72 protein-coding genes and 1 other annotated feature (1 of these 73 cut by a window edge) are annotated in these 56,245 nt (G+C 45.1%); of the genes, 2 read left to right on the forward strand and 70 right to left on the reverse strand.

Annotated elements, in window-relative coordinates; translation table 11 throughout:
• Positions 1 to 175: 175 nt before the first annotated feature.
• Both MKY35_RS22845 and MKY35_RS22850 read right to left on the reverse strand, forming a co-directional pair.
• Positions 176 to 406, reverse strand: a complete 231-nt coding sequence (locus MKY35_RS22845; RefSeq protein ID WP_013312131.1) for a hypothetical protein — start codon at positions 404 to 406, stop codon at positions 176 to 178.
• A 192-nt stretch (positions 407 to 598) separates the two neighbouring features.
• Positions 599 to 1,213: a stage II sporulation protein M gene (locus tag MKY35_RS22850; RefSeq protein WP_342444895.1), complete on the reverse strand. Its 615-nt coding sequence runs from the start codon at positions 1,211 to 1,213 to the stop codon at positions 599 to 601.
• A gap of 98 nt (positions 1,214 to 1,311) precedes the next feature.
• Between MKY35_RS22850 and pdaB the strand changes: the two genes are divergently transcribed.
• Both pdaB and gerD read left to right on the forward strand, forming a co-directional pair.
• A complete protein-coding gene (pdaB, locus tag MKY35_RS22855; protein WP_023990485.1) occupies positions 1,312 to 2,091 on the forward strand; it encodes a polysaccharide deacetylase family sporulation protein PdaB in 780 nt (259 codons plus the stop codon).
• Between the two features lie 106 nt (positions 2,092 to 2,197).
• The gene (gene gerD / locus MKY35_RS22860; RefSeq protein ID WP_029517534.1) at positions 2,198 to 2,944 is read left to right on the forward strand and encodes a spore germination lipoprotein GerD; all 747 of its coding nucleotides are present in this window, start codon (positions 2,198 to 2,200) and stop codon (positions 2,942 to 2,944) included.
• Positions 2,945 to 2,978: 34 nt separating this feature from the next.
• Here gerD and MKY35_RS22865 read toward each other — a convergent pair whose 3' ends face one another.
• The 68 genes from MKY35_RS22865 to clpC all read right to left on the reverse strand — a co-directional run.
• Positions 2,979 to 4,085, reverse strand: coding sequence for an Mrp/NBP35 family ATP-binding protein (locus tag MKY35_RS22865; RefSeq protein ID WP_039274924.1), 1,107 nt, complete (start codon positions 4,083 to 4,085; stop codon positions 2,979 to 2,981).
• A 60-nt stretch (positions 4,086 to 4,145) separates the two neighbouring features.
• Entirely contained in the window at positions 4,146 to 4,922 is a 777-nt protein-coding gene (cwlD, locus tag MKY35_RS22870) for an N-acetylmuramoyl-L-alanine amidase CwlD (protein ID WP_342444896.1), read from the reverse strand.
• A 68-nt stretch (positions 4,923 to 4,990) separates the two neighbouring features.
• The gene (sat, locus tag MKY35_RS22875; RefSeq protein WP_342444897.1) at positions 4,991 to 6,160 is read right to left on the reverse strand and encodes a sulfate adenylyltransferase; all 1,170 of its coding nucleotides are present in this window, start codon (positions 6,158 to 6,160) and stop codon (positions 4,991 to 4,993) included.
• Between the two features lie 54 nt (positions 6,161 to 6,214).
• Entirely contained in the window at positions 6,215 to 6,907 is a 693-nt protein-coding gene (locus MKY35_RS22880; RefSeq protein WP_029514483.1) for a phosphoadenylyl-sulfate reductase, read from the reverse strand.
• A gap of 88 nt (positions 6,908 to 6,995) precedes the next feature.
• A complete protein-coding gene (locus MKY35_RS22885; RefSeq protein WP_342444898.1) occupies positions 6,996 to 7,232 on the reverse strand; it encodes a hypothetical protein in 237 nt (78 codons plus the stop codon).
• A 1,389-nt stretch (positions 7,233 to 8,621) separates the two neighbouring features.
• Entirely contained in the window at positions 8,622 to 9,014 is a 393-nt protein-coding gene (gene rpsI, locus MKY35_RS22890; protein ID WP_013312140.1) for a 30S ribosomal protein S9, read from the reverse strand.
• Between the two features lie 20 nt (positions 9,015 to 9,034).
• The gene (gene rplM, locus MKY35_RS22895) at positions 9,035 to 9,472 is read right to left on the reverse strand and encodes a 50S ribosomal protein L13 (protein ID WP_013312141.1); all 438 of its coding nucleotides are present in this window, start codon (positions 9,470 to 9,472) and stop codon (positions 9,035 to 9,037) included.
• Between the two features lie 183 nt (positions 9,473 to 9,655).
• Positions 9,656 to 10,441, reverse strand: a complete 786-nt coding sequence (truA, locus tag MKY35_RS22900; RefSeq protein ID WP_342444899.1) for a tRNA pseudouridine(38-40) synthase TruA — start codon at positions 10,439 to 10,441, stop codon at positions 9,656 to 9,658.
• 151 nt (positions 10,442 to 10,592) lie between these two features.
• Positions 10,593 to 10,958, reverse strand: a complete 366-nt coding sequence (gene rplQ / locus MKY35_RS22905; protein ID WP_013312143.1) for a 50S ribosomal protein L17 — start codon at positions 10,956 to 10,958, stop codon at positions 10,593 to 10,595.
• 34 nt (positions 10,959 to 10,992) lie between these two features.
• Positions 10,993 to 11,937 carry a DNA-directed RNA polymerase subunit alpha gene (locus MKY35_RS22910; RefSeq protein ID WP_007432558.1) on the reverse strand — a complete coding sequence of 315 codons (945 nt, stop codon included), beginning with the start codon at positions 11,935 to 11,937 and terminating at the stop codon, positions 10,993 to 10,995.
• A gap of 135 nt (positions 11,938 to 12,072) precedes the next feature.
• Positions 12,073 to 12,468: a 30S ribosomal protein S11 gene (gene rpsK / locus MKY35_RS22915; RefSeq protein ID WP_013312144.1), complete on the reverse strand. Its 396-nt coding sequence runs from the start codon at positions 12,466 to 12,468 to the stop codon at positions 12,073 to 12,075.
• Positions 12,469 to 12,487: 19 nt separating this feature from the next.
• On the reverse strand, positions 12,488 to 12,856 hold the full coding sequence (gene rpsM, locus MKY35_RS22920; protein WP_007432560.1) for a 30S ribosomal protein S13: 369 nt from the start codon (positions 12,854 to 12,856) through the stop codon (positions 12,488 to 12,490).
• A gap of 21 nt (positions 12,857 to 12,877) precedes the next feature.
• Positions 12,878 to 12,991, reverse strand: coding sequence for a 50S ribosomal protein L36 (gene rpmJ, locus MKY35_RS22925; protein WP_003333770.1), 114 nt, complete (start codon positions 12,989 to 12,991; stop codon positions 12,878 to 12,880).
• A 118-nt stretch (positions 12,992 to 13,109) separates the two neighbouring features.
• Positions 13,110 to 13,325 carry a translation initiation factor IF-1 gene (gene infA, locus MKY35_RS22930; RefSeq protein ID WP_006212898.1) on the reverse strand — a complete coding sequence of 72 codons (216 nt, stop codon included), beginning with the start codon at positions 13,323 to 13,325 and terminating at the stop codon, positions 13,110 to 13,112.
• A gap of 2 nt (positions 13,326 to 13,327) precedes the next feature.
• Positions 13,328 to 13,636: a KOW domain-containing RNA-binding protein gene (locus MKY35_RS22935; RefSeq protein ID WP_342444900.1), complete on the reverse strand. Its 309-nt coding sequence runs from the start codon at positions 13,634 to 13,636 to the stop codon at positions 13,328 to 13,330.
• 9 nt (positions 13,637 to 13,645) lie between these two features.
• Positions 13,646 to 14,185, reverse strand: a complete 540-nt coding sequence (locus MKY35_RS22940) for a M24 family metallopeptidase (protein WP_342444901.1) — start codon at positions 14,183 to 14,185, stop codon at positions 13,646 to 13,648.
• A 5-nt stretch (positions 14,186 to 14,190) separates the two neighbouring features.
• Positions 14,191 to 14,835, reverse strand: coding sequence for an adenylate kinase (locus tag MKY35_RS22945; RefSeq protein WP_342444902.1), 645 nt, complete (start codon positions 14,833 to 14,835; stop codon positions 14,191 to 14,193).
• 90 nt (positions 14,836 to 14,925) lie between these two features.
• Positions 14,926 to 16,224 carry a preprotein translocase subunit SecY gene (secY, locus tag MKY35_RS22950; protein ID WP_013312148.1) on the reverse strand — a complete coding sequence of 433 codons (1,299 nt, stop codon included), beginning with the start codon at positions 16,222 to 16,224 and terminating at the stop codon, positions 14,926 to 14,928.
• Entirely contained in the window at positions 16,224 to 16,664 is a 441-nt protein-coding gene (gene rplO, locus MKY35_RS22955) for a 50S ribosomal protein L15 (RefSeq protein ID WP_013312149.1), read from the reverse strand. Before rplO ends, secY begins: the two co-directional genes overlap by 1 nt.
• Before the next feature lie 43 nt (positions 16,665 to 16,707).
• Positions 16,708 to 16,893, reverse strand: coding sequence for a 50S ribosomal protein L30 (rpmD, locus tag MKY35_RS22960; protein WP_013312150.1), 186 nt, complete (start codon positions 16,891 to 16,893; stop codon positions 16,708 to 16,710).
• 12 nt (positions 16,894 to 16,905) lie between these two features.
• Entirely contained in the window at positions 16,906 to 17,403 is a 498-nt protein-coding gene (gene rpsE / locus MKY35_RS22965) for a 30S ribosomal protein S5 (RefSeq protein ID WP_013312151.1), read from the reverse strand.
• Between the two features lie 27 nt (positions 17,404 to 17,430).
• Positions 17,431 to 17,799 (reverse strand): 50S ribosomal protein L18, encoded by a 369-nt coding sequence (gene rplR, locus MKY35_RS22970; protein WP_007432568.1) that lies wholly within the window; start codon positions 17,797 to 17,799, stop codon positions 17,431 to 17,433.
• Positions 17,800 to 17,914: 115 nt separating this feature from the next.
• Complete coding sequence (rplF, locus tag MKY35_RS22975; RefSeq protein ID WP_029514488.1) at positions 17,915 to 18,457, reverse strand: 50S ribosomal protein L6; 543 nt, start codon at positions 18,455 to 18,457, stop codon at positions 17,915 to 17,917.
• Between the two features lie 33 nt (positions 18,458 to 18,490).
• Positions 18,491 to 18,889: a 30S ribosomal protein S8 gene (gene rpsH, locus MKY35_RS22980; protein WP_007432570.1), complete on the reverse strand. Its 399-nt coding sequence runs from the start codon at positions 18,887 to 18,889 to the stop codon at positions 18,491 to 18,493.
• 32 nt (positions 18,890 to 18,921) lie between these two features.
• Positions 18,922 to 19,107 (reverse strand): type Z 30S ribosomal protein S14, encoded by a 186-nt coding sequence (locus tag MKY35_RS22985; RefSeq protein ID WP_010348808.1) that lies wholly within the window; start codon positions 19,105 to 19,107, stop codon positions 18,922 to 18,924.
• Positions 19,108 to 19,183: 76 nt separating this feature from the next.
• Entirely contained in the window at positions 19,184 to 19,729 is a 546-nt protein-coding gene (rplE, locus tag MKY35_RS22990) for a 50S ribosomal protein L5 (protein WP_007432571.1), read from the reverse strand.
• 31 nt (positions 19,730 to 19,760) lie between these two features.
• On the reverse strand, positions 19,761 to 20,114 hold the full coding sequence (gene rplX / locus MKY35_RS22995) for a 50S ribosomal protein L24 (protein ID WP_013312155.1): 354 nt from the start codon (positions 20,112 to 20,114) through the stop codon (positions 19,761 to 19,763).
• Between the two features lie 36 nt (positions 20,115 to 20,150).
• Positions 20,151 to 20,519 (reverse strand): 50S ribosomal protein L14, encoded by a 369-nt coding sequence (gene rplN / locus MKY35_RS23000; RefSeq protein ID WP_007432573.1) that lies wholly within the window; start codon positions 20,517 to 20,519, stop codon positions 20,151 to 20,153.
• Positions 20,520 to 20,553: 34 nt separating this feature from the next.
• The gene (rpsQ, locus tag MKY35_RS23005; RefSeq protein WP_007432574.1) at positions 20,554 to 20,817 is read right to left on the reverse strand and encodes a 30S ribosomal protein S17; all 264 of its coding nucleotides are present in this window, start codon (positions 20,815 to 20,817) and stop codon (positions 20,554 to 20,556) included.
• Positions 20,818 to 20,867: 50 nt separating this feature from the next.
• A complete protein-coding gene (gene rpmC, locus MKY35_RS23010) occupies positions 20,868 to 21,065 on the reverse strand; it encodes a 50S ribosomal protein L29 (protein ID WP_007432575.1) in 198 nt (65 codons plus the stop codon).
• Positions 21,055 to 21,489: a 50S ribosomal protein L16 gene (rplP, locus tag MKY35_RS23015; RefSeq protein WP_007432576.1), complete on the reverse strand. Its 435-nt coding sequence runs from the start codon at positions 21,487 to 21,489 to the stop codon at positions 21,055 to 21,057. The genes rpmC and rplP overlap by 11 nt, the downstream gene beginning before the upstream one ends.
• A gap of 2 nt (positions 21,490 to 21,491) precedes the next feature.
• Positions 21,492 to 22,157, reverse strand: coding sequence for a 30S ribosomal protein S3 (gene rpsC, locus MKY35_RS23020; protein ID WP_013312156.1), 666 nt, complete (start codon positions 22,155 to 22,157; stop codon positions 21,492 to 21,494).
• A 13-nt stretch (positions 22,158 to 22,170) separates the two neighbouring features.
• Positions 22,171 to 22,503, reverse strand: a complete 333-nt coding sequence (gene rplV, locus MKY35_RS23025; RefSeq protein WP_013312157.1) for a 50S ribosomal protein L22 — start codon at positions 22,501 to 22,503, stop codon at positions 22,171 to 22,173.
• A gap of 36 nt (positions 22,504 to 22,539) precedes the next feature.
• Positions 22,540 to 22,818: a 30S ribosomal protein S19 gene (gene rpsS / locus MKY35_RS23030; protein WP_029514489.1), complete on the reverse strand. Its 279-nt coding sequence runs from the start codon at positions 22,816 to 22,818 to the stop codon at positions 22,540 to 22,542.
• A 72-nt stretch (positions 22,819 to 22,890) separates the two neighbouring features.
• Positions 22,891 to 23,721 (reverse strand): 50S ribosomal protein L2, encoded by an 831-nt coding sequence (gene rplB, locus MKY35_RS23035; protein ID WP_013312158.1) that lies wholly within the window; start codon positions 23,719 to 23,721, stop codon positions 22,891 to 22,893.
• Positions 23,722 to 23,751: 30 nt separating this feature from the next.
• Positions 23,752 to 24,042: a 50S ribosomal protein L23 gene (rplW, locus tag MKY35_RS23040; RefSeq protein ID WP_014278314.1), complete on the reverse strand. Its 291-nt coding sequence runs from the start codon at positions 24,040 to 24,042 to the stop codon at positions 23,752 to 23,754.
• The gene (gene rplD, locus MKY35_RS23045) at positions 24,042 to 24,665 is read right to left on the reverse strand and encodes a 50S ribosomal protein L4 (RefSeq protein ID WP_013312160.1); all 624 of its coding nucleotides are present in this window, start codon (positions 24,663 to 24,665) and stop codon (positions 24,042 to 24,044) included. Before rplD ends, rplW begins: the two co-directional genes overlap by 1 nt.
• Positions 24,666 to 24,691: 26 nt before the next feature.
• Positions 24,692 to 25,315, reverse strand: a complete 624-nt coding sequence (gene rplC / locus MKY35_RS23050; RefSeq protein ID WP_013312161.1) for a 50S ribosomal protein L3 — start codon at positions 25,313 to 25,315, stop codon at positions 24,692 to 24,694.
• Between the two features lie 32 nt (positions 25,316 to 25,347).
• Positions 25,348 to 25,656 carry a 30S ribosomal protein S10 gene (gene rpsJ / locus MKY35_RS23055; protein WP_005544556.1) on the reverse strand — a complete coding sequence of 103 codons (309 nt, stop codon included), beginning with the start codon at positions 25,654 to 25,656 and terminating at the stop codon, positions 25,348 to 25,350.
• A 340-nt stretch (positions 25,657 to 25,996) separates the two neighbouring features.
• On the reverse strand, positions 25,997 to 27,187 hold the full coding sequence (gene tuf, locus MKY35_RS23060; protein ID WP_023990558.1) for an elongation factor Tu: 1,191 nt from the start codon (positions 27,185 to 27,187) through the stop codon (positions 25,997 to 25,999).
• A gap of 94 nt (positions 27,188 to 27,281) precedes the next feature.
• On the reverse strand, positions 27,282 to 29,360 hold the full coding sequence (gene fusA, locus MKY35_RS23065; protein WP_029514491.1) for an elongation factor G: 2,079 nt from the start codon (positions 29,358 to 29,360) through the stop codon (positions 27,282 to 27,284).
• 47 nt (positions 29,361 to 29,407) lie between these two features.
• Positions 29,408 to 29,878: a 30S ribosomal protein S7 gene (gene rpsG, locus MKY35_RS23070; RefSeq protein ID WP_007432586.1), complete on the reverse strand. Its 471-nt coding sequence runs from the start codon at positions 29,876 to 29,878 to the stop codon at positions 29,408 to 29,410.
• A 50-nt stretch (positions 29,879 to 29,928) separates the two neighbouring features.
• Positions 29,929 to 30,351, reverse strand: a complete 423-nt coding sequence (gene rpsL / locus MKY35_RS23075; protein ID WP_007432587.1) for a 30S ribosomal protein S12 — start codon at positions 30,349 to 30,351, stop codon at positions 29,929 to 29,931.
• 144 nt (positions 30,352 to 30,495) lie between these two features.
• Positions 30,496 to 30,747, reverse strand: a complete 252-nt coding sequence (locus MKY35_RS23080) for a ribosomal L7Ae/L30e/S12e/Gadd45 family protein (protein ID WP_007432588.1) — start codon at positions 30,745 to 30,747, stop codon at positions 30,496 to 30,498.
• A 218-nt stretch (positions 30,748 to 30,965) separates the two neighbouring features.
• On the reverse strand, positions 30,966 to 34,580 hold the full coding sequence (gene rpoC, locus MKY35_RS23085; RefSeq protein WP_029514492.1) for a DNA-directed RNA polymerase subunit beta': 3,615 nt from the start codon (positions 34,578 to 34,580) through the stop codon (positions 30,966 to 30,968).
• Between the two features lie 140 nt (positions 34,581 to 34,720).
• Complete coding sequence (gene rpoB, locus MKY35_RS23090; protein WP_039274942.1) at positions 34,721 to 38,266, reverse strand: DNA-directed RNA polymerase subunit beta; 3,546 nt, start codon at positions 38,264 to 38,266, stop codon at positions 34,721 to 34,723.
• A 355-nt stretch (positions 38,267 to 38,621) separates the two neighbouring features.
• The gene (locus MKY35_RS23095; protein WP_039274943.1) at positions 38,622 to 39,224 is read right to left on the reverse strand and encodes a class I SAM-dependent methyltransferase; all 603 of its coding nucleotides are present in this window, start codon (positions 39,222 to 39,224) and stop codon (positions 38,622 to 38,624) included.
• Between the two features lie 148 nt (positions 39,225 to 39,372).
• Complete coding sequence (gene rplL, locus MKY35_RS23100; RefSeq protein ID WP_029514495.1) at positions 39,373 to 39,738, reverse strand: 50S ribosomal protein L7/L12; 366 nt, start codon at positions 39,736 to 39,738, stop codon at positions 39,373 to 39,375.
• 68 nt (positions 39,739 to 39,806) lie between these two features.
• On the reverse strand, positions 39,807 to 40,310 hold the full coding sequence (rplJ, locus tag MKY35_RS23105) for a 50S ribosomal protein L10 (RefSeq protein ID WP_013312168.1): 504 nt from the start codon (positions 40,308 to 40,310) through the stop codon (positions 39,807 to 39,809).
• A gap of 74 nt (positions 40,311 to 40,384) precedes the next feature.
• Positions 40,385 to 40,536: a sequence feature (ribosomal protein L10 leader region), on the reverse strand.
• 68 nt (positions 40,537 to 40,604) lie between these two features.
• Positions 40,605 to 41,297 (reverse strand): 50S ribosomal protein L1, encoded by a 693-nt coding sequence (gene rplA, locus MKY35_RS23110; protein WP_013312169.1) that lies wholly within the window; start codon positions 41,295 to 41,297, stop codon positions 40,605 to 40,607.
• 87 nt (positions 41,298 to 41,384) lie between these two features.
• The gene (gene rplK, locus MKY35_RS23115) at positions 41,385 to 41,810 is read right to left on the reverse strand and encodes a 50S ribosomal protein L11 (protein ID WP_007432595.1); all 426 of its coding nucleotides are present in this window, start codon (positions 41,808 to 41,810) and stop codon (positions 41,385 to 41,387) included.
• 73 nt (positions 41,811 to 41,883) lie between these two features.
• Positions 41,884 to 42,417 (reverse strand): transcription termination/antitermination protein NusG, encoded by a 534-nt coding sequence (nusG, locus tag MKY35_RS23120; protein ID WP_007432596.1) that lies wholly within the window; start codon positions 42,415 to 42,417, stop codon positions 41,884 to 41,886.
• A 22-nt stretch (positions 42,418 to 42,439) separates the two neighbouring features.
• Positions 42,440 to 42,631 (reverse strand): preprotein translocase subunit SecE, encoded by a 192-nt coding sequence (gene secE, locus MKY35_RS23125; RefSeq protein ID WP_013312170.1) that lies wholly within the window; start codon positions 42,629 to 42,631, stop codon positions 42,440 to 42,442.
• A gap of 20 nt (positions 42,632 to 42,651) precedes the next feature.
• Positions 42,652 to 42,801: a 50S ribosomal protein L33 gene (gene rpmG / locus MKY35_RS23130; RefSeq protein WP_023990562.1), complete on the reverse strand. Its 150-nt coding sequence runs from the start codon at positions 42,799 to 42,801 to the stop codon at positions 42,652 to 42,654.
• 335 nt (positions 42,802 to 43,136) lie between these two features.
• Positions 43,137 to 43,781: an RNA polymerase sporulation sigma factor SigH gene (gene sigH / locus MKY35_RS23135; protein ID WP_016324748.1), complete on the reverse strand. Its 645-nt coding sequence runs from the start codon at positions 43,779 to 43,781 to the stop codon at positions 43,137 to 43,139.
• A 162-nt stretch (positions 43,782 to 43,943) separates the two neighbouring features.
• Positions 43,944 to 44,465, reverse strand: coding sequence for an NYN domain-containing protein (locus MKY35_RS23140; protein ID WP_007432599.1), 522 nt, complete (start codon positions 44,463 to 44,465; stop codon positions 43,944 to 43,946).
• A gap of 4 nt (positions 44,466 to 44,469) precedes the next feature.
• Positions 44,470 to 45,216, reverse strand: coding sequence for a 23S rRNA (guanosine(2251)-2'-O)-methyltransferase RlmB (rlmB, locus tag MKY35_RS23145; protein WP_013312173.1), 747 nt, complete (start codon positions 45,214 to 45,216; stop codon positions 44,470 to 44,472).
• Between the two features lie 55 nt (positions 45,217 to 45,271).
• The gene (locus MKY35_RS23150; protein ID WP_342444903.1) at positions 45,272 to 45,730 is read right to left on the reverse strand and encodes a ribonuclease III domain-containing protein; all 459 of its coding nucleotides are present in this window, start codon (positions 45,728 to 45,730) and stop codon (positions 45,272 to 45,274) included.
• On the reverse strand, positions 45,727 to 47,130 hold the full coding sequence (gene cysS, locus MKY35_RS23155) for a cysteine--tRNA ligase (RefSeq protein ID WP_340956983.1): 1,404 nt from the start codon (positions 47,128 to 47,130) through the stop codon (positions 45,727 to 45,729). Before cysS ends, MKY35_RS23150 begins: the two co-directional genes overlap by 4 nt.
• Before the next feature lie 24 nt (positions 47,131 to 47,154).
• Positions 47,155 to 47,835 (reverse strand): serine O-acetyltransferase, encoded by a 681-nt coding sequence (cysE, locus tag MKY35_RS23160; RefSeq protein WP_029514499.1) that lies wholly within the window; start codon positions 47,833 to 47,835, stop codon positions 47,155 to 47,157.
• Between the two features lie 488 nt (positions 47,836 to 48,323).
• Positions 48,324 to 49,784: a glutamate--tRNA ligase gene (gltX, locus tag MKY35_RS23165; protein WP_029514500.1), complete on the reverse strand. Its 1,461-nt coding sequence runs from the start codon at positions 49,782 to 49,784 to the stop codon at positions 48,324 to 48,326.
• A gap of 39 nt (positions 49,785 to 49,823) precedes the next feature.
• Complete coding sequence (gene ispF, locus MKY35_RS23170; RefSeq protein ID WP_025723806.1) at positions 49,824 to 50,300, reverse strand: 2-C-methyl-D-erythritol 2,4-cyclodiphosphate synthase; 477 nt, start codon at positions 50,298 to 50,300, stop codon at positions 49,824 to 49,826.
• Entirely contained in the window at positions 50,297 to 50,995 is a 699-nt protein-coding gene (gene ispD / locus MKY35_RS23175) for a 2-C-methyl-D-erythritol 4-phosphate cytidylyltransferase (protein ID WP_322253063.1), read from the reverse strand. Before ispD ends, ispF begins: the two co-directional genes overlap by 4 nt.
• 70 nt (positions 50,996 to 51,065) lie before the next feature.
• A complete protein-coding gene (locus MKY35_RS23180) occupies positions 51,066 to 52,151 on the reverse strand; it encodes a PIN/TRAM domain-containing protein (RefSeq protein WP_342444904.1) in 1,086 nt (361 codons plus the stop codon).
• Positions 52,152 to 52,337: 186 nt separating this feature from the next.
• Positions 52,338 to 53,084, reverse strand: coding sequence for a CDP-diacylglycerol--serine O-phosphatidyltransferase (gene pssA / locus MKY35_RS23185; protein WP_069011498.1), 747 nt, complete (start codon positions 53,082 to 53,084; stop codon positions 52,338 to 52,340).
• Positions 53,085 to 53,138: 54 nt separating this feature from the next.
• A complete protein-coding gene (disA, locus tag MKY35_RS23190) occupies positions 53,139 to 54,215 on the reverse strand; it encodes a DNA integrity scanning diadenylate cyclase DisA (RefSeq protein WP_013312183.1) in 1,077 nt (358 codons plus the stop codon).
• A 12-nt stretch (positions 54,216 to 54,227) separates the two neighbouring features.
• The gene (gene radA, locus MKY35_RS23195) at positions 54,228 to 55,601 is read right to left on the reverse strand and encodes a DNA repair protein RadA (protein WP_013312184.1); all 1,374 of its coding nucleotides are present in this window, start codon (positions 55,599 to 55,601) and stop codon (positions 54,228 to 54,230) included.
• 240 nt (positions 55,602 to 55,841) lie between these two features.
• Positions 55,842 to 56,245, reverse strand: partial view of an ATP-dependent protease ATP-binding subunit ClpC gene (clpC, locus tag MKY35_RS23200; RefSeq protein ID WP_023990572.1) — the end only. It continues 2,041 nt past the right edge of the window; the window shows 404 of its 2,445 coding nt (coding positions 2,042-2,445); its start codon lies off the right edge, out of view — the gene reads right to left on this strand; its stop codon occupies positions 55,842 to 55,844.

The raw sequence follows: 56,245 nt of genomic DNA on the forward strand, positions 1-56,245 counted from the left end.
TTTTTAAGATTTGCAAGAGTTTTTTTAATTTCTTTTTTTTGGGCAAATTCTTTAAAAAGGAACGAAAATTAATTTACCATGAATATTGAATAGAGTCAATACTTTTTTTGATATCAGAAAGTATAAGCTTTTAAAAATAGTTTACTTCCTGATATCTGATGTAGTTTCTACCTTTTCATTGTTTAGTTTGTGGGACTCGCCCTCTGCGAGCATATTTTGATAGTTCCTTGGCGGGTGCAAAACGGGCATACATGCGGAAGACTGTTTTATATCGAAGTGCGATTGCGTAGCGAATATCTTGATCCAATCGAGTATCGCTCATATCAAGCAGCATTTCATCTAGCTCCTTACGAAGAACGTAGTCAAGTTCCTTGCATTCTTTTTCGTTAAACAGCATTCCCAACATATGACCATACTCCCTTATCAGCAGATTATAAAGTACTTATATTTGCTCAACTATTGTTCCAATCTTTACCTGTTTTTAAACTCAACTGCTAAGGTTTCAAACTTACCCCGATTAAACTTTAGCTTCTCTTTAGGCTCTCCCCTTTGTTATGTTCAATTTTCAGGAAATATATAAATAATTGGCCATAATATTTTATTGTGACAATAAACGATAAGTTATGCCACTCTCAATAGCAGCTGCTATAAGCAGTAAGATGACAGACCATAGGGAGATCCTCAACGTTTGTTTCATAAATACATCCCACGATGGGCCAGTTCCTTTGCGCTTTAGCCCTATGCTTGTACCTATAGTAGCCATTATGTTGATTCCAAACTTCAATCCAAAGGCACAGGTGATAATCAAAACAGGCAATTCAATCACACCGTGAGGCAGTAACCCTTTTACAACAACTTCATACATACTTCTTCCTATATCTGTCTGCAAGTGTACTACGAACCCTAATACCATACCGTTCACAATCAAAAATATAAACGGTACGATTCCAAATACAGCCCCCATAAATATAACCAGCACACATTTAATTGCATTATTGAAAAAGATAAATACAAAAAAACTCCATTGTGGATGCTCAGAATTCTGCAAGCGCTCCGCTACTTCTCCCAGCCCCTCCATTTGTTGCGCCAGTATGGATTGAATAGTGCCTGAACTTAACCATCCCACTATAATACTTGCGCAGAAAAGAAGTGCAGAGATTAAAATTAACCGTCTTGTCGTGTGTAAATCGTGAAGAAATGCTTTTAGTCCCATTTGATAATTCCTCCTATTAGTCTAATGGAATAATTGACAACCCCTGGCATAGCTTTAAGTAAACAAGCACTTCTAGGATGAAAGGAGCGTTATTAACCATGAATTCTTTTTTCTATGTATTAAACGGTAAAAAAATCAAACGATTCTTAATCGTAATGGCTGCAGCCGTCTTTACCGTTGGAGTCATTTATGTAGAAACCGATAATGTTACGGTTTTTTCCGAGGAAGCACCAACCGCTATTTATAGTGTACCCACGGACAAAAAGTTGATCGCTCTCACCTTTGATATTAGTTGGGGGGATAAGCGTACTGCCCCCATCTTAAAAGTCCTTGAGGATAAAAAAGTGACCAAGTCCACCTTTTTCCTTTCTGCCCCTTGGAGTAAAACACATCCAGAGCTTGTGAATCAGATTAAAGAAAGTGGATTTGAAATCGGCAGTCATGGCCATAAACATGAAAATTATAGTAGCTTAAGCGATGAAGATATTCGTAAGCAGATTTCAATTGCTCATACCACATTAACCGAACTGACGGGACAGTCCCCGAAGTTGATCCGTATGCCTAATGGCGACTTTGATAAAAGGGTCCTTCAGGTTGCCGGCACTTTAGGCTACAAAACCATTCAGTGGGATACAGATTCCCTGGACTGGAAAAACCCTGGTACTCAGGTCATAATCGACCGTGTTGTAAATAAAGCGCATCCTGGCGATATCGTCCTTCTGCATGCCAGTGATTCCTGTAAACAAACGCATGAAGCCTTGCCCGTCATTATCGACAAGTTGCGTGCACAGGGCTATGAATTCGTGACTGTATCTGAACTGCTTCAACAGGGTACAGTAAAAGGCAAAGAGGTACGCGATCAGGCACTGGGTCTTTAAGGAGTTATTTTACATCGTTCTCAGCTAAAAACCAAAAGCAAATCGACATATTTCTCCCCATTCATCCGCATACTATCCACATTCATGATGAAGGAGGAATACGGCCATGAATTGGACTCGTTTGCGATTTGTTAGCACGGTATGCGTACTGGGCGTTGCACTGAGTGGATGCGGCTCGGATCAGGGTTCTGCGCCCCCCCAGAACAGTTATAAAGAGATGAAAACGATGGTTGTCGATATCCTGAAAAGTGATGACGGAAAAAAAGCGGTAGAGGAAGCTTTAACTGGGGAAAACAGTTCATCCAAAGAAGGACAATCCGGTCAAAGCAGTGAAGAGGGTGGATCTGGTGGTGGGGCTGGTGGCAGCATGGGAATGAAAATGCTTATGCCCATGCAATCGGCTGAACAGATGAAGATCGCAGTCAAAGATACTTTGATATCACCTGAATATAAAAAAGAAATCGAAAAGATTATGACTGATCCGCGTTTTGCCGGAGAATTTGCCAAAGCCATCAACAGCCAAAGCAAACAGCTTCATATGCAACTTATAAAAGACCCTTCTTATCAAAAATCAATTGAAGCAATGCTCAAGTCGCCAGAATTAACCAAAATGTATATGGACTTAACTAAAACCCCTGAATATCGCAAACAATCTATGACAGTCATGCATGATGCCATGCAAAATCCGATTTTCCGACTTGAGGTTATGAATTTACTCAAAACCGTCGTACAAGAGGAGCTTCAACCCAAGGTTGAGAAAAAAAGTGGTGAGCAAGGCGGTGCAGGCGGCGATAAGCAAGGTGGTGGGGGCGGCGAAGGTGGGGGCGAAGGAGAACAAGGAGGAAGCCAATAATAAAAAGGCTGGTTTAAAAACCAGCCTTTTTTCTTTATTCAGATTCCGTGTGCAAGAACGTAATCTGAGCAGCAATATCATTGTAAATGGTACCCGTGGCAGACTCAGATTTATATACAGATGGAGAAAAGTCGGCCTCTGACGGATGATTATCTGGAATACCCAGCGGAATTTGAGCAAGAAGTTTTGTATGAAGAGTGTCTGCCAGCATAGCCCCTCCTCCTCGCCCAAAAACATAGTCCTTTTCTCCAGTGGAGGACACATAATAAGACATGTTCTCCACAACACCGATGACCTTATGATCCGTTTGAAGCGCCATTGCGCCTGCACGTGCAGCTACAAAAGCCGCCGTCGCATGTGGAGTAGTAACAATGATTTCTTCACTCTGCGGAATCATTTGATGTACGTCAAGCGCTACATCGCCAGTGCCTGGTGGTAAATCGAGAATCATATAGTCAAGCTTTCCCCATTCGACATCACTAAAAAACTGTCTGAGCATTCTCCCTAGCATGGGACCTCTCCAGATTACCGGGTTATTCTCTCTGACAAAGAAGCCCATAGACATGATTTTGATACCAAATCGCTCCACTGGCTGGATGATACCCTCTTCGACAGAAGGTACATCCTCTACTCCAATCATATCTGGCACACTGAATCCATAGATATCCGCATCAATTAAACCCACACGCTTCCCCTGTCTAGCTAAAGCTGCAGCCAAATTTACAGCTACTGTCGATTTTCCGACACCACCTTTTCCGCTTGCAATAGCAATAAACCGGACGCCAGATGCTGGGTTAAGCAGCTCATGTTCTTCCATACCGACAGCATGTCCTTTGGTCAAAACCGGGTCAGCGGCGTCCTCGGTATTCTCCCCAGCTTGAATTGCGGACTTTTCATGCTCAGATGCCTCACGAATACGAATATGGACGTGGCTTAATCCCGCCTCTTCTAAAGTCTGCCGGATTTCCCGCTCCAGTTCTGCAAGCGTCTCTTCCTGGTTATTCAGACTAATAGCGGTCAAGGATACACGATCCTCTTTAACAACCACATCCCGAATAAAATGGAGATCGACTAGACGGCGTCCTGTATAAGGCTCCCGTACTTGTTGAAGTAACTCTATAACTTGCTCTCTTGATTGCATGATTTATCAGCACCTCTGCTTTGATGAATTTACGGAGTGGTAAACACTTACAGTATACCACTATCTGGCCTCAGGTGCTGGTGAGATCCCCTTTTCCCCGGCACAGTAACGCAAAATCCCCTTATATATGGACGCCGCCACCTGTCTTTGATAGTTCACGTCACTTAGTCGTCTGGCCTCCTCTGGATGGGACAAAAATCCGACTTCAACAAGGGCTGATGGCATTTTGAGAGCTTTCAATAAATAAACTGTGTTCACGGTCTTAGCCACTCTGTCCGTATTTTCCAAGTTGCGTTTGATCTCTTCCTGAATTAAAGACGCCAAATTCTCGTTATCTGCATGGTTAGGTACGTAAAAGGTCTGGGCTCCACTCCAACGGCTCGACGGGATACTGTTCATATGAATACTTAGAAAGAGGTCTGCTTTCTGCTCCTCAATTATACGCACACGCTGCTTCAAATCCTCCGTTTTTCTTCTGGAATAACCTTTCGTTTCTTGCTGCGCCAGGTCGCGGTCATCCTCACGTGTCATGACAACAACAGCACCTGCTTGCTGTAAATAATCCCGCAAATAAAAAGCGATTGCCAGATTAATATCCTTTTCAATAATCCCTTCTTTGCTAACCGCCCCTCCATCAGGCCCTCCGTGTCCAGCATCTATGGCAATTACTTTACCTGTAAGGGGTAAACTCCAATGGGTCCAAGCTCTCGAAGCAGGTATCTCATACAATGCCAGTGTAATAAATAGAACGGCGAGACAACAGCCAAACAGCATTTTTTGCAACGTCCGATAGCGAATCCACAGTGTAACCTCGTTTTTACGATTATTTTTTTGCATAACAAAACGCCTCCGTCCTATACAGATACTAATAATCTATATGGGACGAGGCGTGTAGATAGTACAACTCAGGCATGAACAAATTCCTTCATACCTTCAATCAGCACTTGAGCGACTTCCGGTCGTGTAAATTCAGGTGGCGGGCAAACCCCAGAGCGCAACAATTCCCGTACCTTGGTGCCCGAGAGCGTTAAATGATGCTCCTTGGGATGTGGGCATGTTTTACTTGAAGCCATGTTTCCACATCGGGTGCAATAAAAGCTGTGTTCAAAGAACAATGGAGTAATCCCCAGCTTTTCAGGTGTAAAGTGGCTGAAAATTTCCTGTGCCTCGTAGGTACCATAATAGTCTCCTACACCAGCATGATCCCTTCCAACAATAAAATGGGTGCAGCCATAGTTCTTTCGCACAATAGCATGAAAAATGGCCTCTCTAGGGCCCGCGTATCGCATGGCAGCAGGAAATACCCCCAGAAAAGTCCGATCAGCCGGATAATAATTGTCCAGCAGCACCAAATAGCTCTTCATACGCACATCTGCCGGAACGTCATCTGACTTGGTTTCACCAACGAGTGGGTTTAGAAACAATGCATCCACAATCTCCATCGCGCTTTTTTGGATGTACTCATGTGCTCGGTGTACCGGATTTCGTGTTTGAAAACCGACCACTGTTTTCCAACCTTTTTCTGCAAAATAGTCGCGTGTCTGTGATGGTGTATAGTAAAACTCACTAAATTGTGTGGGCTCCGGCCGATTCAGCACTTGCACAGATCCACCAACATACGTAGCAGGTCGATCTAACAGTTTGTTTACGCCAGGATGAGCCGGGTCATCCGTCTTGAATACTCTTCTGGCTTCCTCAGCCTGATCTACCTGATAAATACTTTCAATATTAAGTACAGCATAAATGGTACCGTCTGTTTCCCCCACTAAAGCCACCTGCTGACCTAATTTCAATTCACTGGCTATACTTTCTGCAACTGCAAGAGTAATGGGAATACTCCAGACTGTACCATCGGCAAGACGCATATCTGTTACCACTGACCTATAGTCAGATTCATTCATAAACCCCGTCAAAGGAGAGAAAGCCCCCACTCCAATTAAATCCAGATCAGAAATGGTCCATGAGTTTACACGGATAGGAAACAATTCCCTCGCAGTCTGCAAAAGCGCTTTTTGTTCCGGGCCTGTAATGATTTTATCAACAAGTGTTCCGCCATGCGGAAGAATTGCAGTCATAATGCACTTCCCTTCTTCTTCATAAATATGACTCATAGCTACCTGAATATCATTTTATTGATGGAGCCCGCATTCCGTTTTCTCATTGCCAGACCAACGACCTGCACGAGGATCTTCACCTGGTAGGACCTCACGGGTACATTGCTCACAACCGATACTTGGATAATTGCGGTCATGCAATGGATTATACAGCACTTCATGAGTGCGGATATAGTTCCATACATCCTCGGATGTCCAGCTTGCCAAGGGGTTAAATTTAACGAGTCCAAACTTTTCATCATACTCTATCTTTTTTGAATTCGCACGGGTAGGGGCCTGATCGCGGCGAATACCGGTAATCCATGCATCGTATTGCGACAAAATGCGTGTCAGCGGCTCAACTTTGCGTATACCACAACATGTGTTAGGATCTGTTTTCCACAGTTCCTCTCCATGTTTAGCCGCTTGCTCTTCGGGAGTAATTAAGGGAGAGACTCTAACAAAATCCAAGTTATACCTGGCCTTCATCTGATCTCGCGTATCGTAAGTTTCTTGAAAATGAAAGTCGGTGTCCAAGTAAAAAATGTCGGTGGAAGGGCTAATTTTTTGAAGCATGTCTACTAGTACTACATCTTCTGCTCCGAAGCTACAAGCAAAGGTAAGATTGGGAAATGTAAGAACAGCATACTGGATAATTTCCTCTGGCGTAGCATCTTCCAGTTCAATTGCCTTGACTCTAATCAACGCTTCTTTCTCCAATAAATTCATTATCAATGCGCCTCCATATGAAGATTCATAAATAGTGTCACTCCAATACCGACTAAACTAATAAGATTAAATACAGTATAAAACTTTCTTAATCATTGTCAATCCAAGGCAAAATGTCCTGATGCAAGCATTTATCCACCCAAACTTGTAGGAATGTTGTTCTGTCAGCATTCTTTAATGCTTTCTTGCGTATCCAACCAAGTTCATTGACTTTATATAAAATATTCTTATACCAAACATTTGAGAATGGTCCATAGGCTCTTTGGTTACTAAAGGTAACTATTGTAGCTGAAAGTATGCTTAAATTAGGGACTTTTTCCGTCAAGAAAGATGGTTTGTTCTCCACCCTGTCGAAGACAAAGATGTACTAACAGTACGCTTTTTAAAAAAGGCCTTTCTTATACAACAACATATGGAAGTAGTTTGGTCCTTGAAGGAATATTCCCTATGGTGACTTTGGAAGAGCAAACCGAACGTACGGATAAGCATTTTTTTGAAAATCTATCATGCTACGTAAAATCACTTGGTTGAATGATTTGATAGCCAAAATGTTTTTTTGTACTTAACGTCTGCTTGCGGATTTTCTGAGTAAAATGCTTTAGAGTCAACTAGGAGCAGCGTATCCTAATCCTGTGCCCAGTGCGAGGCAGCCATCGGTAATACTGAACAGCTTTGGGTTACTTGATCATGCAAAACTATCTATAGAAGATAACAAGCATCGTTTCTGAATCTAAGATTATCGAAGGGCGCCAACTGAGGGATTTGAAAATACCTTTAGCTTCAGAATTCTTATTTTGCATCCAAAAGATGAAGTTCGTATGTGGATAAGTTCAGAAGAGGGTATAAGCGAAATAGCATTTACCCGAATTTTTAGCCAGATGAAACCACTATACTATTCTGGAGCTCTGGCGTTAGCGATACCTTCATTGTGGAAATTATAAAAGAAATGACTCCGCGCTGAATTCTTATTATGCCTCTATCCAATCCTATAGCGCTTGTAGAGGCAATTACCGAACAATTGATCCACTGGACACAAACAAGGCTCTTATCGCTCTGGAAGTCTTTTTAAAGCCTGTCATCAATGAGGAGCGATTTTATGAGGGTAAACAGTCGGACAATACAATAGTGCTCCTGGTTATAGTTTAGGGCGATTGCTGTGTAGACGATTTCCATTACCAGTAACATGTACATCGCCGTTACAATTGCAGCAGCCTAGGCAGCGGACATTGCTAGGCTAAGGATCGTCCTGCTGCCCAGTGCACACAAATAAAAAGAGGTATTCCTTGCCCTATCCCTAGCCGCGCCCAAAACAGCTCTACAAGAGGCATAGACAACCCCTCCAGAACATATCAAGGAGATCTTTACATAAACAGGTGATAGCAAAGTATCCTCACGAAACAGCACTTAGCAAAGAATATTAAGACCAGGCTAAACTAAATAGCCGGACAATATATTTAGTCACAGGTTATAAACATTACAGAATAAACTACGTTGAAATAGCAAACTGTATTTGTGTATAACAATATCATCTTCAATTCCTTCGTGGATAACTTCTCGTTTTCCGTGCATTTGCATGCGGTTATTTATGTATTCGCTGAAACATGCCGAAACTCATAGCTTTAAACTAGGTCTACTTATCCACATGTGGGTAATGATTAGGAAATTAAAAAAAGAACCCTTTCCATAAGGAAAAGGTTCTTCTGTATTCGAAATATTAACGTTTCGAGAACTGTGGTGCACGACGAGCAGCTTTGAGACCGTATTTTTTACGTTCTTTCATACGTGGGTCACGAGTCAAGAAGCCTGCTTTTTTCAAAGCTGGACGGAATTCCGGATCTGCTTTCAACAGAGCACGGGAAATACCGTGGCGAATTGCGCCGGCTTGACCAGAGATACCACCACCATGAGCGATAACGAGTACGTCATAGCTACCAACTGTTTCTGTCAGGTTCAGTGGTTGTTTTACGATCAGTTTGAGAGTTTCCAAACCGAAATATTCATTAATATCACGCTTATTGATGACAATGCGTCCTTCACCCGGTACGAGACGAACACGAGCTACCGAATGTTTACGACGACCTGTCCCATAGTATTGTACTTGTGCCATGAAACTGTCCTCCCTTTTAATTATCCGCGAAGTTCGTAAACTTCAGGTTTTTGTGCTGCATGTGGATGCTCAGTGCCTCTGTAAGCTTTAAGTCTCAGCTTCATTTTCTCGCCTTGACGAGTTTTAGGAAGCATACCGTGAACAGCCAATTCCAACATGCGCTCAGGCTTGTTCTTAACCATTTCTTGTGCAACCGTTACTTTCAGACCACCCGGATGCAGGGAGTGACGGTAGTATTTCTTGTTCTCCATTTTTTTACCGGTCAATACGATTTTTTCCGCATTGATTACAACAACAAAATCACCTGTGTCCACATGTGGTGTAAACTGTGGCTTGTGTTTGCCGCGAATCAACGCAGCCGCTTCGCTTGCCAGACGACCGAGCGTTTTGCCTTCGGCATCAATGATGTGCCAGTTGCGCTCAACTTCATTTGGCTTCGCCATATACGTAGTACGCATGAAAAGTATCCTCCTTAAGTTCGTTAACAGAAATCATCATTTATCTTCGTTCGTTAAGTTGCTGCATTATTGATGGATTAGATGTTACTTTAAAGTGATTATCTTAATTGGGGCTGTGGGAAAGCCATTAAGAAAACACAACTTTTATATTACAGGATAACCATCAATTCCGCAAGAGTAAAATCAATGTTTTTTGATGTTTTCGTCGTACTCTACATTCCAGAGAGTTAAAGCCTGTCCGACGGCCGTAGGTCCAGCCTTTGAACGATTTTTCGCCTCCAAAATGGAAGGAATATCATCCGACGATTTTTTGCCTTCTCCCACTTCCAGCAAAGTCCCCATAATAATCCGAACCATGTGCTGCAAAAATCCGCTACCTGTAATATAAGTATGGATAATTCCCTGATCATCCGAGCCCGGACGTGAAAAGGAATGGTCTACTGTCATATAGGCTTCGTAAATAGTGCGAACATGATTCGTCTTTTGGGAACGTCGAGATGCGAACGAAGTATAATCAAAGGTGCCAACTAAATGAGCCAACCCTTCCTCCATCGCTCTTACATCCAGACTCGTTGGATGATGGGCCTGTGTACGACGGTGAAAGATGTCCGGAAACCGGTTCGCATTAATACTGTACCGATATGTCTTCCGCTTCGCCATGCGGCGTGCATGAAAGGACAATGGCACCTCTCTCGCATCCGTAACGATGATATCACGAGGCAACCAGGCATTAAGTGCGAGACACCAGCGCTGTATTGGAATCGGCGATTCAGTGTGAAAATTGAATACCTGCCCGTATGCATGTACACCTGCATCTGTACGGCCTGAGCCTGTAATTTTAAGACGCTCGCCCGTCAATGAGTAGATAGCATGTTCAAGGCAGTCCTGAATGGTGTTACCGTTAGGCTGCGTCTGAAAGCCATCATAGTGGGTTCCGTCATAGTTCACCTTCATGCACAAGTTCCGCATGCTTCTCACACCTTTATAGGGGTATTCTCTGGCCTTACAAGGAATAACCGAACATAACAAAGGAGAAGTCCCTCAAGGACTCCTCCAAGAGAAAAAAAGGGTTGTTCAGAATCAAGCCGATTCTGTCCACCCTTCCCTCATCTTCGCCTGTTTACGCGCGGTCAACCAATTCCAGATATACCATTGGAGCGGCGTCGCCACGACGAGGTCCCAATTTCAAGATACGAGTGTATCCACCTGGACGCTCAGTGTAACGTGTAGCCAATTCGCTAAACAGCTTTTGGATTGCATCCTGCTCACCATCCAAAGTTTCACGGCGAACGAACGCAGCCACTTGACGACGTGCGTGCAGATCTCCTTTTTTCGCTTTGGTGATCAGTTTTTCAGCAATAGAACGAACTTCTTTTGCTTTAGCCTCAGTAGTTTGGATACGCTCATACAAGAACAGATCGGTTACCAAATCACGAAACAAAGCTTTACGGGCACTGGAGTTACGGCCCAATTTTTGGTATGCCATGTAATTTCCCCTCCTTCACAAAAACGTTGCTGTACTATTCTTCCGTACGAAGTCCTAAACCAAGTTCCTCGAGCTTCTCTTGTACTTCTTCCAAAGATTTGCGACCCAAGTTACGGACCTTCATCATATCTTCTTCAGATTTAGTCGTGAGTTCTTGTACCGTATTGATACCAGCGCGCTTAAGGCAGTTATAGGAACGGACGGAGAGATCCAGCTCTTCGATCGTCATTTCAAGAACTTTTTCTTTCTTGTCTTCTTCTTTTTCAACCATAATTTCAGCATCTTTAGCCTCGTCCGTGAGACCCACGAACAACATCACATGCTCGGTCAAAATTTTGGCTCCAAGGCTCACTGCTTCCTCGGGACGAATACTTCCGTCAGTCCAAACCTCAAGTGTCAGCTTGTCATAATTCGTAACCTGGCCGACACGCGTATTTTCTACGCCGTAGTTCACGCGTGCAATCGGAGTGTAGATGGAGTCGACGGGAATGACGCCGATCGGCTGGTCATCACGTTTGTTCCGATCCTGCTTAACGTAACCGCGACCGCGATTGGCAAAAATACGCATGTGAAGTCTCGAACCCGGTCCGAGCGTAGCAATGTGAAGATCCGGATTAAGAATTTCCACATCACTATCCGCACGGATATCTCCTGCCGTTACAACTCCTTCGCCTTCCGCATCGATTTCGAGTACTTTCTCTTCATCCGAGTGGATTTTAAGCGATAAAGCTTTCAAGTTCAGAATGATCTCCGTTACGTCTTCCTTCACACCGGGAACCGTTGCAAACTCGTGCAGAACCCCATCGATTTGAACCGATGTGACTGCTGCCCCCGGTAACGAGGATAACAGAATACGGCGAAGCGAGTTTCCCAGCGTCGTACCGTATCCGCGTTCCAGCGGTTCTACTACGAATTTTCCATAGGTGCCATCATCATTGACGTCAACCGTCTCAATTTTCGGCTTTTCGATTTCTATCACTGCAATATCCCTCCTTCAAAACGTCGCTCCTATATGAAACATTCACCTTATCCATAGTCTATCATGCAGTATACCTAAACATCCATTCTTGGCAGTTTGTGCCGGATCTATACTACACGCAGAGGAGAAATCTCATTAGACGCGACGACGTTTTGGAGGACGGCATCCGTTATGAGGTACCGGAGTTACGTCTTTGATCAGGTTAACTTCCAAACCAGCAGCTTGCAAAGAGCGGATTGCTGCTTCGCGACCTGCACCAGGTCCTTTAACCATGACTTCGACAGTTTTCATGCCGTGTTCCATAGCAGCTTTAGCAGCAGTTTCTGCGGCCATTTGCGCTGCGAATGGAGTAGATTTACGGGAACCACGGAATCCCATGCCGCCTGAGCTGGCCCAAGAGATTGCGTTACCGTGTGGATCTGTGATCGTAACGATCGTGTTGTTGAACGTGGAACGGATGTGTGCCACGCCAGTCTCGATATTTTTACGGTCACGGCGTTTTGTACGTACAACTTTTTTCGGTTTAGCCATTGAATGTTATCCTCCCTTCTTATTTCTTTTTGTTCGCTACAGTCCGACGAGGACCTTTACGGGTACGAGCATTAGTTTTAGTACGTTGTCCGCGAACAGGCAACCCACGACGGTGACGAACACCACGGTAGCAGCCAATCTCAGTCAGACGTTTAATATTCAAGGAAATTTCACGACGCAGATCGCCTTCTACTTTAACTTCTTTGTCGATCGTTTCACGTAATTTGCTCACTTCATCTTCAGTCAAATCACGAACACGCGTGTTTGCACTGATGCCTGTTTCCTTCAAGATTTTCTGAGAAGTCGTTTTACCGATTCCGAAAATGTAAGTCAAGGCGATCTCAACGCGTTTGTCACGTGGCAAATCCACACCAGCTATACGAGCCATTTTACGCTACACCCCCTTCTATTAACCTTGTTTTTGTTTGTGTTTCGGATTTTCGCAAATAACCATTACATTCCCTTTGCGGCGAATGACTTTGCATTTTTCGCAAATAGGTTTTACAGAAGGTCTTACCTTCATGTTGATTACCTCCTCCAAGCTTTACCCTGGTAAAACTCGCTTCGTGAACATTCACATCGTTTTGCCGAGCAAAACAAGTTTTTTTAAATGATATACGTTTAATAAAAACCTGCATGAATTACTTGCGGTACGTTATACGGCCTTTGGTTAAATCGTAAGGCGATAACTGTACAACCACCTTGTCGCCTGTCAAAATACGGATAAAGTGCATCCGCAGCTTTCCGGAAACATGAGCAAGAATTTGATGACCGTTCTCCAGCTCTACCTTGAACGTAGCGTTCGGCAGTGGCTCGATTACCGTACCTTCAACCTCAATGACATCTTCTTTGGCCAAAGTCAGTCTCCTTTCTCTTCAGCTTGGTATTCGGACGAATCCAGGAAAGTTTTCACTGCATGGCGCAGCTTTCCATTCGTCACCCGACCGCTTTCGTTTAAACTGTTTACAATCTCGCTACTAATCTTTGGCTGAGGCACCAAATGAAGAACATTTTTCTTCTTCGCTTGATCAAACTTTCGTTTATCCCCATCCGCAATATATACAAACCTGCTATCTGCTACTGAAACGACAACCGCAAACTGTCCGGCACCTCTGCCTTTCAGAATCTTCACCAGCTGACCGATTTGCAGGTTTCCTTGCTGAATCATTCCAATCACCTACGCACTCAGTTTCGTGAAAATGTCCATGCCGCCCGTTTCGCACGTCACCGCTTGCTCGTTATGAGCACATGAGGTTACGTTCATCGTAACGACCGTCCAGTTGTCTTCCAGCGTCCCTACATGGTGAGAACCTATTTGAATCATAGATTCAATAGCCAGCACAATGCCGGTTTTCAGCCTCGGCCCCTGTTCAGGAATACCACGGTTTGGATTCTCAATATATTGCCGAATGGCATGCGACATTGTAAACTGGCGAGTTTTCGCGATGATATCGCCTTTGTTTAACTTGCGTTTGCCGGGAAATCCGTGCACCAGTTGTTCGTTGACTGAAGCGCAAATGCTAGCAGGAAAACCGTTATAACCTTTAAAAGACGGCACAGCTCCCTGACTGCGAATATACCGATCAGCTAAATGATCAAGTTCACCGGTCGTAATACCGGGCTCGATGTGTCCTGCCAAGAAATGTTCCGTTTCCGTAACTATTCTCTCAGCTTTCCTCATAAAGCTTGATTCCGTCCCCGACTTGCAAATGATCATTACAGCTAACCCCGCAACAAGGACACGATATTTTGGGAAACCACATCAATATCCTGTTCTCCGTCAATATGACGCAGAAGATTCTGGTTCTCATAAAACGTGAGGAGTGGTGCTGTTTTATTACTATATTCGTCAAGTCGTGTTCTTACGCTATCTTCATTATCGTCAGGACGCTGATAGAGTTCCCCACCGTCTTTGTCGCAAATGCCTTCAACCTTAGGAGGATTAAAGACAATATGATAGCTAGTTCCGCAGCTTTTACAAACCCGCCGTCCTGTGATTCGTGCCAACAAGTTGTCACTATCCACTTTCAAGTTGATGACGTCATCTAGCTTCGTATCCAAACGACCCAAAATTTGATCCAAGGCTTCAGCCTGAGCCAAAGTTCTTGGAAAACCGTCCAGCAAGAACCCTTTCTTGCAATCTGGCTGTTGTAGCCGTTCTTCAACAATGCCGATTGTTACGTCATCCGGAACAAGTTCACCCTTGTCGATATATTCTTTAGCTTTAATGCCAATAGGTGTTCCCTGTTTCATCGCTAGGCGAAAAGCATCACCTGTCGAGATATGAGGAATGCCGAATTCCTTCACAATGACATCTGCTTGTGTACCTTTACCAGCCCCCGGAGGGCCCATGATCAAAATATTCACAATCTGTCACTCCTCAAGACGACCCCTACACAAGAAACAGCACAAAAGGTGCCGGTAAGCATGCGAACATCCTAAGCCGGTACCTATTGCCTATTTGTTGATGAAGCCTTTGTAATGGCGTTTGATCAGTTGGCTTTCGATTTGCTTCATTGTATCCAATGCTACACCAATGATGATGAGCAATGAAGTACCGCCAATTTGCACGGAACGAGGCAAGCCCGAAAGCGAACCGAAGAATACCGGCAAAACGGATATGACTGCCAGAAACAAAGCTCCTGTCATTGTCAAACGTGACATTACTCGTGTCAAGTATTTCTCCGTGGCTTTACCCGGACGAATTCCCGGAATATAACCGCCGTTTTTCTTCATATTGTCGGCCATTTGCTGCGGATTCATCTGTACAAAGGTATAGAAGAATGTGAAACCGATAATCATTACGACATACAAAACCATGCCCAGCGGCTTGTCATAATACAAGTAAGTGGTAACCCACTTAGCCCAAACATGATCTGCCCAGAAACTCGCAATAATTGTCGGGAATTGCAGCAATGATACCGCAAAGATTACCGGAATAACGCCTGCCGCATTAATTTTCATCGGAATATGCGTATTCTGGCCACCGTACATTTTGTTGCCAACTACACGTTTCGCGTATTGTACCGGGATTTTCCGAATACCTTGCTGGATGTAGATAACACCAACAATAATCAGAACAATCACCAGAGCAATTATAATTGCCTTCAGAATATTCATAAACAGCTGATCCGCCTGAATAAACTGAGATTCTACAACCGTCCGAATATGTCTTGGAATACCCGCCGCAATCCCTGCGAAGATAACAATAGAGATACCATTGCCGATTCCCTTTTCGGTAATTTGCTCACCGAGCCACATAAGGAACGTAGTTCCTGCTGTAAGCACAATGGCAATGACCAGATAATCTGCAAAAGTGGCTCCTGGAATCATCGCTGCACCGTACAGTCGATTAAAGCCAATCGACGTTCCGAATGCTTGAATCAGGCCAAGTATTACCGTACCATAACGCGTAATTTGAGCCAACTTCTTTTTACCATGCTCTCCTTGTTTAGCCCATTCCGCAAGTTTCGGAATCACGTCCATTGACAGCAACTGTACAATGATGGACGCTGTAATATATGGCATAATCCCGAGGGCAAAGATCGAAAACTGATACAATGCGCCCCCTGAGAAGGTGTTAAGGAGTCCAAACAACTCGCTTCCTGCTTGATCCTGAGAAGTAAAGACTTGCTTGTTCACGCCGGGAACCGGCACGAAGGAGCCAATACGATATACAAAGAGTATAAACAGGGTGAACAGGATTCGGGTTCTAAGATCCTCAACCCGCCATATATTTTTCAGGGTCTTGAACATTAGATCACCTCGGTTTTACCGCCGGCAGCTTCAATTTTCTCTACCGCAGATTGAGAGAACTTGTTCGCTTTAACTGTCAATTTCACAGTGATTTCACCGTTACCCAGAATTTTAATTCCGGATTTGGCGTTTTTCACAATGCCATTGTTCAGCAAAAACTCAGGGCTTACTTCTGTACCCGCTGCAAAACTGTTCAAATCTTCGATATTCAAAACCGCATACTCTTTACGAGTAGGATTTACGAAACCGCGTTTAGGCAAGCGACGATACAGTGGGTTTTGACCACCCTCGAAGCCCGGACGTACACCACCGCCGGAACGAGCGTTTTGACCTTTATGACCACGACCAGAAGTTTTACCCGTACCACTACTAGGACCACGACCCAAACGTTTACGTTCTTTGCGGGAGCCTGGAGCTGGGGAAAGCTCATGTAACTTCATCGTTCGTTGCACCTCCTTGATTATTGTTAAAATACTTTATTTCTTAAGCCTCAATTTCTTTAACAGAAACCAAATGGCTAACTTGATTAATCATCCCGCGAATAGCTGCATTGTCGGGTTGAACTACTTTATGGTTGATTTTACGCAAGCCGAGCGTTTTAACAGTCGTTCTCTGATTACCAGGACGGCCGATCAACGAACGAACGAGGGTAATTTCTAATTTCGCCATGATATTCCCTCCTTAGCCCAGCAGCTCTTCGATGGATTTGCCGCGCAATTTTGCAACTTCTTCAGCGCGTTTCAAACGGGACAAACCTTCCAAAGTCGCATTGACCATATTCATGGAATTCGAAGAACCCAAAGATTTTGTCAAGATATCACCTACACCAGCAAGTTCCAGTACAGCACGAACCGGACCGCCAGCGATAACTCCAGTACCTTCCGATGCCGGTTTCAACAGAACCCGGCCAGCACCGAACTTACCTGTAACAAGGTGAGGAATTGTTGTTCCTACGAGTGGAACGTGAACCAGGTTTTTCTTAGCATCTTCAATACCTTTGCGAATTGCATCAGGTACTTCGCCAGCTTTACCGATTCCAGCGCCTACCCAGCCGTTGCCGTCGCCCACTACTACCAGAGCACTGAAGCTGAAACGGCGTCCGCCTTTGACAACTTTAGCTACACGATTAATATTTACTACTCTTTCAGTCAGTTCCAAAGTATTCGGATCTACACGCAAGTCGTTAACCTCCTTTTGAGAAATGTCTTAGAATTCAAGGCCTGCTTCGCGAGCTGCATCAGCCAAAGCTTGAATCCGTCCATGATACAAGTATCCACCACGGTCAAATACGATGTTAGCATGACCTTTTTCTTTCGCACGTTTAGCAACGAGTTCGCCAACCTTACGAGCTGCTTCTACACTACCGCCGTTTTTGATTTCGCTGCTCAGTTCTTTATCCATAGTGGATGCAGATACCAATGTTACACCAGCTACATCATCAATCAGTTGTGCGTAGATATGCTTGGAAGAGCGGAATACGTTCAAACGAGGACGTACAGCCGTACCTTCGATTTTCTTACGTACACGCAGATGTCTTCTGACACGTGCTTTATTTTTATCTTGTTTTGTAATCATCTCAAGTTTTCACTCCCTTCAGTTTGCCTTTTAAAACTTTATACTAAGACGCACTGGGTAAAAAAGAAGTACGAAGTCTTTCCAGCAGAAAGACCGCACAAAGTCGGTAAGAAACTTATTTCTTCTTACCGGCTTTACCTTCTTTACGGATGATGCGCTCGCCTTCGTATTTAATCCCTTTACCTTTGTACGGTTCAGGTTCACGAACGGAACGAATTTTAGCAGCGTAGGCACCTACACGCTCTTTATCAATTCCGCGAACGATGATTTTAGTGTTCGAAGGAACTTCGAATTCGATGCCCGCTTCCGGTGTGATTTCAACCGGATGAGAATATCCAACGTTCAGAACGATTTTATCTCCGGATTTGCTTGCACGATATCCGACCCCAACCAGCTCCAGAGATTTTGAAAATCCTTCAGTTACACCACTTACCATGTTGCTGACAACGCTGCGGGTTGTTCCATGCAAAGAGCGGTGAAGTTTGTTGTCCGAAGGACGAACTACATTAATTTCATTGTTTTCCACAGTAACGGACATGTCTTTATGAAGCTCACGAGTCAATGTTCCTTTAGGACCTTTAACTGTGATCGCTGTGTTGTTCAAAGTCACGTCAACACCACTTGGTACTGTGATTGGTTTACGACCAATACGGGACATATCTGTTGCACCTCCTATCTTTTAAACGTTATCTTACCAAACGTAGCAAACAACTTCTCCGCCGGCTTTAGACTGACGTGCTTCTTTGTCGGTCATGATGCCTTTGGATGTTGAAATGATTGCGATCCCGAGTCCACCCAGTACGCGTGGAATCTCATTGCTCTTCGTGTAAACGCGAAGACCTGGTTTACTGATTCTTTTCAAACCTGTGATAACACGCTCGTTGTTCGCACCGTATTTCAAGAAAATACGGATGATCCCTTGTTTGCTATCTTCAACAAATTCCGCATCACGAATGAATCCTTCACGTTTCAGGATGTCGGCGATTTGTTTTTTCATTGTAGATGCAGGCATTTCTACTGTTTCGTGACGAACTGTGTTCGCGTTACGAATACGAGTAAGCATATCTGCAATTGGATCAGACATAGTCATTGTGTATAAACCTCCTTCCCAAACAGGACTTTTTACCAGCTTGCTTTTTTCACGCCAGGAATCTGGCCTTTATAAGCTAATTCACGGAAGCAAATTCTGCAGATCTTAAACTTTTGCAGTACCGAATGTGGACGACCACAACGCTCGCAACGAGTGTAAGCACGAACTTTAAACTTTGGTGCGCGTTGTTGTTTGACTTTCATCGAAGTTTTTGCCACTTAGCCTGACACCTCCTAAATAGTTTCGGAGAACAGGGTGTCTTTAAAATCAGACGCCCGAAACGTTATGCCAACATTATTTTGCGAAAGGCATGCCCAGCTGAGTCAGAAGCTCACGGGACTCTTCGTCAGTTTTGGCAGTCGTTACGATAACGATGTCCATACCACGAACTTTATCAACTTGATCATACTCGATTTCCGGGAAGATCAACTGTTCTTTCAGACCAAGCGTGTAGTTACCACGTCCGTCAAAAGCTTTTGTCGATACACCATGGAAGTCACGTACGCGAGGAAGAGTAATGTTGAACAATTTGTCCAAGAAATAATACATACGCTCGCCACGAAGTGTTACCTTTACACCAATTGGCATGTTTTCACGCAATTTAAAACCTGCGATAGATTTTTTCGCGCGAGTGATTACTGGCTTTTGACCAGCGATCAGCTGCATGTCGTTGAGAGCTGAATCAAGCACTTTGGAGTTTTGGACTGCGTCGCCAACACCCATGTTGATTACAACTTTCTCGATTTTAGGCACTTGCATCACTGTTGTATAGTTGAACTTCTGCATCAAAGCAGGAGTGATTTCTTTCAAGAAACGTTCTTTCATTCTTGTTGTAGCCATGAATCATATACCTCCTTTCTTTAAAAAATAATTAGTCGATCACTTCGCCAGAACGTTTTGCAATGCGCACTTTTTTTCCGTTGTCCAAAACTTTGTAACCAACACGGGTTACTTTTCCGCTCTTCGGATCAATGTGCATAACGTTGGAAACGTGAATCGGAGCTTCTTTCTCGATGATGCCGCCTTGTGGATTCAGCTGATTAGGCTTTTGGTGTTTTTTAATCATGTTAACACCTTCCACAAGCACACGGTTTTGACGAGGGTAAGCAGCGATAACGCGACCTTTTTTACCTTTATCTTTACCTGTAATCACCAGAACAGTGTCGTCTTTTTTGACGTGCAGCTTGTTGTTATGGGATTCCAGAACTTTTTTCACTTTTGGCATTTCGTACACCTCCTACGGGCACATTTTAAGGTGAGTTTAGATCACTTCCGGAGCCAAGGAAACGATTTTCATGAAGTCCTTGTCACGAAGTTCGCGAGCAACTGGTCCGAAAATACGAGTACCACGTGGGCTCTTGTCTTCTTTAACGACCACTGCTGCGTTCTCGTCAAATCCGATGTAGGAACCGTCTTTACGGCGGATAGAACGTTTAGTACGAACAACAACCGCTCTTACTACATCACCCTTTTTGACAACGCCGCCTGGTGTTGCTTGTTTTACGGAACAAACGATCAGGTCACCAATTTGAGCTGTACGACGTCCCGTACCACCGAGCACACGGATACACATCAGTTCCTTCGCGCCGGAATTGTCAGCTACAGTCAAACGTGTAAATGGTTGAATCATTTATTTATCCTCCTTTCGGAAAAACTACACTACATTAGATTATAACAGCTTTTTCAACGATTTCGACCAGTCTCCAGTTTTTGTCTTTGGACAAAGGGCGAGTTTCCATGATTTTAACAGTATCACCGATTTGTGCAGTGTTGTTTTCATCATGAGCTTTGAATTTCTTAGTTACTTTAATGCGTTTATGGTAGAGATCATGTTTTTTGTAAGTTTCTACAGCAATCACAATCGTTTTATCCATTTTGTCGCTGACTACTTTACCGACTAATACTTTACGGGCATTACGTTCGCTCATTGTTGGCCTCCTTCCTAATTACAGGCGGATTTTCCACCCGGTCTGATATCTTAGCTAATCCCAAGTTCTCTTTCACGGATCACAGTTTTAGCACGAGCAATTTCCTTACGCACAGCGCCGATCCGAGTCGGGTTATCAAGCTGACCGGTAGCGAGTTGAAAACGAAGGTTGAAAAGTTCTTCTTTAAAACCGGAGATCTTTTGTTCGATTTCAGCAGTGGTTAGGTTGCGGAATTCACTAGCCTTCATTTGCTTCACCACCCAATTCTTCACGTTTCACAAACTTAGTTTTGATTGGCAGTTTGTGAGCGGCAAGACGCATTGCTTCACGAGCAATCTCTTCCGGAACACCAGCAAGTTCAAACATAATCTTGCCTGGTTTCACTACTGCAACCCATTTTTCTACGTTACCTTTACCACTACCCATACGAACCTCAAGAGGCTTCTGAGTAATTGGTTTATCAGGGAAAATTTTAATCCAAACCTTACCACCACGTTTGATGTAACGAGTCATCGCAATACGAGCAGCTTCGATTTGACGGTTAGTAATCCATGCAGGTTCAGTAGCTTGCAAACCGTACTCACCAAAGTTCAGTGTAGTACCGCCTTTTGCACGACCCTTCATATGACCACGTTGTTGTTTACGATGTTTTACGCGTTTTGGTACCAACATGATTAGTTGCCTCCTTCCTGAGGAGCTTGTTTCTTAGCTGGAGGAAGAACCTCTCCACGATAGATCCATACTTTTACGCCAAGACGGCCGTAAGTAGTATGAGCTTCCGCTGTACCATAGTCAATGTCGGCACGAAGCGTATGCAGTGGAACAGTTCCTTCGCTGTACCCTTCGGAACGAGCGATTTCGGCACCGCCAAGACGTCCGCCTACTTGAGTTTTAATTCCTTTTGCTCCGGAACGCATAGTTCTTTGAATCGCTTGTTTCAAAGCACGACGGAAAGAAACACGACGTTCCAATTGTTGTGCAATGCTTTCAGCAACCAAAATTGCGTCCAGTTCAGGATTTTTAATTTCAGAAATATTGATGTGCACCTTTTTACCGCCTGCGATTTTAGTAATTTCATTACGCAGATTTTCAACTTCGGAACCACCCTTACCGATAACCATACCTGGTTTCGCAGTGTGAATCGTTACGTTGACACGGTTAGCTGCTCTCTCGATTTCAACACGGGATACAGCGGAGTCTTTCAATCTTTTTTTCAGATGTTCACGAATTCTAACGTCTTCCAGCAAAAGATCACCGAAATCTTTGCCTGCATACCATTTGGATTCCCAATCACGGATAATACCGATTCGGAGTCCGACGGGATTTACCTTTTGGCCCACACGTTTTCCCTCCTTATTTTTCAGATACCACCAGAGTAATATGACTGGTGCGTTTGTTGATGCGGCTTGCACGACCCATTGCACGCGGGCGGAATCGTTTCATTGTAGGACCTTGGTTTACAAAAACCTGAGATACTACCAATTTATTTACGTCCAAAGAGTAGTTGTGATCTGCATTTGCAATCGCAGAATTCAGCAATTTCTCAACGACTGGAGAAGCGGACTTTGGAGTGTGACGAAGAATTGCGATCGCCTCACCAACCTGCTTACCGCGAATCAAATCGATAACAAGTTTCACTTTGCGAGCAGAAATCCGTACGGATTTAGCATGTGCTTTTGCTTCCATTGAGTTTACCTCCTCTCAAACACTACGCTGTGTTGATTATCTTCTTGTTTTCTTATCGTCATCCGTATGGCCTTTGTACGTACGTGTTGGAGCGAATTCGCCCAATTTGTGTCCGACCATATCTTCCGTTACGTATACTGGCACGTGTTTACGACCATCGTATACACCAAACGTATGTCCGATAAATTGCGGGAAAATCGTAGAGCGACGGGACCAAGTTTTGATTACCACTTTTTTCTCCGACTCGTTCAAAACCTCTACTTTTTTCAACAGGTAACCATCAATGAATGGTCCTTTTTTGAGACTGCGACCCATTTATGAATCCTCCCTTCGTTAAAACGTAGTCGTTCCTTAATATGTTAACGTGCGACTTAAGCGCACGTTTTATTACTTAGTACGACGACGAACGATGTACTTATCAGATGCTTTACCTTTTTTACGTGTCTTGTAACCAAGGGTTGGTTTACCCCATGGAGACATTGGAGATTTACGTCCGATTGGAGCGCGACCTTCACCACCACCGTGTGGGTGATCGTTAGGGTTCATTACAACACCGCGAACTTCAGGACGTTGTCCCAACCAGCGACTACGACCAGCTTTACCGATTTTCACCAGTTCGTGGTCTTCGTTACCTACAGAACCGATTGTCGCGCGGCAAACTTTCAGAATGCGGCGAACTTCACCAGAAGTCAAACGAATTGTAACATACTTTTCTTCTTTACCAAGAAGTTGGGCTTCCGTACCAGCGGCACGAACGAGTTGGCCACCTTTACCCGGTTTCAATTCGATGTTGTGGATAACCGTACCTACTGGAATGTTTTCCAATGGCAAAGAGTTACCGATTTTGATATCGGAACCTGCACCGGATACCACTTCGTCTCCTACTTTCAGACCTTTAGGAGCGATGATGTAACGTTTTTCACCATCCACATAGTGGATAAGTGCGATGTTGGACGTACGGTTTGGATCATATTCGATCGTAGCAACGCGGCCCGGTATTCCATCTTTGTTACGTTTGAAGTCAATAATACGGTACTTACGTTTGTGTCCGCCGCCTTGATGACGAACTGTAATTTTACCTTGGTTATTGCGTCCAGCTTGCTTGCTCAGAGGTGCCAGCAACGATTTCTCGGGCTGATTAGTTGTAATCTCCTCGAAAGTAGATACAGACATAGCACGTCTGGCCGGGGACGTTGGTTTATACTTTTTAATTGGCACTGAGTTTCCCTCCTTACTTTACAGATTCAATTATACCGTTTCAAAAAACTCAAGCGGCTTACTGTCTTTGCTCAGCGTTACGAACGCTTTCTTCCACTCGCTCGTATAGCCGGAATGACGTCCGTAGCGTTTTGGTTTTGCAGGAACACGAAGCGTATTTACGCTACTTACTTTCACGTTAAAAATGGCTTCGATTGCTTTTTTAACTTCGACTTTGTTAGAACGAATGTCAACCTCGAAAACGTATTTCAAGTCATTCATCATACCAGCCGTACGTTCGGTGATAACCGGACGTTTGATAATATCACGAGGATCCTTCATTACGCGAGCACCTCCTCTACCTTCTGAACTGCTTCCTTCGTAATGATCAGTTTGTCGTGTCCGAGCACATCAAGAACATTAATGCCATCTGCGGCTACAAACTTCACACCAGGAATATTACGAGCGGAAAGTGCTACATTATCATCATAGCTAGGAGCTACGATCAATGCTTTACGATCAGCTTTAAGGTTATTCAAAATGGCTGCGAATTCTTTCGTTTTAGGTCCGTTCAGTGTAAGAGCGTCCAATACGATAATTTCATTCTCAATCACTTTGGATGACAACGCCGATTTGATCGCCAGACGACGAACTTTTTTAGGCAATTTGTAAGCATAGCTACGTGGAGTCGGACCGAATACAGTACCGCCACCAACCCATTGTGGTGCACGGATCGAACCTTGACGAGCGCGGCCAGTACCTTTTTGTTTCCAAGGTTTACGTCCGCCACCACGTACTTCAGAACGTCCCTTTACTTTGTGAGTACCTTGACGCAGGGAAGCCAATTGCATAACAACAGCGTCATGAAGAACGTGCTTATTCGGCTCGATACCGAACACTGCGTCGTTCAATTCAATTTCACCAACTTGGCTGCCGCTAATATTAAATAGTGCTACTTTTGGCATTTCGTGTTCCTCCTTTCTTCAGTTGTTTATTTTTTCACCGTTTCTAATACTTTAACGAAGCTATTTTTAGGTCCTGGAATGGAACCTTTCACGAGCAATACATTACGTTCTGTATCGATCTTAACAACTTCAAGACGTTGGATCGTTACCGTTTCATGCCCCATGTGTCCTGGCAGGTGTTTACCTTTAGGAACGCGGTTAGCTTGAATGGAACCCATAGAACCTGGACCTCTGTGGTAACGCGAGCCGTGTGCCATTGGTCCGCGGCTTTGTCCCCAACGTTTGATAACGCCGGCAAAACCTTTACCTTTAGAAATACCTGTTACGTCAACGAACTCGCCTTCTGTGAAGACATCAGCCTTCAGTTCTTGGCCAACCTCGTACGCAGCAAGGTCGATGCCACGAAGTTCACGAACGTAGCGCTTAGGTGCAGTATTTGCTTTTTTCGCATGTCCTGCTTCAGGTTTGTTGGATCTTTTTTCTTTTTTATCAGAGAAACCGAGTTGGATAGCTTCGTATCCATCGTTTTCCAGATCTTTCTTTTGCAGAACAACACAAGGACCTGCTTCGATAACCGTAACAGCAAGTACGTTACCTTCAGGGGTAAACACTTGAGTCATTCCGAGTTTTTTTCCTAAGATACCTTTCATGTTGACACCTCATTTCTTTTCCTAATTACATATTACAATTTAATTTCGATATCTACACCGGACGGCAGGTCCAAGCGCATCAAGGCATCCACAGTTTGTGGAGTCGGGTTAACAATGTCGATCAAACGCTTGTGTGTGCGCATTTCGAACTGTTCCCGGGAATCCTTGTACTTGTGTACCGCACGGAGAATAGTAATGATTTGTTTTTCAGTTGGCAGCGGAATTGGCCCGGATACACCTGCGCCCGAACGTTTTGCTGTTTCAACAATTTTCTCAGCGGATTGATCAAGAATTCTATGATCGTAAGCTTTCAAACGGATACGAATTTTTTGCTTTGCCATTTTAGTCCCTCCTTCTATCGCCCAATTTGGTATCGGACATACTCCGTGAAAATTTTCCGACAGCCCTCCCATGGCAAAGGGGCCGGGTGTGTCAGTAACCTCTCACATCATCGCACAGTCACAAACAACATTAGTTATTATATCGAATAGTTCTGCCTATTGCAAGCAAAAACGAAAAAACAATGCATCTTATTTTCAAAAGATACAATTGTGCTCGCAGCTCGCGATTTTTTTTCAAGAGAAAAGCCCCCGCACCAGGGCAGGGGCTCGTTTAGCTTCGTTCCAATACAACGTTACTCGTTCCAGTACACTGTTACTCTATTTAAAGGCAAAAGCCTTCTTATTTGGAGATTGTTGCTACGGCACCAGCGCCAACTGTACGTCCGCCTTCACGAATAGAGAACTTAGTTCCTTCTTCGATAGCGATCGGGTTGATCAGTTGAACAGTAACCGTGATGTTATCACCAGGCATTACCATTTCGGAACCTTCTGGCAAAGTAATGATTCCAGTTACGTCAGTTGTACGGAAGTAGAACTGTGGACGGTAACCAGTGAAGAAAGGTTTGTGACGTCCGCCTTCTTCTTTAGTCAAAACGTAGATTTGAGCAGAAAATTCTGTATGTGGGTTAACAGAACCTGGTTTAGCCAATACTTGGCCGCGCTCGATTTGTGCACGATCTACACCGCGAAGCAGTGCGCCGATGTTGTCACCAGCTTGAGCGGAATCAAGCAATTTACGGAACATTTCTACGCCTGTTACTACGGATTTACGGGATTCTTCTTGAATACCGATGATTTCGATTTCGTCGCCCACTTTAACTGTACCACGCTCTACACGGCCTGTAGCAACTGTACCACGACCAGTGATGGAGAATACGTCCTCGACAGGCATAAGGAAAGGCTTGTCAGTGTCGCGTTCTGGAGTTGGGATGTAAGTGTCGATTGTTTCGAACATTTCAACGATTTTCTTAGCCCAGTCGCCATCTGGGTTTTGCAGTGCTTCACGAGCGGAACCACGAGTGATTGGAGTGTCGTCGCCTGGGAAGTCATACTCGCTCAGCAGGTCGCGAACTTCCATTTCAACCAATTCCAGCAACTCTTCGTCTTCAACCATGTCGCATTTGTTCAAGAATACAACGATGTAAGGAACACCAACTTGGCGGGACAACAGGATGTGCTCGCGAGTTTGCGGCATTGGGCCGTCAGCTGCGGATACAACCAGAATCGCTCCGTCCATTTGTGCAGCGCCAGTGATCATGTTTTTAACATAGTCGGCGTGACCTGGGCAGTCAACGTGTGCATAGTGACGGTTAGGTGTTTCATACTCCACGTGTGCAGTGGAGATTGTGATACCGCGTTCGCGCTCTTCTGGAGCTTTATCGATTTGATCGAATGCTACAGCAGCACCACCGTAAGTTTTGGACAATACAGTTGTGATTGCAGCAGTCAAAGTAGTTTTACCATGATCGACGTGACCAATAGTACCGATATTAACGTGCGGTTTGTTACGCTCAAACTTAGCCTTTGCCATTTGAACAATTCCTCCTCAATAACTTGTTTTATTTTAGGCTGCCGGATGCCCTTTTGGTAAAACCCAGAGCATACCGGTCAGCTGATACATTGTATTACTCGCCGCCTTTGGTTTTGGCAACGATCTCTTCAGCAATGCTCTTCGGAACTTCTTCATAATGAGAAAGTTCCATGGAGAACACACCGCGTCCTTGTGTACCGGAGCGAAGTGTAGTCGAGTATCCGAACATTTCGGACAAAGGCACCTTCGCACGAATGATTTGAGCTCCACTGCGGGAATCCATACCTTCAATCCGACCACGACGGGAGTTCAACATACCCATTACGTCACCCATATATTCCTCAGGAACCGTTACTTCAACTTTCATAATCGGCTCGAGCAATACTGGTTTACATTTGTCTTTCGCTGCTTTCAGCGCCATTGATCCGGCAATTTTAAATGCCATTTCATTGGAATCGACATCATGGTATGATCCGTCCACGATTGTAGCTTTAACGTCCACAAGCGGGAAGCCTGCGATAACTCCGTTTTTCATTTGTTCCTCAATACCAGCAAGAGCAGGAGCGATGTACTCTCTAGGAACAGAGCCGCCGACTACCTTACTTTCGAATTGACTACCAGTACCTGGCTCAAGCGGTTCGAACTCAACCCATACGTGACCATATTGACCACGACCACCGGACTGACGAACGAATTTACCTTCGACACGTGCTGGAGCACGGAACGTTTCACGGTAAGCAACCTGTGGTTTACCCACATTTGTTTCTACCTTGAACTCACGACGCATACGGTCAATGATGATGTCCAAGTGAAGCTCACCCATACCCGCCAAGATGGTTTGACCTGTTTCTTCGTTAGTATGAGCGCGAAGAGTTGGATCCTCTTCAGTCAACTTACCGAGAGCTACAGACATTTTATCTTGGTCAGCTTTGGTTTTAGGCTCAACCGCGATTTCGATAACCGGATCAGGGAAGTTCATGGACTCGAGAATAACAGGACTCTTCTCATCACACAGTGTATCACCTGTACCTGTATCTTTCAAACCTACGGCAGCCGCAATATCACCAGAGTAAACTACAGTGATTTCTTGACGACTGTTCGCATGCATTTGAAGAATACGTCCGATACGTTCGCGTTTACCTTTTGTTGCATTCAATACGTAAGAACCGGATTGAAGAACACCGGAGTATACGCGGAAGAATGTCAACTTACCAACGTAAGGATCCGTCATGATTTTGAATGCCAATGCGGAGAATGGCTCTTCATCGGAAGAGTGACGTTCAACTTCCGTACCGTCTTCCAAATGCCCTTGAATACTTGGCACATCAATAGGAGCCGGCAAATAGTCGAGAACAGCATCCAACATCAGCTGAACACCTTTATTGCGGTAAGAAGATCCACAGATAACTGGGAAGATTTTAACTTCTACAACACCTTTACGGAGAGCGGCTTTAATTTCGGCAACCGAAATTTCTTCGCCTTCCAGGTATTTCATTGTCAATTCTTCGTCCAGTTCAGCAACCTTCTCGATCAATTCATTACGAAGTTCTTCAACTTGATCTTTGAATTCCGCAGGAACTTCTACTTCTTCGATATCTTGACCAAGATCATCTTTGTACATATGAGCTTTTTGTTCAACGATATCGATAATACCAGTAAAATCATTTTCTGCGCCGATTGGCAATTGAATCGCAACTGCGTTCGCTTGAAGGCGATCACGCATGTCAGAGACAACATTCAGGAAGTCGGCACCAATGATATCCATTTTGTTTACATATGCGATCCGTGGAACGCCGTAGCGATCAGCCTGTCTCCATACGGTTTCGGACTGAGGCTCAACGCCTTCTTTCGCACTGAAAACACCAACTGCTCCGTCCAATACACGAAGGGAACGTTCAACTTCAACAGTGAAGTCAACGTGCCCCGGGGTGTCGATGATATTGACGCGGTGACCTTTCCAGGCAGCGGTCGTCGCAGCGGAAGTAATCGTGATTCCGCGCTCTTGTTCTTGTTCCATCCAGTCCATTGTCGCAGCGCCTTCGTGAACTTCACCGATTTTGTGCGTACGGCCTGTGTAGAACAAGATCCGCTCTGTTGTTGTGGTTTTACCCGCGTCAATATGAGCCATGATCCCGATATTACGTGTATTTTTCAAGGAGAACTCTCTTGCCATGAAATGGGTCTCCCTTCAAAATTGAAGTTATTTTTTTGAGCTGAATCCTACCAACGATAGTGAGCAAACGCTTTGTTCGCTTCAGCCATTTTGTGCGTGTCTTCACGTTTTTTCACGGAAGCGCCTGTGTTGTTGGAAGCATCGATAATTTCAGCCGCCAAACGCTCTTCCATGGTTTTCTCACCGCGGTTGCGGGAGTAGTTTACGAGCCAACGTAATCCCAGGGACGTACGTCTTTCTGGTTTTACCTCGATTGGTACTTGGTAGTTTGCACCGCCGACACGGCGTGCTTTAACTTCCAGGACTGGCATGATATTCTTGATAGCTGCTTCAAAAACTTCCATCGGGTCATTCCCCGTACGTTCTTGGATAAGCTTGAACGCATTGTACAGAATGCTTTGAGCAACGCCTCGTTTTCCGTCGAGCATGATGCGATTGATCAAGCGGGTAACCAACTTGCTGTTGTATACCGGATCTGGCAACACGTCTCTTTTGGTAACTGGACCTTTGCGTGGCATGGATATCCCCCTTTCTTACATGTTAAACCGACATACGCGGTTTATATTCATTAGGATTTTTTAGCTTTAGGGCGTTTTGCGCCGTATTTGGAACGAGCTTGCATGCGGTTGTTTACGCCTGCAGTATCCAAAGCACCGCGAACGATATGGTAACGCACACCCGGAAGGTCTTTTACACGACCGCCGCGAATCAGCACTACGCTGTGTTCTTGAAGGTTATGTCCAATACCTGGAATGTAAGCAGTCACCTCTACACGGTTCGTCAAGCGAACACGAGCATATTTACGAAGTGCGGAGTTTGGTTTTTTCGGAGTCATAGTACCTACACGAGTGCACACTCCGCGTTTTTGCGGGGCACTGATGTCGGTAGCTTCACGTTTCAAGGCATTAAAACCTTTTTGCAAAGCCGGTGATTTCGATTTCTCGATTTTGGCTTGACGTCCTTTACGAACCAGTTGGTTAATAGTTGGCATGTTGGTTGCCACCCCCTTCCTCAATTTTTGCTGTTACTTTACAAACCTTATCTAAGCCCACAGACCCAGGCGGTTCATAAAAGAACAAATGAAAAGTCTTTGCCGCCAAGAATAACGATTCCTTAGACAAAAACGTTCCTTACCCTATTGTTTTACGATAGCAGCCATTGCGGCTCCCACTTCAATCCCACATGCAGCTCCGAGATTTTTCATTGTGTCTACGAGAGTCACTTTGACTCCTTGCTTGTTGCACAAAGCAATGATGTTGGAAGTGAGACGCTGATCTGCGTCTTCTGCCACATATACTTCTGAGGCAAAGCCCAATTCTACCATACGAATGGTTTGTTTGGTACCGATTTTGACATGAGCATCTTGCAGTCCCTGTTCTTTAGACATATCTCATTCCTCCGAAAAGACCCAATAGCATATAGGCTGCTCACGCACCTTTGCTATATTAGCATTGACTATAAGTAATGTCAAGACAAATATAAACCATAATTCATTTAAACAGAATAACACGATTCATTTTTGAAAAAAGCACCGGAGCACCGTCTACTGCAGCTTTTATGCAAAGCTTATGTCAGCGGTGTTCCGGTAATCATACTATTTTTGTATTACTCTGCCGAAATTGGTTCGAGCTCCTCAGATGGAGACTGCCCCTCTTCCGGCTGGGCAAATTTCACGCTACGGTAACGGTTCATACCTGTTCCCGCAGGAATCAATTTACCAATAATTACGTTCTCTTTCAGTCCAAGCAGCTGATCAACCTTGCCTTTAATAGCTGCATCAGTCAGGACACGAGTAGTTTCCTGGAAGGATGCTGCTGACAAGAAGGAGTCAGTTTCCAGAGATGCCTTGGTAATACCGAGCAGTACTGGCTTAGCTACCGCTGGTTCTTGGCCGCTGAGAATCGCTATCTTGTTCGCATTTTCATACTCATGGACATCAACAAAGGAGCCTGGAAGTAAGATTGTGTCGCCCGCATCAATGATACGGATTTTACGCAACATTTGACGAATCATAACTTCTACGTGCTTGTCGTTGATTTCTACGCCCTGGTTCCGGTATACGCGTTGAACTTCCTGAAGGATATAGTTCTGTACCCCGCGAATACCTTTAATACGCAGCATTTCTTTAGGATCAATTGAACCATCCGTCAGTTCGTCCCCAGCTTCAACAGTCATACCTTCGCTTACGCGCAGGCGGGAACCATACGTTACTGAGTATGTTTTCGTTTCAGCTTCACCCTGAATGTCGATCTCACGGCGGTCTTTACCTTCACGAACTTCTTTAACTGTACCGTCAATTTCACTAATCGTTGCCTGACCTTTAGGATTACGCGCTTCAAAAAGCTCCTGGATACGAGGCAAACCTTGTGTAATATCGTCACCCGCTACGCCGCCTGTGTGGAACGTACGCATAGTAAGCTGTGTTCCCGGCTCACCGATGGATTGTGCAGCGATGATACCAACTGCTTCACCAATCTCAACGTGTTTACCAGTCGCCAGATTGCGACCGTAACATTTCTTGCAGACGCCATGTTTAGCACGGCAACTTAATACAGAACGTATTTGAACTTTGTGTACGCCAGCTTTAACAATCGCTTCAGCTTTGTCGGAGTCAATCAATTCGTTACGTCTAGCCAAAATCTCGCCAGTCTCAGGATGACGTACCGTTTCAAAGCAATAGCGACCTTCCAGACGGTCATAGAGATCTTCAATTACTTCTTTACCATCCTGGATACGACTTACTGTGAAGCCTTTATCCGTTCCGCAGTCTTCTTCGCGCACGATAACATCCTGTGCGACATCTACGAGACGACGAGTCAGGTAACCCGAGTCAGCCGTACGAAGGGCAGTATCCGCCAAACCTTTACGCGCTCCGTGAGTGGAGATGAAGTACTCGAGTACTGTCAGACCTTCACGGAAGTTTGATTTGATGGGGAGTTCGATAATACGTCCGGATGGATTCGCCATCAGACCACGCATACCGCCGAGCTGAGTAATCTGTGATTTGTTACCCCGCGCTTTGGAGTCCACCATCATCATGATGGAGTTGTAGCGATCCATGGACTTCATCAATACTTCAGTAATATCATCTTTCGCTTTAGACCAAATATCGATAATCCGGTCATAGCGTTCTTCATTCGTAATCAGACCACGACGGTACTGATTCGTTACAACTTGCGCTTTGTCTTCGGATCCCTTAAGAATCTCTTGTTTTTCCACCGGCACGATTACGTCCGATACAGCAACCGTTACCCCTGCACGAGTGGAATACGTAAAGCCAAGCTGCTTGATTTTATCCAGAATTACAGCTGTTTCTGTTGTATGGTAAGTCTCAAAACAACGGGCAATGATATTACCAAGGTAATCCTTGCCTACCCCGCTAGCTTGCGGAGCGTTTTGAATGGCTTCTGTAAGATTTACACCCTTCTCGTAAACAAAGAACTCCTCCGCAGTACCATAAAGCAGGTTCGCACGGGTAGCATCATTGATGTACGGGAAGCTTGCCGGGAAAATTTCATTAAAGATAATTTTACCAACCGTTGTGATCAACATCGCTTCCTGTTGTTTTTCCGTAAAGCTCGTTTTATTCAAAGCTTTAACCGGAATAGCTACACGAGCATGAAGTCCAGCTGTACCACGTTGGTAAGCCGATATAGCTTCATTCATGTTGCGAAGGATCATATTACTTCCTTCTTCTTCTTTGTTATCCATAGTCAGATAGAAAGAACCAAGAACCATATCCTGGGAAGGTGTAACAACTGGCTTGCCGTCTTTCGGATTCAAAATGTTGCCGGATGCTAGCATAAGCAAACGAGCTTCAGCTTGGGCTTCCGCAGACAACGGAACGTGAACAGCCATTTGGTCACCGTCAAAGTCGGCATTATATGCAGTACATACGAGCGGATGCAGACGAATCGCACGACCTTCAACCAAAATCGGTTCGAACGCCTGGATACCGAGTCTATGCAACGTAGGGGCACGGTTCAGAAGAACCGGATGCTCCTTGATTACTTCTTCCAGCACATCCCATACTTCTGCACTCACACGCTCTACTTTACGCTTCGCGCTCTTGATATTGTGCGCCAAACCTTTGTTCACCAGTTCTTTCATAACAAAAGGTTTGAACAGTTCCAGCGCCATTTCTTTTGGCAAACCGCATTGATACATTTTCAAGTACGGACCTACAACGATAACGGAACGACCAGAGTAGTCAACACGTTTTCCGAGCAAGTTTTGACGGAAACGTCCTTGTTTACCTTTCAGCATGTGGCTGAGGGATTTCAAAGGACGGTTACCTGGACCTGTAACAGGACGACCACGACGACCATTATCAATCAAGGCGTCAACAGCTTCCTGCAACATCCGTTTTTCATTTTGTACGATAATATCTGGCGCACCTAGATCTAACAGACGTTTCAGACGGTTATTACGGTTAATAACACGACGATACAAGTCGTTAAGGTCAGAGGTAGCGAAACGACCACCATCCAACTGTACCATTGGACGAAGCTCAGGAGGAATAACAGGAAGTACGTCCATGATCATCCAATCCGGTTGGTTGCCTGAGTTACGGAAGGCCTCAATAACTTCAAGGCGTTTGATCGCACGGTTACGACGTTGTCCTTGAGCTGTACGCAGCTCTTCTTTCAAAAATTCTAACTCTTTGTCTATATCCAAATCTTGAAGAAGCTTTTTAACCGCTTCAGCACCCATACCTGCCTGGAAGCCATAGCCGTATTTCTCACGGTAGCTACGGTATTCTTTTTCGGACAGGAGTTGTTTTTTCTCCAAAGGCGTATCTCCTGGATCGGTTACAACATAAGATGCGAAGTAAATAATCTCTTCCAGAGATCTTGGAGACATATCAAGAGCAAGACCCATACGACTTGGAATGCCTTTGAAGTACCAAATGTGCGATACAGGAGCAGCCAACTCAATATGGCCCATACGCTCACGGCGAACCTTAGCGCGAGTAACTTCTACTCCGCAACGGTCACAGACAACACCTTTATAGCGTACACGTTTGTACTTACCGCAATGACATTCCCAGTCTTTCGTAGGTCCGAAAATTTTCTCGCAAAATAGTCCTTCTTTTTCCGGTTTAAGCGTACGATAGTTAATCGTCTCCGGTTTTTTGACTTCTCCGCGGGACCAAGAACGAATCTTTTCGGGGGAAGCAAGCCCGATTTTCATATATTCGAAATTGTTAACGTCCAACAAGGAGCAACCCTCCTTAACCAAATCCTGAGTTTTTAGGTTTGATACCGCCCAGCAGCACCGGGCGGTATCAAGAAACCTGATCCATCCTAGAATGGATCAAGGTATATAACAAAGCTGATATGAGTCAGTTAGCAGTCAAACTACTCTACGCCAACCTCAGAGCCTTCCAGATTCAAACTCAGCTTATCGCCGCTTGTGTCATCCTCATCATCAAGCTCTCTCATTTCGATCTCTTGTTCGTCTTCAGACAGAATCTTCACGTCCATACCCAAGCTTTGCAGCTCTTTGATCAAGACCTTAAATGATTCTGGAACACCCGGTTCAGGTACATTTTCACCTTTGACAATGGATTCGTAAGTTTTAACACGTCCAACCACATCATCGGATTTCACAGTCAAAATTTCCTGAAGCGTGTACGCCGCGCCGTAGGCTTCCAATGCCCATACTTCCATCTCCCCGAAGCGCTGTCCACCGAATTGAGCTTTACCACCCAATGGTTGCTGCGTAACGAGAGAGTAAGGACCTGTAGAACGAGCATGGATTTTATCATCGACCATGTGCGCCAGTTTGATCATGTGCATGACACCGACAGTAACTTCACGTTCAAAACGATCACCCGTACGTCCGTCATACAACACAGTCTTACCATTACGCTGCATGCCTGCCTCTTCCATTGTATCGAACACGTCATACTCCTTGGCACCATCGAATACTGGAGTTGCCACATGAATACCAAGACGCATTGCAGCCATACCCAGATGGACTTCAAGCACCTGTCCGATGTTCATCCGTGAAGGTACCCCCAGCGGGTTCAGAACGACCTGTACTGGTGTGCCATCCGGCAGGAACGGCATATCTTCTTCAGGCAAAATACGGGCAACGACACCCTTGTTACCGTGACGTCCAGCCATTTTATCGCCTTCGGAGATTTTACGTTTTTGAGCAATATATACACGAACCAACTGATTTACACCTGGTGGCAGTTCATCACCATTTTCACGTGTAAACACCTTTACATCTACAACAATCCCATCTGTTCCGTGAGGAACTCTCAAAGAAGTATCACGAACCTCGCGTGCCTTCTCACCAAAGATTGCGTGTAAGAGACGTTCTTCAGCTGTCAATTCAGTCACACCTTTAGGTGTAACTTTACCAACAAGAATGTCACCTGCACCGATTTCGGCACCAATACGAATGATTCCACGCTCATCCAAGTTGCGAAGCGCCTCTTCACCGACATTTGGAATGTCACGAGTGATTTCTTCAGGTCCAAGTTTCGTGTCACGAGCCTCGGATTCGTATTCCTCAATATGGATCGAGGTGTATACATCCTCCTTGACCAGTTTCTCACTCAGCAGGATCGCATCCTCGTAGTTGTAACCTTCCCAAGTCATGAAGGCAACGACAACGTTACGTCCCAACGCCAACTCACCCATCTCCGTAGATGGACCATCTGCAAGAATATCGCCAACTTTGACAATATCTCCTCTGTTCACAATCGGACGTTGGTTAATGCAAGTTCCTTGGTTAGATCGCATAAATTTGTGTAATTTATACTTAACAATATCGCCCTTCACTTCAGCACCATCTACAGTTTCGATACGACGCAACCAAATTTCGTTAGCCGAAGAACGTTCGATAACTCCGTTGTATTTGGACACAACGCAAACACCAGAATCTTTTGCAGACTTGTGCTCCATTCCTGTTCCGACCAATGGAGACTTTGGAATCAAAAGTGGGACAGCCTGACGTTGCATGTTGGAACCCATCAATGCGCGGTTAGAGTCATCATTCTCCAGAAACGGAATCAGTGCTGTCGCAACTGATACGACCTGTTTAGGTGATACGTCCATGTAATCGACACGGCTACTAGCCATTGGAATAATGTTATCAGACTGTTTGTTATAACGGACAATGACGACCTCATCCTTAAAGGTGTTTTCCTCCGTCAATTCCGCGTTCGCCTGAGCTACGATGTAGTTATCTTCTTCATCAGCAGTCAGGTAATCAATCTGGTCTGTAACTTTTCCGGTTTTCGGATCTACCCAACGATAAGGAGCTTCGATAAATCCGTACTCGTTGATACGTGCAAATGTGGACAAAGAGTTGATCAAACCAATGTTTGGTCCCTCTGGTGTCTCGATAGGACACATACGGCCGTAGTGACTTGGATGGACGTCACGCACTTCCATGCCTGCGCGTTCACGCGTCAAACCGCCGGGTCCGAGTGCGGACAGACGACGTTTGTGCGTTAATTCAGCAAGCGGGTTTGTCTGATCCATAAACTGTGACAGCTGCGAGCTACCAAAAAACTCTTTAATCGAAGCAATTACTGGACGTATGTTAATCAACGCTTGTGGCGTAATTACATTAGCATCCTGAATCGACATTCTTTCACGCACCACGCGTTCCATACGGGATAAACCGATACGGAACTGGTTTTGGAGCAACTCACCTACAGAACGTAAGCGACGGTTACCCAAATGGTCAATATCGTCCGTACTTCCGATACCGTGAAGCAAGTTAATAAAATAACTGATGGAGGAAATAATATCGGCAGGCGTAATATTCTTAACCGATTTATCAATATTTCCGTTAGCAATCAGTTTTACTACTTTACCGTCCTCAATTGGCGAGAATACATCAATCGTTTGAAGTGGAATATCATTGCTTTCCAGCACGCCGCTAGCAACATGATACGTGCGGTGTCCTACTGATTCCTCCAGTTGGGCCAAAATCTCGTCCAACAGGCGACGATCCACCATTTGTCCTGCTTCAGCGATAATTTCACCAGTTGTTGTATCAATCAATGTCTCAGCAAGACGTTGATTGAACAGACGGTTTTTGATGTGAAGCTTTTTATTGATTTTGTAACGGCCTACGTTGGCCAGATCATAACGTTTTGGATCAAAGAAGCGTGCAACAAGCAAGCTCTTTGCGTTATCCAGTGTAGGTGGCTCACCCGGGCGAAGACGCTCATAAATTTCAATCAGCGCTTTCTCCGTGGAATCCGTATTGTCTTTATCAAGTGTGTTGCGGATATATTCGTCATTGCCGAGCAAATCCAGAATCTCAGCATCAGTGCCAAAGCCAAGTGCACGCAGCAACACCGTAACCGGAATTTTACGGGTACGGTCAATCCGGACATAGATAATATCCTTCGCATCCATCTCCAGTTCGAGCCAAGCCCCCCGGTTAGGAATTACCGTTGCGGTGTATGTTGTTTTCGCATTCTTGTCGACTTTTGTGCTGAAATAGACGCTGGGAGAGCGAACCAACTGGCTGACAATAACCCGTTCCGCACCGTTAATAATAAACGTACCCGTTTCAGTCATCAGCGGGAAGTCTCCCATGAATACTTCCTGCTCTTTCACTTCCCCGGTCTCTTTATTAATAAGCCGGACTTTTACCCGAAGCGGTGCTGCATACGTAACGTCGCGTTCCTTTGCGTCGTCAACGGTATATTTGGGTTCTCCGAGAGAATAGTCGATAAACTCCAAAATCAGATTTCCAGTGAAATCTTGAATTGGTGAAATATCCCGAAACATTTCCCGTAATCCTTCCTCCAAAAACCAATCATAGGATTTTTGTTGGATCTCAATCAGGTTCGGAACCTCGAGTACCTCATTAATACGTGCATAACTGCGCCGAGTGCGTCGACCATATTGAACAAGATGTCCTGCCAACTTAAACTCACCCCTCATGTCTACTCACTTTAAAAATACATTGCGAACCTCTGTTTGTGACCTTATAATAAGACACATACAGAAGATTCAATCTTACAAATACAGAAAAGCCCTTACTCGAATGCATTCGAAAAAAGAGCAACGTATCTGCAGAATCCTCTTACCGGAAGATCTTCATCACTTGTAGATTTGCCCAAAATGGTTGTATTATACGTAATAGTGATAAATACTATACCTACTACGCATAAATCTATTGACATTTCAACAAACTAAAGCCATGGAGGGCATCCTAATACTGACATTTTATAATGATATCACAGACCAGGATTCAAGTCAATGGTCCTATTGCATTTTCTTAAAAACTTTTTTTGGCCTTCAAAATTCGATAGCCTTTATCCTTTGTAACTTCCTCCACATGACCGAAAAGACTCTCTATCTTAGCACTCGCCGAAGGGGCCCCCTGCTTTTTCTGAATGACTACCCACAAAGCTCCACCCTCATTTAAATGCTCATAAGCAAGTTCAAAAATGGTATGCACTGTTTCTTTTCCTGCACGTATAGGAGGATTCGTCAAAATCACGTCAAAACGTTCATTCTTCACTTCCGCAAACAAATCGCTTTGCTTAATGGTGACATTCTTAACCCCATTACGTTCCGCATTCTCTATCGCTAGTTGAACGGCTCGCTCATTAATATCAACCATTGTGACGTGTCCTTCTGGGACAAGCGCGGCTGCCGCCAAACCAATCGGCCCGTAACCGCATCCTACATCCAATACCGAGGCTTGTGCAGGAAGCTGCATCGCTTCAATCAGCACGCGACTCCCATAATCAATGCCCTGCTTCGAAAAAACGCCTGAATCGCTGACAAAACGGTATGACCGCCCCCGCAGCACTGTTTCCAGGCTCCGTCTTTCATGCGCCGTCTCTGGCCGCTTGGAGTAGTAATGATCAGCCATTCATGCCCACCTCTTTCGGTTGTACTACCATCATAGCCTTTACAATTACCTTTCAGACATGCTGGCACTACCGTTTTACAGCAACAAACCCCTTGAAGATCACCTCAAGGGGTTTGTTTTAGTTCATTGTCTGCTAGAAAGCAGTCAATTATTTCACTTCTACAGAAGCGCCTGCTTCTTCCAATTTTGCTTTAATGGATTCAGCTTCTTCTTTAGCGATTTTTTCTTTCAGTGGTTTTGGAGCGTTGTCAACCAGTTCTTTTGCTTCTTTCAGGCCAAGACCTGTGATTTCGCGAACTGCTTTGATAACGTTGATTTTGGAACCGCCAGCGCTTGTCAAGATTACGTCGAACTCGGATTGCTCAGCTTCAGCTGCGCCACCTGCTGCGCCACCTGCTACAGCTACTGGAGCTGCTGCAGTTACGCCGAATTCTTCTTCGATTGCTTTCACGAGATCGTTCAGTTCCAATACGGACATACCTTTAATTGCTTCCAAGATTTGCTCTTTACTCATGGTTGAACCTCCATTTAAATTCGTATTTTTTTGTTCTCAACTGCTATACAGCAGGTTTAATCCCTAACTTATGCGCTTTGCTCTTCTTTTTCTGCAACAGCTTTAACTGCAAGCGCGAAGTTGCGCACAGGAGCTTGAAGCACGCTGAGGAGCATGGAAAGGAGACCTTCGCGGGATGGCAGTTCTGCCAGTGCTTTGATTTCCTCAACACCGATAACGCGACCTTCTACAACTGCACCTTTCAGTTCCAGTGCATTGTTCTTCTTAGCGAAATCGTTCAAGATTTTAGCTGCAGACACTGCATCATCTTTGCCGAACGCGATTGCAGTAGGACCTGTCAATACTGCGTCCAGTTCAGTCAATTCTGCTGCCGCAGTTGCACGGCGGAGCAGTGTGTTTTTCAGCACTTGAAATTCGATTCCGGCTTCGCGAAGCTGCTTACGCAGCTCAGTTACTTGGGCAACATTCAGACCGCGATAGTCTGCAACCACAGTCGTTACGCTCTCACGTAATTTTGCAGCTACAACTTCAACAGCTTCTTGTTTTGCTTGAATCACCTTTGCATTTGCCAAACTGTACACCTCCTGATCAATTTATCCGCTTTGTTCGAGGCACCCGATCTGGTGATCTCACAAAGCTTGCTTTCATAAGCATGAAAAAAGCCTCCGTAGAGTACGAAGGCTTGATAAATCTACATGGACGGGACAAGCCCGTCACATGAAACGTTCTATCATAACACCTCGGTAGGAAATTAAGCCCTAAGGCACCTACTGTCTACGGTAAGCATATTCAACTTTAATGGTCAGTCACAAGGACTCACAACTTTTATAGAATAACAATTTTGATTGAACATGTCAATCAAAATATTATCTGTAAACAGATGCGTTCACACGTGCACTTGGTCCCATAGTCGAAGAAATAGCGATGTTTTTCAGGTATACACCTTTAGCAGCCGCTGGCTTCGCACGGTTCAAGGCTTCAACCAAGGCTTTAAGGTTCTCGTTCAGCTGTTCAGCACTGAAGGAAGCTTTGCCGATTGGTGCATGAATTTGACCGGCTTTGTCGAGACGGTATTCGATTTTACCGGCTTTAATTTCTTGAACAGCCTTGGCAACGTCGAAAGTAACTGTGCCTGCTTTAGGGTTAGGCATCAAACCTTTACCACCGAGCAAACGACCCAGTTTACCAACCTCACTCATCATATCAGGTGTCGCAACGCAGACGTCGAATTCAAACCAGCCTTGTTGGATTTTGTTGATCATATCTTGATCGCCAACAAAATCAGCGCCAGCAGCTTCCGCTTCTTTCACTTTGTCACCTTTTGCAAATACCAGAACGCGTTGTGTTTTACCCGTACCATGCGGCAGGACAACAACACCACGAACAGCCTGGTCTTGTTTACGGGAATCTACGCCCAGACGAACTGCAGCTTCAACGGTTTCGTCGAATTTAGCAGTCGCAGCCTTTTTCACCAGTTCAACGGCTTCTAAAGGCTCGTAAGTTGCTTCGCTGTCAATCAGCTTAGCAGCTTCCAGGTACTTCTTACCATGTTTAGCCATAATGTTTTCCTCCTTATGTGGTATTAGCGGATATTCCTCCCACACTTGCCGGACAGTCAAACTGCCGGCACACGTAGATTAATAAAATTAATCTACGATGGTGATACCCATGCTGCGAGCAGTACCTTCAACCATACGCATTGCCGATTCTACGGAAGCTGCGTTAAGGTCAGGCATTTTTTGCTCTGCAATTTGACGAACAGCAGCGCGATTTACAGTTGCAACTTTCGTTTTATTCGGTTCACCGGAACCTTTTTCGATTTTAGCAGCAACTTTCAACAGAACAGCAGCCGGTGGAGTTTTGGTGATGAACGTAAAAGAACGATCCTCAAATACCGAAATTTCAACCGGAATAATCAGGCCTGCTTGATCAGCAGTACGAGCATTGAACTCTTTACAGAATGCCATGATGTTGACACCTGCTTGACCCAAAGCTGGACCTACTGGAGGCGCTGGATTAGCTTTCCCTGCAGGAATCTGCAGTTTTACCATTTTAATTACCTTTTTTGCCATGGATGACACCTCCTTGACTCAATAGTGGTAGACGGACCTATCGATCCTCCCACAAGAAACCTGTAAGAAAAATCTATATTTTCTCCACTTGAGTATAATCCAACTCAAGCGGGGTTTCCCGTCCAAACATGTTGACGTGAACTTTAAGCTTGCTCTTCTCAACCAAAATTTCTTCCACGGAGCCCACAAAATTCGCAAAAGGACCAACTTTAATTCGCACGGATTCCTTAACATCGAATTCAATCTTCGGTTTCGGCTCTACCATGCCCATATGCTTCAGAATCTGTTCAACTTCTTCTGGAAGCAATGGCGTCGGTTTGGAACCCGAGCCTGTTGACCCTACAAATCCCGTAACACCTGGTGTGTTGCGTACAACATACCAAGAGTCGTCGGTTTGGACCATTTCGACTAAGACATAACCAGGGTAGACTTTACGCATAACGGTTTTTTTCTTACCGTCCTTGGTTACCAGTTCTTCTTCCATAGGAACAAGAACACGGAATATCTTGTCTTCCATGCCCATGGACTCAACGCGTTTTTCCAAATTGGCTTTGACTTTGTTCTCATACCCTGAATAGGTATGAACGACGTACCATCTTTTTTCCATATCAAGCCACCTGGAACCCTTCCTAGATAATCGCTTCGATCACAGCGGAAATGCCGATGTCGAGAACCCAAAAATAAATCGTGACGAACGCAATTGTCCCTATGACAATCAGCGTATAGTTGGTCAGTTCTTTACGATTGGGCCAGCGAACCTTCTTGAGTTCAGCCCAGCTTTCAGAGAAAAAGGAAAACAGAGACTTGAAACTGCGTTTCACGCCGACTACACCTCCAAAAACTATCTGGTTTCCCGATGAGAAGTCTGTTCGTTACAGGACTTACAGAATTTCTTCATCTCCATGCGGTCGGGGTGATTACGCTTGTTTTTCGTCGTTGTGTAATTTCTTTGTTTGCATGTTGTACAAGCCAAAGTAATAATTACCCGCATGATGTGCACCTCCCGAAGACATCCAACACCGGAAGTCTCATAATTGATCCTAAAAAAAACCGCGAATTTAGGCCTACCTAAAACACTTTATCACACGGGGTTTTCCATGTCAACGAATGTTTGCATACAATTCGCAGTCCCGACTGTGGTGCATTTTAACATCTGTGCATCCTTTAAAACTGTTCTCTGAAAAGCCGCTTCAAAAATCAAGGCGATATCTATTATTCGTCTTTTTTAGTATAAATCATTTGTAACACTTATAAACCTGCATAGCCTACCTATAACGAATAAAAAAAGACTCGGACTCGAGCCTTTTTCCCTGTCAGCCTCTACTTTCAACTATCTCTTACTTCCAGATACTTTTCAAGTTTACGCTTGACCCGTTGCAGCGCGTTATCAATGGATTTCACATGGCGGTCAAGATCCTCTGCAATCTCCTGATACGAACGTCCGTCCAGATACAACATAAGTACCTTGCGTTCCAGTTCGCTCAGAATCTCGGACATCTTGTCCTCAAGGCCCACAAATTCTTCCTGATTGATGATCAGCTCTTCAGGGTCACTTACTTGTGTTCCGCAAATCACATCGAGCAACGTCCGGTCTGACTCTTCATCATAGATGGGCTTGTCCAGAGACACGTAAGAGTTCAGAGGAATGTGCTTTTGTCGTGTAGCCGTCTTAATTGCCGTAATAATCTGTCGTGTAATGCACAACTCGGCGAAAGCCTTGAACGAAGCAAGCTTGTCTCCCTTAAAATCACGAATGGATTTGTAGAGACCAATCATGCCCTCCTGAATAATATCCTCGCGATCAGCACCAATCAGGAAGTAGGATCTGGCCTTGGCCCGCACAAAGTTCCGGTATTTGTTGATCAGAAACTCCAGCGCTTCCCCATCACCTTCATGGACTGCTCCGACAATGTCTTCATCATTTTTGTAATCAAACTTTGACAACATGATATCCTTGAGGTCCACACTCACTAACAATCCCTCCGGCTGCAACGCAAGGTACCCGTTACTCTCTCAAATATACGACAAGTATACGCGATGTAACCTGATACCGTCAACCACAACAACCTAAAAAAGAAGAGCGCTAACAAAATTGTCAATGGTTTCAAAATGGAGTGACGTCCAATTATTGGTTTATTCTCTTCTCCATCGTTCAAACAACTTTCGAAGCTCCGGGCTCAGTTTGGCATCTAGCGAGTTACGGGACAATTTAGCACTATCCTGCTGGATTCGCTTCTGCACTTCCCTTTCGGATTCCTCAATCTCGATCAGTAATTCTCGCGCCGACACCCTAAGTGCACCTTGCCCAAATGCGACATGTTGCTCTACCTGATCGCTTGTCGCTACGTAAATACTTCTTCTTTTACTGCTCAGCTCCCGAACCAATCGCTCGATGCACTCATCAGCAGTTTCTTTTTCTCTGGTAAAATAAATCTGGACTTTGCTCTGAGCAAAAGTTTTACCTAATCCTGGCACCCTGTAAGCATCAAATACGACGATGACTCTTCTGCCGGAATACGCCTGATGATCCGCCAGTCGTTCAAGAAGTCTGTCCCTCGCTTCCTGCATACCAGATTGTACCAGTGCGGAAAGTTCGGGCCAGGCTCCAATCATGTTGTAACCGTCCACAAGCAGAACATCCCGCGTGTCAGCCATATCATTAGCCCCGTGCCTGTCGTCCGCGCAATACTTCGTACATGACAACACCTGCAGCTACAGAAGCATTAAGGGAATTAATTTGCCCCGCCATTGGCAGCTTGACGAGTACATCGCATTTCTCACGAATCAAACGGCCCATACCTTTATTTTCGTTACCAATGACAATGGCTACTGGTCCCGTGAATACTCCATTCCCAAAGACAGGGTCTGTCGCTGTAACATCCGTGCCAACTACCCATACACCTTCTTCTTTAAGACGATCAATGGTTTGTCCCAGATTGTTTACACGCGCCACCGGAACGTACTCCACAGCACCTGCCGATGTTTTGGACACCGTTACAGTTACAGCTGCAGAACGCCTTTTCGGCACAATAACACCATGCGCTCCAGTACAGTCCGCTGTACGAAGGATGGAGCCCAAATTATGAGGGTCTTCAATCTCATCCAGCAAAATCAAAAACGGCTCTTCTCCCTTATCACGAGCAGTTGCGAGCAATTCTTCCACTTCAACATAGGCAAAAGGCGCAGCTTGCGCGACCACTCCCTGATGTTGAATGCCCGGAACCATTTGATCCAGCTTACGCTTGTCCACCTGCAAAACAATAATTCCTGCTTTTTTCGCCTCAGCTGTAATCGGCAGTGTCAAATGTTTTTGCGCATTATCCGCAATCCAAATTTTATTTATTGTTCTGCCTGAACGCAATGCCTCCGTTACCGAATGCTTACCGGCAATCCATTCTTCTTCCATCTCTAGCTTCCTCCCGGGAAACGGCTGATACTTGTTCCATCCAGTCCATTCCCATTTATGATTTTTCTGTATTTTCCATTTGTGCAATTCCGTACGTAATCAACTCTCTTAATCTGTCCAAATGTCCATCACAATAAAGAGATCCAATCAACCCCTCCAGTGCAGTGGCGTGCCGATACTCAAGCACATCAGCATTTTTGGGTAAACTTCCTGATTTAGCATTTCTTCCTTGTCGGACAATATCGCGTTCTTCTTCCGTCAGTACATTTTCCAATAGCCCTAACATGCGACTCTGCGCCTTGGCGGAGACTAGCCCTGTGGCTCGCCGATGCAGATGATTTGGACGCAGGTTAGGCTGTGACAACAAATATTGCCGGACAGCTACCTCGTACACTGCATCACCAATGTAAGCTAGTGCAATGGGAGGCATCAAACGTGCTGGCTTGGACGCAGGGTACGGGAACCAGTTCCCCGTACCTTCCGATGCTCCTGAGTTCAGTGGCTTTTCATTCATTTTCGCCGCCACCGCATCCCCTGCGCCGTATCTTCAAGCACAATGCCTTTTGCAGCCAACAGATCGCGAATTTCGTCAGCTCTACCCCAATTTTTGGTCTTACGAGCTTCGACACGTTCTGCAATTAACTGCTCAATTTCGTCATCCAGCAACTCTTCACTCGGCTCCGAATAAATGCGAAGCACGTTATTCATCGAATGAAAGGTATGCAATACAGCTTGTAATTCTGCCTGATGTACGACATCTCGTTGCAACAAATGGTTTGCTTCGCTAACCCAATCGAATACAGCAGTAATCGCATCAGGTGTGTTGAAATCATCATTCATTTTTTCGCCAAACTGCTGCAAAATTCCGTCGAGCTTCGTTTGCAGTTCCGTCGATACTCCCTCATTACCTTTCAGTGCATTAGCTAAACGATGCTTCACATTGGCAACTGCATTGGCGATCCGTTCGACACTGTTCTCCGCCTGACTCATAGTCTCTTGGTTGTAGTTTAACGGATTTCGGTAATGCGTCGACAACATAAAATAACGTATAGCCTCAGGCTTGTGATGAGCGCGTAAATCTTTAACTAAAATACCATTACCGAGTGATTTCGACATTTTTTCATTATCTATGCGAATATATCCGTTATGCATCCAGTAGCGAGATAATGGCTTACCTGTAATCACTTCGGATTGTGCGCATTCACATTCATGATGCGGAAATTGCAGATCCTGTCCGCCCCCATGAATATCCAGTGTATCCCCCAAATAATGGCGAGCCATAGCAGAGCATTCGATATGCCAGCCTGGTCGTCCATTTCCCCAAGGGCTCGACCAATGAATTTCGCCCGGCTTCGCTGCCTTCCAGAGTACAAAGTCCTCGGCATTTTCCTTGCGTTCATCCACATTGATACGAATTCCGAACTGAAGCTCTTCCAGATTTTGACCTGACAGTTGTCCGTAATCTTTGAACTTTTTGGTCCGATAGAACACGTCGCCATCATTCTCATAGGCATAGTCTTTGTCTACCAATTCCTTAATAAAATCAATAATCAGATCCATGCTCTCTGTTACACGAGGGTTCATACTGGCAGCAGGAACATTCAATCCTGTCAGATCCTCATGGTAGGCAGCAATAAATTTCTCAGCAACTGCCGAAACATTCATGTCAAGTTCCCGAGCTTTGCGGATTAGTTTATCATCGACATCCGTAAAATTCACCACATAGTTTACATCATAGCCCAAGTACTCCAGGTAGCTACGCACCACATCAAATACAATTACAGGTCGTGCATTGCCAATATGAATGTAATCATACACGGTAGGACCGCATACATACATTTTAACCTTTCCAGGCTCCAGTGGCACAAAAGGCTCCCGACTCCTCGTCATTGTATTATAAATTTGAAGCGGCATTGTTATGTTCCTCCCTCATGAAAATCATTTTTCTAATGTATTCTCTTGGGCCACCTGATGTTTCTGAGCGGATGCCCCATCCTTCAAATCAGACATTTCTGCACGCAAACGTTCTATTTCCCGTTGAAGCTCTCGCATAGAATCCACAACCGGATCAGGCAACTGATGACTAAGTCGGTCTGGACGCCTACCATCCTGTCTGACAACTCGCCCCGGGATGCCCACCACCGTACTGTTTGGTGGAACTTCTTTGAGCACAACCGAGTTAGAGCCAATGTTGGATTGTGCCCCAATCGTGAAAGAGCCTAATATCTTCGCACCAGAGCCGATAACAACATTATTCCCAATGGTCGGATGGCGCTTACCTTTCTCTTTCCCAGTCCCGCCGAGTGTGACCCCCTGATACAATACGACATCGTCGCCAATCTCACAGGTTTCCCCGATGACAACTCCCATGCCATGGTCAATGAACAGCCGATCTCCGATACGAGCGCCAGGATGAATTTCAATGCCTGTCATAAACCTTGATACCTGGGATATAACACGGGCTAGAGTACACCAGTTTCGCAAATAAAACCAATGTGCAATTCGGTGTGCCCAAAGGGCATGAACGCCGGAATACGTAAAAATGACCTCCAGCTTACTTCGGGCGGCCGGATCATTATCCAAAACAGTCTGAATGTCGGATTTGAAATGTCTGAACATGTCGCCCTCCTTATTCCATTCATATCCTTGCCACATCATCACAACACTTCACGTTCCGCCAATTTTCGCATCCATCAGCACTCTTCGACATTTTTCGATCTATAACGAGTCCGAGTCTGATAAAAAAGAAAAAGCGCCTCCGCAGCCTAAGCTGCAGAGACGCATGAACGTGGTCCCACTCTGCTTCGAACATACCTGCTGCATAAAAAGCAGAGTAGTCCGTCTTTGGCGTCCTGTAACGGGAACGACTCGGCACGCCCTTGTCACATCAGCATTTGACGCTAATGAGGGTTCGGGCGCACGGCTCCCAGGCGCATTTCCTCCGCAGGTCAACTGGACGGCTCTCAGCCTGGGGTTTCCCCTCGACCGTCCTCTCTGGCAGATGCCCTTATGCAGTGTACTTCTCCTGTTCGCAGCCTTTACACGTAAATATCAATCCGTATCAATGGAGTCATTATAGCGAAAAGACAACAAATTGACAAGAAATATCAGCCTTTAATTTGTGCCTTGAGACGATCCAGTACCTTGTCACGTCCAAGCAAAAAGATAGTTTCATTCAGATCCCGTCCATGCGTTTGGCCTGTAAGAGCCACACGAATCGGCATGAATAATTGTTTTCCCTTAAAACCGGTTTCCTTTTGAACTTCTTTGATCAGCTTAGCCATTTGTGGAGCTGTAAATTCCTCACTCGTTTCAACTTTACCTGCAAAAGCTCTAAGTACCTCAGGAACCTGCTCTTCGGCCAATACAGCTGCTGCTTCAGCATCCAGTTCCAGATGTGAACGGAAAAACAACTCAGACAACGTTACAATATCGGACGCAGATGTCATCTGTTCCTGGTATAAGCGAACAAGGGCCTTAGCCCAATCCAGTTGTTCCGCAGACAGCTCAGTAGGCAACAGCCCCGCTGTCTGGAGATGTGGAATCGCCATGCTGGCAATTCGCTCAGGATCAGCCTTTTTAATATAGTGATTGTTCAAATAAGCAAGCTTATTTGTATCAAACACAGCTGGACTTTTGGACAAACGATTAGGATCGAAAATCGAAATCAGTTGTTCCCGATCATAGATCTCTTCTTCGCCTTCTGGGGACCAACCCAGCAGTGCGATGAAGTTGAATATAGCTTCTGGCAAATAGCCCAACTTGTCATACTGCTCCATAAACTGAATAATGGATTCGTTACGTTTACTGAGCTTTTTGTGATCCTCACCTACAATCAGCGTCATATGGCCGAAGCGTGGCGGTTCCCACCCGAGAGCTTCAAAGATCATCAACTGCCGCGGTGTATTGGAAACATGGTCTTCGCCCCGTAGTACATGCGATATTTTCATCAAATAATCGTCAACTGCTACAGCGAAGTTATATGTCGGAATACCGTCTTTTTTGACAATAACAAAATCGCCGCTTTCCTTGGAATTGAACGTAATTTGTCCTTTAACGATATCGTCAAACGTATATTCACGATCTTCCGGTACACGAAAACGAATACTTGGTACACGGCCCTCTGCTTCAAATGCCTGGCACTGTTCTTCTGTTAGATCACGATGTTTTCCAGAATAGCGCGGTGTCTCCCCACGTGCCGTCTGCTCTTCACGCTCGCGCTCCAGCTCTTCTTCAGTGCAGTAACAGCGGTAAGCCAAACCACGATCCAGTAAATCCTGCCAGTATGTTTTATATATGTCCAAGCGTTCAGTCTGACGATAAGGTCCAAACTCTCCTCCCACGTCTACGCTCTCATCCCAGTCCATACCCAACCATTTCAAATATTTAAGTTGGCTTTCTTCTCCGCCCTCAATATTGCGCTTCACATCTGTGTCTTCGATACGAATAATAAATTTCCCACCTTGATTGCGGGCAAACAAATAATTAAATAATGCCGTTCTGGCATTTCCAATGTGCAGATGCCCTGTAGGGCTTGGTGCATAACGTACACGAACTTCCGTGCTCATATAATCTCCTCCAAATTGAATTACTCAAGATGATAGCATTTACTTGATAAGACAGACAACCGATTGAGCCGCGATTCCTTCACCCCGGCCGGGAAACCCAAGTTGCTCTGTCGTGGTCGCCTTGACGTTCACCTGGGATAGCTCCTCTGCTTCCAGCGCCCGAGCGATGACTTCATTCATCTGCGGAATATACGATGCCATTTTGGGCTTTTGTGCGATAATCGTAGAATCAATATTCCCCAAGCGATATCCTCGCTCTTTAGCTAGCCCCCACACATGCTCCAGTAGCTTAAGACTGTCGGCATCCTTAAATTCTGGGTCATTATCTGGAAAATGCTTCCCGATATCTCCCAAGCCAAGCGCGCCCAGGATAGCATCGCTAATGGCATGCAGCAGTACGTCTGCATCGGAATGGCCCAATAAACCTTTTTCATACGGAATATTCACACCTCCGATGATGCATGGCCTTCCTTCCACCAGCTGGTGGACGTCAAATCCTTGTCCCACTCTGATCATTTGATATCCTCTCCCTCTGTTTTCACCCATAGCGCCGCCATATCCAAATCCTCCGGTGTAGTAATTTTGATGTTCTTGTAGCTGCCTTGAACGACAGTAACCGGAATGCCTAGCCGCTCTATCAGCATAGAATCATCTGTTCCCAAGAATCCCGACCGCTCCGCTTCCTCATAAGCTCGCAGCAGATCGGAAAGACGAAAAGTCTGTGGCGTTTGAATACTCCACAGACTTCGGCGATCCGGCGTTGCTGTAATGATACCATCCCCGTTCACTTGCTTGACCGTATCCTTTACAGGTACTGCCGCTACAGAAGCACCAGTACGCTGGGCTGCCTCAAGACATGAACGTACAAGCTCAGGTTGAATGAGTGGACGCACACCATCATGCACCATCACCCAATCCGCTTGCAAGTGGCGCAGACCGCGATAGACCGAATGCTGGCGTTCACTGCCACCAGCCACCACCCGTACATTTTTACCGATTTTGAATTGATGAATCCAATCTCGGCAGCGTTCCACATCCCCTGTCCCAGTCACCATCACCATTTCATCCACTTCGGGCATAGCTGCGAATATTTCAAGTGTATGTATGAAGATGGGCTTGTCCCGCAAAAGCAGAAATTGCTTGCTCTCCTGCGTCCCCATACGGGAGCCGCGCCCTGCTGCCACAATGACAACTCCTACCCGATTGTTCATTCAAATAACTCCTGCCCTGATCGCACTTGGACGATCCGTATGATAACACATCTACTTCATCATACCGCGTTTATTGAGCTTTTTCCAATAATTTCGGTTTGGCAAAGATCATACGTCCGGCCGAGGTCTGAAGTACACTCGTGACCAGCACCTCCATAAGAGAGCCAATATAGTCACGTCCGCCTTCCACAACAATCATCGTACCATCATCCAGATAGGCTACACCCTGCCCATGCTCCTTGCCGTCTTTAATAATCTGCACCATAATTTCCTCACCGGGCAGTACGACAGGCTTCACTGCATTCGCCAAATCGTTAATATTCAGCACTGATACACCTTGCAGTTCGCATACTTTATTCAGGTTAAAATCGTTAGTTACAACTTTACCCTGTAACACCTTTGCCAGCTTGACCAACTTACTGTCAACCTCTGAAATTTCCTCAAAATCACCTTCGTAAATGAGCACATTCACATCCAGCTCTTTTTGGATTTTATTCAAAATATCCAGGCCCCGTCGTCCACGATTACGCTTAAGTAAATCTGATGAATCTGCAATATGCTGAAGCTCCTCTAACACAAATTCAGGAATCACAATCGTTCCTTCAATAAAACCCGTCTTGCAGATATCCGCAATACGCCCATCTATAATGACGCTGGTGTCCAAAATTTTATGTTCCTCCAGCTTGCGTTCATCTGCACCCGTTCCCCGACCAAAAAAACCAGAACTCCAAAAGGATGACAGCTCGTCCCGCTTTTCTAGTCCAACCATCAATCCCACATATCCACATATCACGGTAACAGCCGTCTGGATAAGTTGACCCGGGGCCCCCAACCATGAAAAAAGCGGATAGACTGCTAAGGAAAGTATCAATCCCACCGCTAAACCAATCACACCTGCCATCATCTCGTTCATCGGAATTCGTACCAAGCCTTCAATGCCCTGTTGCAACCGGTTCGCCACGGATGCTCCTGCGAATGAGCACCCGGCCATAAATAACACTGCTCCCGCCATCATCCAAACAACCATTCCCGGTAAAGACCCATCACTCAACCATTCTGGCATCCACGATACAATGCCCCCTACCCGCTGGTATAACGTATAGCCAAACCATGCTCCGCACAATCCTGTAAAAGTTAAAATAGCCTTTCTCCACATTGAATCTCTATACCTCCTTTATTTTCTTTTCATTAGTCTGCTATTTATTGGATACATAGCATTTCTCTTACCAGTATGATCCATTTCCCACATAACTAACCCTGTGTTTTCACTTTTTATGCATAAAAAAAAGCATTTATCTCCTTGAAATGATTCAAGGAAATAAATGCTTATACTTGCTTGATACTACCGCTGTGAATGACGATATTGATCGTCCTGTTCTTCCTGACTGGAACGATCCCGATCACGCCCACGTCTGCGTGATAGCTTACGAATGTTCAGCTTCATACCATACAATGCATACAGCACCAGTGGCACAAAAATCAGCTTCGACAGCTGGTCAGGGAATTTAACAGCCAACACCACCGCTGCAATTACGACCCATGGAGCCACCCAAATTGCTTTTTTCGGGAGGCCAACCTTTTTAAAATTTGGATATTTCATGGAGCTGACCATCAAATAAGAGACCAGCAACATGGCAATCGACATGTATAACAAAGAAATATCGTTATGGAATAAGGACAAAGTGGCTAATACGCCACCTGCTGCCGGAATTGGTAGACCCGTAAAATAACCTGGTACACCAGGACGTACGTTAAATCGAGCCAAACGCAACGCTCCGCACATCGGGAAAATGGCAGTAACCGTCCAAGCGAGAGCCGAATTCGCATCATGAAAAGCAACCATGTACATAATAACTGCGGGTGCAACACCAAAAGATATCATATCTGATAAGGAGTCCAGTTCTTTACCGAATTCGCTTTGGGCATTCAGGACCCGGGCCATTCTTCCATCCAGTCCGTCCAACAACATGGCGACAATAACCATAATAGCGGCAAGACTGTATTTTCCGTCTACAGCCAATAAAATGGCGATCATTCCGAGAAACAAGTTACCTAAGGTACACAAGTTCGGAATTGATTTGGTAATCATCTCTTCACCTCAATGTATGAATTGTTCCATTATAATCCTTTCACTGTATTACATTTACATTTGCCTGTCAATGAAAACTTGTTCCTGCAAACGTTTAAGACCTTCTTTAATCGTACGCGCACGAACCTCTCCAATACCATCCACTTCATCCAGTTCTTCTATCGTTGCTGTGATGACATGTGGAAAACGTCCAAACCGCTCTACCAGATTATGAATAATCACATTCGGCAAACGCGGTATCTTGTTCAGTACCCGATAGCCGCGTGCAGCAATATACTCCTCTGATGTCGCAGCTGAAGAAGGGTAGCCTAGTAAACGTACAATATGATTCACATCCAACAATTCGTCGTCCGTAGAACGTTTGAGTCCCAATATAATTTCACGAATCTTTTCGTCGCTATCGTCTTTGGCATAATCCTTATACAACAACCATGCTTCTTCCTCAATATTGCTGACAAGCTCTTCCATCTGCATACTAATCAGACGACCCTCATTTCCGAGCTCGTTAATAAATCGTTTGATCTCCATTTTGATGCGCAGCACCATTTCGATCCGTTGGATGACATTAACGACCTCCGGCATGGTAACCAGCTCTTCAAATTCAGATGCTGTCAAATTCGTAGAGGCTTGCCCCAACACGGATCTATATTTTTCTAACGTCTGAATAGCCTGATTGGCTTTCGTTAAAATAACCCCGATTTCCTTGAGCGCATACCGTAATGTCCCCTGATACAAGGTAATAATATTACGCCGCTGGGAAATAGACACCACTAGTTTACCAGTTTGCTTAGCAACTCGTTCTGCCGTCCGGTGCCGAATTCCTGTTTCAATCGACGAAATCGAGGAGTCAGGAATCAGTTGCGTATTAGCATATAAAATTCGTTTTAAATCCTCGCTTAATATGATTGCGCCGTCCATTTTAGCCAACTCATACAAATAGTTCGGCGAAAAATCACAATTAATGGAGAAACCGCCATCCACGACTTCCATAACTTCTGGGCTATAGCCAACGACCAGAAGAGCACCCGTTTTGGCACGCAAAACGTTTTCTAATCCGTCGCGAAAGGGAGTTCCCGGTGCCACAAGCCGCAGCAAATCGTTCATTTTATCCAGTTGGCTCGCTTCTTTCATTCTCAATGCCCCCTAATCTAATGCGGCTGCCAGTGCATCTGCTACCGTTCCTACTCCTATAATTTGTATCCCTTTCGGATGTGTCCAGCCCTTCAAGCTTTTCTCTGGCATGATCACCCGTTTGAAACCTAGTTTCTCCGCTTCTCGTACTCGCTGTTCTGCTCGGGATACCGCACGCACCTCACCTGTCAGTCCCACCTCGCCAAAAATCACATCGTACGGCTTGGTAGGAGCATCTCTAAAGCTGGAAGCAATACTCACAGCTATAGCCAAATCCACCGCCGGTTCATCCAACTTTACACCTCCGGCTACGTTGAGATAAGCGTCCTGGTTTTGCAAAAACATGCCCATCCGCTTTTCTAGCACGGCTATGATTAATCCCATTCGATGATGATCGACTCCTGTGCCCATCCGGCGTGGAGATGGAAAATGCGTAGCTGCAATCAATGCTTGCAGTTCAACCAATACAGGCCGGGTTCCTTCCATACTGGCTACAACAGTAGAACCCGCCACCCCTAGTGGGCGTTCAGACAGAAACAACTCGGAAGGATTGGATACCTCACGCAAACCGCTTTCAGCCATTTCAAAAATGCCAATTTCATTTGTAGAACCAAAACGATTTTTAACTGCACGCAAAAGCCGATACGTATGATGACGCTCTCCTTCAAAATAAAGCACACAATCAACCATATGTTCCAACAAACGCGGACCTGCAATGGCACCTTCCTTGGTCACATGCCCTACCAGTACCGTAGCAATACCTAGCCCCTTGGCAATTCGCATAAAGCGTGAAGTACATTCCCGCACCTGAGCCACACTACCTGGTGCACTCGTCACCTCAGGCAAATATACAGTCTGTATCGAGTCGATGACCAAAAATTCCGGCTTCAAGCTGTCCACCGCTTCTTCAATCGTCTCCAAATTCGTCTCACATAATACGTATAGGCTGGGGGACAAGGCACCGAGTCGATCTGCACGTAGTTTCGTTTGACGGACAGATTCCTCACCAGACACGTACAGCACCTTTAAACCAGTTAAAGCCAGTTCATTAGATGTTTGCAGCATAAGCGTAGATTTACCGATTCCCGGATCACCGCCCACCAAAACGAGTGAACCCGGCACCACACCTCCACCGAGTACTCGATTCAATTCGCCAATTCCCGTCAAAATTCGTGTTTCTTTGCCACTCTCCACCTCTATAATAGGGAGTGGCTTGTCTTTTGTGCTATGAGTAAGAAGGGAAGACCCCATTCCTTGAGTTTTTACAACGCTTTCCGTTTCTTCGACCATGGAATTCCATGCCTGGCATCCAGGACATTTTCCGTACCATTTGGGCGATTCATAACCACATTCCGTACAGGAAAACTTAGTTTTCACTTTAGCCATACTTTGTTCCTTGGCTCCTTATTGACGACGATGATGTCAAATTTATGTTCATACAGCCCAGAAAGAGCTGTAACAATAAAAGTTTACCATTGAAGCTTGGCGGACGTAAAGCAATATCACAAACTTTCCCAAAGCATTTACCCAACCTTTTCACCGTGTTTTATACACAAAAAGGGCGCCTTCGCAATAGCTTTCCAGCCTGCGAGACACCCTTTTCTACTATTTATTTAGTAAACCGCTTTAGGACTTGGCAGATACATTATCCTTTTTGGTTACAGTCAATGCACCGTTCTCCTCATCAATGAAGAGAGAGTCACCTTTAGTAATGTTGCCAGTCAACAATTCCTCGGACAGGCGATCTTCAATATGCTTCTGGATTGCACGACGCAATGGACGCGCACCATACGCTGGATCAAAGCCTTCCTTCGCAAGGAATTTTTTAGCGTTGTCTGTCAACTCGAAGTCCACCTCATACTCATTCAGGCGTTTACGCAGCTCCTCAGACATGAGTGACACAATTTCAGCAATATGTTTTTCTTCGAGAGAATGGAAAACGATAATTTCATCAATCCGGTTCAAGAACTCAGGACGGAAGCTTTTCTTCAATTCATCCATCACTTTGCCCTTCATATTATCGTAATCCG

Source organism: Paenibacillus sp. FSL L8-0638 (assembly GCF_038593075.1).
Lineage (GTDB): Bacteria > Bacillota > Bacilli > Paenibacillales > Paenibacillaceae > Paenibacillus > Paenibacillus polymyxa_D.

Coding starts and splice junctions, on each gene's coding strand:
- MKY35_RS22845 (WP_013312131.1), bottom strand. CDS start 406: ATGTTGGGAATGCTGTTTAACGAAAAAGAATGCAAGGAACTTGACTAC.
- MKY35_RS22850 (WP_342444895.1), bottom strand. CDS start 1,213: ATGGGACTAAAAGCATTTCTTCACGATTTACACACGACAAGACGGTTA.
- pdaB (WP_023990485.1), top strand. CDS start 1,312: ATGAATTCTTTTTTCTATGTATTAAACGGTAAAAAAATCAAACGATTC.
- gerD (WP_029517534.1), top strand. CDS start 2,198: ATGAATTGGACTCGTTTGCGATTTGTTAGCACGGTATGCGTACTGGGC.
- MKY35_RS22865 (WP_039274924.1), bottom strand. CDS start 4,085: ATGCAATCAAGAGAGCAAGTTATAGAGTTACTTCAACAAGTACGGGAG.
- cwlD (WP_342444896.1), bottom strand. CDS start 4,922: ATGCAAAAAAATAATCGTAAAAACGAGGTTACACTGTGGATTCGCTAT.
- sat (WP_342444897.1), bottom strand. CDS start 6,160: ATGACTGCAATTCTTCCGCATGGCGGAACACTTGTTGATAAAATCATT.
- MKY35_RS22880 (WP_029514483.1), bottom strand. CDS start 6,907: ATGAATTTATTGGAGAAAGAAGCGTTGATTAGAGTCAAGGCAATTGAA.
- rpsI (WP_013312140.1), bottom strand. CDS start 9,014: ATGGCACAAGTACAATACTATGGGACAGGTCGTCGTAAACATTCGGTA.
- rplM (WP_013312141.1), bottom strand. CDS start 9,472: ATGCGTACTACGTATATGGCGAAGCCAAATGAAGTTGAGCGCAACTGG.
- truA (WP_342444899.1), bottom strand. CDS start 10,441: ATGCGGAACTTGTGCATGAAGGTGAACTATGACGGAACCCACTATGAT.
- rplQ (WP_013312143.1), bottom strand. CDS start 10,958: ATGGCATACCAAAAATTGGGCCGTAACTCCAGTGCCCGTAAAGCTTTG.
- rpsK (WP_013312144.1), bottom strand. CDS start 12,468: ATGGCTAAACCGAAAAAAGTTGTACGTACAAAACGCCGTGACCGTAAA.
- rpsM (WP_007432560.1), bottom strand. CDS start 12,856: ATGGCTCGTATAGCTGGTGTGGATTTGCCACGTGACAAACGCGTTGAG.
- rpmJ (WP_003333770.1), bottom strand. CDS start 12,991: ATGAAGGTAAGACCTTCTGTAAAACCTATTTGCGAAAAATGCAAAGTC.
- MKY35_RS22935 (WP_342444900.1), bottom strand. CDS start 13,636: ATGATTCAGCAAGGAAACCTGCAAATCGGTCAGCTGGTGAAGATTCTG.
- MKY35_RS22940 (WP_342444901.1), bottom strand. CDS start 14,185: ATGATCATTTGCAAGTCGGGGACGGAATCAAGCTTTATGAGGAAAGCT.
- secY (WP_013312148.1), bottom strand. CDS start 16,224: ATGTTCAAGACCCTGAAAAATATATGGCGGGTTGAGGATCTTAGAACC.
- rplO (WP_013312149.1), bottom strand. CDS start 16,664: ATGAAGTTACATGAGCTTTCCCCAGCTCCAGGCTCCCGCAAAGAACGT.
- rpmD (WP_013312150.1), bottom strand. CDS start 16,893: ATGGCGAAATTAGAAATTACCCTCGTTCGTTCGTTGATCGGCCGTCCT.
- rplR (WP_007432568.1), bottom strand. CDS start 17,799: ATGATTACAAAACAAGATAAAAATAAAGCACGTGTCAGAAGACATCTG.
- rplF (WP_029514488.1), bottom strand. CDS start 18,457: ATGTCCCGTATTGGTCGTAAACCAATCACAGTACCAAGTGGTGTTGAC.
- rpsH (WP_007432570.1), bottom strand. CDS start 18,889: ATGACTATGTCTGATCCAATTGCAGATATGCTTACTCGTATTCGTAAC.
- rplE (WP_007432571.1), bottom strand. CDS start 19,729: ATGGCTACAACAAGAATGAAAGAACGTTTCTTGAAAGAAATCACTCCT.
- rplX (WP_013312155.1), bottom strand. CDS start 20,114: ATGCCAAAAGTGAAAAAAGTTCTGGAATCCCATAACAACAAGCTGCAC.
- rplN (WP_007432573.1), bottom strand. CDS start 20,519: ATGATTCAACCATTTACACGTTTGACTGTAGCTGACAATTCCGGCGCG.
- rpsQ (WP_007432574.1), bottom strand. CDS start 20,817: ATGAGCGAACGTAATGCCCGTAAAGTATTAGTCGGTAAAGTAGTCAGC.
- rpmC (WP_007432575.1), bottom strand. CDS start 21,065: ATGAAGGCTAGTGAATTCCGCAACCTAACCACTGCTGAAATCGAACAA.
- rplP (WP_007432576.1), bottom strand. CDS start 21,489: ATGTTGGTACCAAAACGCGTAAAACATCGTAAACAACAACGTGGTCAT.
- rplV (WP_013312157.1), bottom strand. CDS start 22,503: ATGGAAGCAAAAGCACATGCTAAATCCGTACGGATTTCTGCTCGCAAA.
- rpsS (WP_029514489.1), bottom strand. CDS start 22,818: ATGGGTCGCAGTCTCAAAAAAGGACCATTCATTGATGGTTACCTGTTG.
- rplW (WP_014278314.1), bottom strand. CDS start 24,042: ATGAAGGATCCTCGTGATATTATCAAACGTCCGGTTATCACCGAACGT.
- rplD (WP_013312160.1), bottom strand. CDS start 24,665: ATGCCAAAAGTAGCACTATTTAATATTAGCGGCAGCCAAGTTGGTGAA.
- rplC (WP_013312161.1), bottom strand. CDS start 25,315: ATGAAAGGTATCTTAGGAAAAAAACTCGGAATGACTCAAGTGTTTACC.
- rpsJ (WP_005544556.1), bottom strand. CDS start 25,656: ATGGCAAAGCAAAAAATTCGTATCCGTTTGAAAGCTTACGATCATAGA.
- tuf (WP_023990558.1), bottom strand. CDS start 27,187: ATGGCAAAGGCTAAGTTTGAGCGTAACAAACCGCACGTTAATATCGGT.
- fusA (WP_029514491.1), bottom strand. CDS start 29,360: ATGGCAAGAGAGTTCTCCTTGAAAAATACACGTAATATCGGGATCATG.
- rpsG (WP_007432586.1), bottom strand. CDS start 29,878: ATGCCACGCAAAGGTCCAGTTACCAAAAGAGACGTGTTGCCAGATCCG.
- rpsL (WP_007432587.1), bottom strand. CDS start 30,351: ATGCCAACTATTAACCAACTGGTTCGTAAAGGACGTCAAGCCAAAATC.
- MKY35_RS23080 (WP_007432588.1), bottom strand. CDS start 30,747: ATGTCTAAAGAACAGGGACTGCAAGATGCTCATGTCAAAATCGGTACC.
- MKY35_RS23095 (WP_039274943.1), bottom strand. CDS start 39,224: ATGGCTGATCATTACTACTCCAAGCGGCCAGAGACGGCGCATGAAAGA.
- rplL (WP_029514495.1), bottom strand. CDS start 39,738: ATGAGTAAAGAGCAAATCTTGGAAGCAATTAAAGGTATGTCCGTATTG.
- rplA (WP_013312169.1), bottom strand. CDS start 41,297: ATGGCTAAACATGGTAAGAAGTACCTGGAAGCTGCTAAGCTGATTGAC.
- rplK (WP_007432595.1), bottom strand. CDS start 41,810: ATGGCAAAAAAGGTAATTAAAATGGTAAAACTGCAGATTCCTGCAGGG.
- nusG (WP_007432596.1), bottom strand. CDS start 42,417: ATGGAAAAAAGATGGTACGTCGTTCATACCTATTCAGGGTATGAGAAC.
- rpmG (WP_023990562.1), bottom strand. CDS start 42,801: ATGCGGGTAATTATTACTTTGGCTTGTACAACATGCAAACAAAGAAAT.
- MKY35_RS23140 (WP_007432599.1), bottom strand. CDS start 44,465: ATGGCTGACACGCGGGATGTTCTGCTTGTGGACGGTTACAACATGATT.
- rlmB (WP_013312173.1), bottom strand. CDS start 45,216: ATGGAAGAAGAATGGATTGCCGGTAAGCATTCGGTAACGGAGGCATTG.
- MKY35_RS23150 (WP_342444903.1), bottom strand. CDS start 45,730: ATGAATGAAAAGCCACTGAACTCAGGAGCATCGGAAGGTACGGGGAAC.
- cysS (WP_340956983.1), bottom strand. CDS start 47,130: ATGCCGCTTCAAATTTATAATACAATGACGAGGAGTCGGGAGCCTTTT.
- cysE (WP_029514499.1), bottom strand. CDS start 47,835: ATGTTCAGACATTTCAAATCCGACATTCAGACTGTTTTGGATAATGAT.
- gltX (WP_029514500.1), bottom strand. CDS start 49,784: ATGAGCACGGAAGTTCGTGTACGTTATGCACCAAGCCCTACAGGGCAT.
- ispF (WP_025723806.1), bottom strand. CDS start 50,300: ATGATCAGAGTGGGACAAGGATTTGACGTCCACCAGCTGGTGGAAGGA.
- ispD (WP_322253063.1), bottom strand. CDS start 50,995: ATGAACAATCGGGTAGGAGTTGTCATTGTGGCAGCAGGGCGCGGCTCC.
- MKY35_RS23180 (WP_342444904.1), bottom strand. CDS start 52,151: ATGTGGAGAAAGGCTATTTTAACTTTTACAGGATTGTGCGGAGCATGG.
- pssA (WP_069011498.1), bottom strand. CDS start 53,084: ATGATTACCAAATCAATTCCGAACTTGTGTACCTTAGGTAACTTGTTT.
- disA (WP_013312183.1), bottom strand. CDS start 54,215: ATGAAAGAAGCGAGCCAACTGGATAAAATGAACGATTTGCTGCGGCTT.
- radA (WP_013312184.1), bottom strand. CDS start 55,601: ATGGCTAAAGTGAAAACTAAGTTTTCCTGTACGGAATGTGGTTATGAA.